This is a genomic window from Paenibacillus wenxiniae (assembly GCF_039822605.1).
In the GTDB taxonomy this organism is placed as follows: Bacteria; Bacillota; Bacilli; order Paenibacillales; family Paenibacillaceae; genus Saccharibacillus; species Saccharibacillus wenxiniae.
On record NZ_JBCGUH010000002.1, the window covers coordinates 346,029 to 403,699 of the forward strand.

The 57,671-nt window shown below is 44.4% G+C and carries 38 protein-coding genes and 1 pseudogene (2 of these 39 cut by a window edge); 25 read left to right on the forward strand and 14 right to left on the reverse strand.

From position 1 onward, the window contains the following. Together AAHF22_RS04565 and AAHF22_RS04570 are read right to left on the reverse strand one after the other, a co-directional pair. Positions 1–394 carry the beginning of a carbohydrate ABC transporter permease gene (locus tag AAHF22_RS04565; protein ID WP_347323782.1) on the reverse strand. Its footprint begins 431 nt before the window's first position, so the window shows 394 of its 825 coding nt (coding positions 1–394); the start codon lies at positions 392–394; its stop codon lies beyond the left edge, outside the window. Further along, a complete protein-coding gene (locus AAHF22_RS04570; protein WP_371834023.1) occupies positions 391–1,359 on the reverse strand; it encodes a carbohydrate ABC transporter permease in 969 nt (322 codons plus the stop codon). Before AAHF22_RS04570 ends, AAHF22_RS04565 begins: the two co-directional genes overlap by 4 nt. A gap of 320 nt (positions 1,360–1,679) precedes the next feature. Between AAHF22_RS04570 and AAHF22_RS04575 the strand changes: the two genes are divergently transcribed. Next, positions 1,680–3,026, forward strand: a complete 1,347-nt coding sequence (locus AAHF22_RS04575; protein ID WP_347323783.1) for a hemolysin family protein — start codon at positions 1,680–1,682, stop codon at positions 3,024–3,026. A 541-nt stretch (positions 3,027–3,567) separates the two neighbouring features. Here AAHF22_RS04575 and AAHF22_RS04580 read toward each other — a convergent pair. Further along, positions 3,568–4,341: a TraR/DksA C4-type zinc finger protein gene (locus AAHF22_RS04580; protein ID WP_347323784.1), complete on the reverse strand. Its 774-nt coding sequence runs from the start codon at positions 4,339–4,341 to the stop codon at positions 3,568–3,570. A gap of 512 nt (positions 4,342–4,853) precedes the next feature. On the opposite strand from AAHF22_RS04580, the gene AAHF22_RS04585 reads away from it, so the two are divergent. Beyond that, the gene (locus AAHF22_RS04585; protein ID WP_347323785.1) at positions 4,854–5,993 is read left to right on the forward strand and encodes a zinc-dependent alcohol dehydrogenase; all 1,140 of its coding nucleotides are present in this window, start codon (positions 4,854–4,856) and stop codon (positions 5,991–5,993) included. A gap of 348 nt (positions 5,994–6,341) precedes the next feature. On the opposite strand, the gene AAHF22_RS04590 is transcribed toward AAHF22_RS04585, so the two are convergent. The 3 genes from AAHF22_RS04590 to AAHF22_RS04600 form a co-directional block, all read right to left on the reverse strand. Then, the gene (locus AAHF22_RS04590) at positions 6,342–7,046 is read right to left on the reverse strand and encodes an MBL fold metallo-hydrolase (RefSeq protein ID WP_347323786.1); all 705 of its coding nucleotides are present in this window, start codon (positions 7,044–7,046) and stop codon (positions 6,342–6,344) included. 329 nt (positions 7,047–7,375) lie between these two features. Then, positions 7,376–7,957, reverse strand: coding sequence for a TetR/AcrR family transcriptional regulator (locus tag AAHF22_RS04595; protein WP_347323787.1), 582 nt, complete (start codon positions 7,955–7,957; stop codon positions 7,376–7,378). Between the two features lie 318 nt (positions 7,958–8,275). Further along, complete coding sequence (locus AAHF22_RS04600; protein WP_347323788.1) at positions 8,276–9,508, reverse strand: aminopeptidase; 1,233 nt, start codon at positions 9,506–9,508, stop codon at positions 8,276–8,278. Positions 9,509–9,829: 321 nt separating this feature from the next. Between AAHF22_RS04600 and AAHF22_RS04605 the strand changes: the two genes are divergently transcribed. Then, on the forward strand, positions 9,830–10,516 hold the full coding sequence (locus tag AAHF22_RS04605; protein WP_347323789.1) for a serine/threonine protein kinase: 687 nt from the start codon (positions 9,830–9,832) through the stop codon (positions 10,514–10,516). Positions 10,517–10,711: 195 nt separating this feature from the next. On the opposite strand, the gene AAHF22_RS04610 is transcribed toward AAHF22_RS04605, so the two are convergent. Continuing rightward, positions 10,712–12,412 (reverse strand): methyl-accepting chemotaxis protein, encoded by a 1,701-nt coding sequence (locus tag AAHF22_RS04610; RefSeq protein WP_347323790.1) that lies wholly within the window; start codon positions 12,410–12,412, stop codon positions 10,712–10,714. A gap of 585 nt (positions 12,413–12,997) precedes the next feature. Here AAHF22_RS04610 and AAHF22_RS04615 point away from each other — a divergent pair. The 9 genes and pseudogenes from AAHF22_RS04615 (at position 12,998) to AAHF22_RS04655 (ending at position 29,163) form a co-directional block, all read left to right on the forward strand. Further along, positions 12,998–14,449: an aldehyde dehydrogenase family protein gene (locus AAHF22_RS04615; RefSeq protein WP_347323791.1), complete on the forward strand. Its 1,452-nt coding sequence runs from the start codon at positions 12,998–13,000 to the stop codon at positions 14,447–14,449. A gap of 518 nt (positions 14,450–14,967) precedes the next feature. Beyond that, a complete protein-coding gene (locus AAHF22_RS04620) occupies positions 14,968–16,611 on the forward strand; it encodes a M4 family metallopeptidase (RefSeq protein ID WP_347323792.1) in 1,644 nt (547 codons plus the stop codon). 466 nt (positions 16,612–17,077) lie between these two features. Then, complete coding sequence (locus AAHF22_RS04625; protein WP_347323793.1) at positions 17,078–18,751, forward strand: M4 family metallopeptidase; 1,674 nt, start codon at positions 17,078–17,080, stop codon at positions 18,749–18,751. A 614-nt stretch (positions 18,752–19,365) separates the two neighbouring features. Next, positions 19,366–20,430 carry a class II fructose-bisphosphatase gene (gene glpX / locus AAHF22_RS04630; RefSeq protein WP_347323794.1) on the forward strand — a complete coding sequence of 355 codons (1,065 nt, stop codon included), beginning with the start codon at positions 19,366–19,368 and terminating at the stop codon, positions 20,428–20,430. 783 nt (positions 20,431–21,213) lie between these two features. Continuing rightward, complete coding sequence (locus AAHF22_RS04635) at positions 21,214–21,726, forward strand: metallophosphoesterase family protein (RefSeq protein WP_347323795.1); 513 nt, start codon at positions 21,214–21,216, stop codon at positions 21,724–21,726. A gap of 542 nt (positions 21,727–22,268) precedes the next feature. Then, positions 22,269–24,590: a glycosyltransferase family 39 protein gene (locus AAHF22_RS04640; protein WP_347323796.1), complete on the forward strand. Its 2,322-nt coding sequence runs from the start codon at positions 22,269–22,271 to the stop codon at positions 24,588–24,590. Positions 24,591–24,825: 235 nt separating this feature from the next. Continuing rightward, positions 24,826–25,773 (forward strand): annotated as a pseudogene (locus tag AAHF22_RS04645) (NAD(P)/FAD-dependent oxidoreductase). Between the two features lie 137 nt (positions 25,774–25,910). Beyond that, entirely contained in the window at positions 25,911–27,497 is a 1,587-nt protein-coding gene (locus AAHF22_RS04650; protein ID WP_347323797.1) for a sensor domain-containing diguanylate cyclase, read from the forward strand. A 652-nt stretch (positions 27,498–28,149) separates the two neighbouring features. Continuing rightward, on the forward strand, positions 28,150–29,163 hold the full coding sequence (locus AAHF22_RS04655; RefSeq protein ID WP_347323798.1) for a hypothetical protein: 1,014 nt from the start codon (positions 28,150–28,152) through the stop codon (positions 29,161–29,163). A gap of 182 nt (positions 29,164–29,345) precedes the next feature. Here AAHF22_RS04655 and AAHF22_RS04660 read toward each other — a convergent pair whose 3' ends face one another. After that, positions 29,346–30,989: a putative bifunctional diguanylate cyclase/phosphodiesterase gene (locus AAHF22_RS04660; protein WP_347323799.1), complete on the reverse strand. Its 1,644-nt coding sequence runs from the start codon at positions 30,987–30,989 to the stop codon at positions 29,346–29,348. Between the two features lie 294 nt (positions 30,990–31,283). Between AAHF22_RS04660 and AAHF22_RS04665 the strand changes: the two genes are divergently transcribed. Continuing rightward, positions 31,284–32,930 carry a formate--tetrahydrofolate ligase gene (locus AAHF22_RS04665; RefSeq protein ID WP_347323800.1) on the forward strand — a complete coding sequence of 549 codons (1,647 nt, stop codon included), beginning with the start codon at positions 31,284–31,286 and terminating at the stop codon, positions 32,928–32,930. A 579-nt stretch (positions 32,931–33,509) separates the two neighbouring features. Here the strand turns inward: AAHF22_RS04665 and AAHF22_RS04670 are convergent. Both AAHF22_RS04670 and AAHF22_RS04675 read right to left on the reverse strand, forming a co-directional pair. Further along, positions 33,510–35,387, reverse strand: a complete 1,878-nt coding sequence (locus tag AAHF22_RS04670; RefSeq protein ID WP_347323801.1) for a leucine-rich repeat domain-containing protein — start codon at positions 35,385–35,387, stop codon at positions 33,510–33,512. A gap of 34 nt (positions 35,388–35,421) precedes the next feature. Further along, positions 35,422–36,297, reverse strand: a complete 876-nt coding sequence (locus AAHF22_RS04675; protein ID WP_347323802.1) for a GNAT family N-acetyltransferase — start codon at positions 36,295–36,297, stop codon at positions 35,422–35,424. Between the two features lie 262 nt (positions 36,298–36,559). Between AAHF22_RS04675 and AAHF22_RS04680 the strand changes: the two genes are divergently transcribed. The 10 genes from AAHF22_RS04680 to AAHF22_RS04725 all read left to right on the forward strand — a co-directional run bounded on the left by AAHF22_RS04680 (position 36,560) and on the right by AAHF22_RS04725 (position 49,897). Further along, on the forward strand, positions 36,560–38,521 hold the full coding sequence (locus AAHF22_RS04680) for a glycoside hydrolase family 127 protein (RefSeq protein WP_347323803.1): 1,962 nt from the start codon (positions 36,560–36,562) through the stop codon (positions 38,519–38,521). Positions 38,522–38,937: 416 nt separating this feature from the next. Beyond that, entirely contained in the window at positions 38,938–39,366 is a 429-nt protein-coding gene (locus AAHF22_RS04685; protein WP_347323804.1) for a universal stress protein, read from the forward strand. A 518-nt stretch (positions 39,367–39,884) separates the two neighbouring features. Continuing rightward, positions 39,885–40,136, forward strand: coding sequence for a YolD-like family protein (locus AAHF22_RS04690; protein ID WP_347323805.1), 252 nt, complete (start codon positions 39,885–39,887; stop codon positions 40,134–40,136). A 603-nt stretch (positions 40,137–40,739) separates the two neighbouring features. Further along, the gene (locus tag AAHF22_RS04695; protein ID WP_347324107.1) at positions 40,740–41,852 is read left to right on the forward strand and encodes a rhamnogalacturonan acetylesterase; all 1,113 of its coding nucleotides are present in this window, start codon (positions 40,740–40,742) and stop codon (positions 41,850–41,852) included. Positions 41,853–42,596: 744 nt separating this feature from the next. Beyond that, entirely contained in the window at positions 42,597–42,944 is a 348-nt protein-coding gene (locus AAHF22_RS04700) for a YojF family protein (protein WP_347324108.1), read from the forward strand. Further along, positions 42,944–43,648 carry a bacillithiol biosynthesis deacetylase BshB2 gene (gene bshB2 / locus AAHF22_RS04705; RefSeq protein WP_347323806.1) on the forward strand — a complete coding sequence of 235 codons (705 nt, stop codon included), beginning with the start codon at positions 42,944–42,946 and terminating at the stop codon, positions 43,646–43,648. Before AAHF22_RS04700 ends, bshB2 begins: the two co-directional genes overlap by 1 nt. 424 nt (positions 43,649–44,072) lie before the next feature. Then, on the forward strand, positions 44,073–44,390 hold the full coding sequence (locus AAHF22_RS04710) for an L-rhamnose mutarotase (protein ID WP_347323807.1): 318 nt from the start codon (positions 44,073–44,075) through the stop codon (positions 44,388–44,390). Between the two features lie 120 nt (positions 44,391–44,510). Further along, on the forward strand, positions 44,511–45,422 hold the full coding sequence (locus AAHF22_RS04715; RefSeq protein ID WP_347324109.1) for a fumarylacetoacetate hydrolase family protein: 912 nt from the start codon (positions 44,511–44,513) through the stop codon (positions 45,420–45,422). Between the two features lie 73 nt (positions 45,423–45,495). Continuing rightward, entirely contained in the window at positions 45,496–46,596 is a 1,101-nt protein-coding gene (locus AAHF22_RS04720) for an AI-2E family transporter (RefSeq protein ID WP_347323808.1), read from the forward strand. Between the two features lie 493 nt (positions 46,597–47,089). After that, a complete protein-coding gene (locus tag AAHF22_RS04725) occupies positions 47,090–49,897 on the forward strand; it encodes a chitinase N-terminal domain-containing protein (protein WP_371834018.1) in 2,808 nt (935 codons plus the stop codon). Between the two features lie 137 nt (positions 49,898–50,034). Here AAHF22_RS04725 and AAHF22_RS04730 read toward each other — a convergent pair whose 3' ends face one another. The 4 genes from AAHF22_RS04730 to coaA all read right to left on the reverse strand — a co-directional run bounded on the left by AAHF22_RS04730 (position 50,035) and on the right by coaA (position 54,487). After that, positions 50,035–51,615 (reverse strand): helix-turn-helix domain-containing protein, encoded by a 1,581-nt coding sequence (locus AAHF22_RS04730; RefSeq protein WP_347323809.1) that lies wholly within the window; start codon positions 51,613–51,615, stop codon positions 50,035–50,037. Between the two features lie 102 nt (positions 51,616–51,717). After that, the gene (locus tag AAHF22_RS04735; protein ID WP_347323810.1) at positions 51,718–52,728 is read right to left on the reverse strand and encodes an ABC transporter substrate-binding protein; all 1,011 of its coding nucleotides are present in this window, start codon (positions 52,726–52,728) and stop codon (positions 51,718–51,720) included. A gap of 261 nt (positions 52,729–52,989) precedes the next feature. Continuing rightward, positions 52,990–53,361 carry a DUF423 domain-containing protein gene (locus tag AAHF22_RS04740; RefSeq protein ID WP_347323811.1) on the reverse strand — a complete coding sequence of 124 codons (372 nt, stop codon included), beginning with the start codon at positions 53,359–53,361 and terminating at the stop codon, positions 52,990–52,992. A gap of 196 nt (positions 53,362–53,557) precedes the next feature. Continuing rightward, on the reverse strand, positions 53,558–54,487 hold the full coding sequence (gene coaA / locus AAHF22_RS04745; protein WP_347323812.1) for a type I pantothenate kinase: 930 nt from the start codon (positions 54,485–54,487) through the stop codon (positions 53,558–53,560). Positions 54,488–54,909: 422 nt separating this feature from the next. On the opposite strand from coaA, the gene AAHF22_RS04750 reads away from it, so the two are divergent. Together AAHF22_RS04750 and AAHF22_RS04755 are read left to right on the forward strand one after the other, a co-directional pair. Next, positions 54,910–56,544, forward strand: coding sequence for a diguanylate cyclase (locus AAHF22_RS04750; protein ID WP_347323813.1), 1,635 nt, complete (start codon positions 54,910–54,912; stop codon positions 56,542–56,544). Between the two features lie 117 nt (positions 56,545–56,661). Next, a protein-coding gene (locus tag AAHF22_RS04755) for an LLM class flavin-dependent oxidoreductase (protein ID WP_347323814.1) crosses the window boundary here: on the forward strand, positions 56,662–57,671 show its 5' portion. Its footprint extends 49 nt past the window's final position; only the first 1,010 of its 1,059 coding nucleotides appear in the window; the start codon lies at positions 56,662–56,664; the stop codon falls past the right edge of the window.

A 57,671-nucleotide genomic window follows, 5' to 3' on the forward strand; every position in this document is an offset into this window, starting at 1 on the left:
AGCTACGCACGGTCAAATAGTTCGGAATAATGGTCACTTCCCACGGAATCATCATCGTCGCCAGAAAAAGCGAGAATAGCAACTTGCGTCCCGGAAAGCGTAAAAAAGCAAATGCATAAGCTGCCATACAGGAAGTCAGCAGCTGACCGATTGTAATGATCGTGCTCGTCATCAGACTGTTCATCATAAAGCGAATGATCGGAATCGTATTGAGTACGTTCAGAAAGTTTTGCACGTCCCAGTGAGAGGGGATGAGCTTCGGCGGATATGTAGCCGAATCAGCCTCGGTCATGAACGAATTGGATAGCGCCGTCCAGAACGGAAACAGAATCAGAATCGAAGCAATGATAAGTACGGTATAAGCAGAGCCAAGTCGAAGCAAATTAGGTTTCACTGGTAATGCACCTTCTTTTCACCGAATTTGAACTGGATGATCGTCAGGATTAAGATGAGAACAAACAATACAAGTGCCTGAGCGCTACCTGAACCAAAACGGAAGTTCACAAAAGCATCCTGATACAGATTGAATACAAGCACATTCGTGCTATTAACCGGCCCCCCTTTAGTTAGTATGTTAATTTGACCGAAAGATTGAAATGCGCTAATAATCGATGTAACGCTGGCAAAAAACAGCGTGGGCGAGATCAATGGCAAGGTCAAACGGAAAAATGTACGCAGCGGCCCAGCGCCATCCATACGTGCACTTTCATAAATTTCCTCCGACACGCCTTCCATACCACCAAGTAGCAAAATAAATAAAAAGCCGACATTCATCCATACCGTCATAATCGAAATAGAGATCAGTGCCCAGTCTGGACTCGTCAACCATTGAATGCCGGGCAAGCCGACAAGTTGCAACAGATAGTTAGGCATACCAAGTGTAGGGTGGAACAACATCATCCAGATGACAGAGCCTGTACCTACCGAAATCGCAATCGGCAGCGAGAAAATAAATCGAAACAGTTTGCTGCCGCGCAGATGAGTACGGCAGATCGCCGCCAGGATCAATGCGAGTAGAATCGACGTAGGCACAGTAAACAGCATAAATTGCACAGTCACCCACAAACTGTTCAAAAATCCACTCGCTTCAAACAGACGTTCAAAGTTACGTAGTCCGATATACTTGGCCACATCGCCACGTGGTGTCGTGGAATGCAGACTCAGGTAGAGTGATTGCACGAGCGGATAAAATAGAAAAATACTAAACAGGGCAACTGATGGTGCTAAAAACAGTGCAGCCAGTGAATACTCCTGTAACCGACCTGTACGACGGGGAATACGTGTACGGGAACGATCGCGATCAGTAGTTTGCTTGAGCGCGCGCCGCGAAGGCACGACAGACGATTTGTCCAAAACAATCAACCTCACTTTTGTATAATTTCAATGCCATTCGCATCCATCGGCACTATGCTGTTCACCTGCTAAAGTATAAAGAGAACATGTTAAGAGAACTGTTTAGAAATGTAAAAGTTATGTTGTCTAGACGACTTGCTAGCACGTCCCGTCCATTTGACTGTTTTTATTTTCGCGCTATAATATAATTAGGCAACGTCTATACTTACATATGAAATGAGGTGAAACTATTGGGAAATTGACTGTACACGTAAAATGGCGGAAAATTCAAAAATCTACGATTCGAAGGAGGTGAACCCGTAGCTGTATCGATATCCGATGAACGGATGACAGCGCGGGAGACACACTTGACTGACCCCTTACCCAGTTTAATGAACATTTTGCTGGTCTTTGTACTGGTATTATTGAACGGTTTTTTTGTAGCAGCGGAATTTGCGATGGTCAAAATTCGCAGCAGTCGATTGGAGACACTGGTCGATGAAGGTAACAAACGGGCGCGCTTTGCGCAGTCCATCGTTAACAATCTGGATGCTTATTTGTCTGCATGTCAGCTTGGTATTACACTGGCATCGTTAGGACTTGGCTGGATTGGTGAACCGGCAATTGCGGAACTGATCCGACCCCTATTTGCAGCGATAGGCTTGAACAACGAAGTGGTCATCCACAGTGTATCGATAGCAATCGCCTTTATCGTCATTACGATTTTACACATCGTACTCGGCGAGCTGGCACCCAAATCACTTGCTATCCGCAAAGCGGAAGTGGTGACACTCTGGACAGCTGCACCGATGCTATTGTTCCACAAAATTATGTATCCTTTTATCTGGATGTTGAACGGCATGGCGAATGCCTTACTTAAACTGTTCGGCATTGCTCCGGCATCCGAGCTTGAGTCTGCTCATACCGAAGAAGAGATACGCATACTAATGAAAGAAAGCAACAAGAGCGGGCTGATCGATAATACCGAACTGGCGCTGGTTGATAATATATTTGAGTTTGCCGATACAACCGCCCACGAAATTATGATTCCACGTACCGAGATGATCTGCCTCAGTCTGCATGCTTCCCGTGAAGAAAATTTACAGATTGCATTGGACGGTATGCGTACACGATATCCAGTATGTGACGGCGACAAAGACCATATTGTCGGCTTCCTGCACATTAAAGATCTGATGCGCTACCAGATTGCAGACTCGGTCAAGCTGATTCGCCCGATTATTGCTGTACCGGAATCGATCAAGATCAGTGAGCTGATGAAGCTCATGCAACGTGGCAAGACTCAAATTGCCATTTTGATCGATGAATATGGTGGTACGGCAGGTCTGGTTACTCTGGAAGATATTATGGAAGAGATTGTTGGCGAAATTCAGGATGAGTTTGACCATGAACGTCCTGTCATTGAGCCGATCAATGAAATGATGTATTCCATCGATGGATTGATGCTAATTGAGGAATTCAATACACGTTTTTCGCTTGATCTGGACATGTCCGAGTATGATACGATCGGCGGCTGGTTGTATTCCCGTGTTGAATCTCTACCTCCCCAGGTAGGACAGAGTGTGGCGCATGACGGGCATTTGCTCGTGGTTGAAGAAGTCGAGAACAAACGCATTTCACGCATTAAGCTGGTCATTACACAATTTGCCGTAACGACCAATCAGGCAGGAGCCTGAGTCGAGCGATGAGCTATCGTTTACTGGCATTATGCAAATAAATCGATAGCTTAAACGCAAACAAAAGGAACGGGGAGTGTATCCCGTTCCTTTTCTTTTTTTACATAATCTAAACATTCAAGAGTATAAAGATATCCAATTTAGGATGATAAATACACAAGCCGTATAATCATCATCATCACATAAGCAGTAGCGCGATACTAATTATATCAGCATTCGTATACAGCCATGCTGCTTATTAATGTAATGGCGCTATAGTGATTCAGGTAGAGATGAATTAGCTGCTAATTGAAAGGGATACAGCAATCTTTGAACGCATGCAAGCATCATGTAGGAGGGTATGTTATATTGACCAGAATGCACAAAAAGAACGGGTCAGCTATTCAATCCGTTCTTTTTGTGCATTCTGCATATGCTTGTTATAGCATGATACATTGTATATTATTCGTATTTTGATATTATTGCTGCTTGTATATTATCAATCCCATGCGGATATGAGGGCGAAGCGTCTCGCTTTGAAATCGCCTTACGTTTCGTATCATTAACGACGACGATCGGCTTCTTCTACTTCAGCGTCCACCTGCTCGTCAGCTTCATCGGTTTGAAGCTCGGTGTCGCCTTCGCCGCGATCTTCGTAAGTGCGAGAAGCAGGACCTTCTTCGACATGACGATCATTGCCTTCAATATCAGTCGCTGCAAACGATTCTACACTTTCCGTGAAATTCTGGTCATCAGCGGAGCCTTCTGCCAGCTCATTGTAGCTATGCACTTCACGTTGTGCGCTCATCGCTGGAGAGTCAGCTACACCATAATCTTCAACAGCTTGCCAGGCACCGGCATCATCGAAACGACCGGTATTGTGCTGGCGATTCTCGCCTGAACCTTTCGCCGCAGGGGTGATCAAATCTTCCTCTACGGGACGATAATCATTCACATTGTCCTGCTGTGGACTCTCATCGACAAGATAAGTCGTATACGGTAATGCTTGCAGACGTTCAAATGGAATTTCTTTGCCGCTAACTTCACTAACGCCATACGTACCTTCTTCAATACGCTGTAAAGCGGCATTCACTTGATCCAGCGTATCGCTCATTTGATCGTCGATAGCAAGATCACGTCCACGCTCAAATGTTTCTGTACCGAGATCGGCAGGATGATTGTCTACGGAAGATAACTCACCTGTAGACATACGCTCCGATTCAATTTGTCCATCCATTTTATCTTTATCGACATCGAAATGTCGTTCTAATTCTTGTTTTTCCTCAAGCAGGCTATTTTTAAGTTCCTCAATTTGGGGTTTCGTCAAATGTTTCATCGTTATGGCTCCCTTCGGTGTTAAACTGCAATATGGCCGCAATTATACTGGACTGCGGCGGGGTATGCATTTCATTACCCTGTCGGCAGGCGAGCTAATCTTTTGGCAAAAGTAGACGAAGAGGCGCTTAATCGTAATCGGTACTGTTTCTATGACTTATGTTAAACGGCCAAATGGAATGGTTAATACAACAGAGACCATTGTGCATCATTTTAGTTCATTTTCTATTATTTGGATGTGTGTATGGCAATGATTAAACGACTAGATTAAATGATTAATTGTAGCGGTTACATGTTCACTGATGGCTAGATGATGCAATGTCTTTGGATGTAATATCTCTGAATGATAGCTAATGATGCAATATTTTTGTTACGTAGTTTTAGTCGTACTCTGTGTTTTAGTCGTACTCCGTTTTAATTGTTACTGTATATATTTTGGCGAACATTACTGTTATCGAATTAGGCACATAATGATTTTGTTTATACCTCCACTGACCGAAAGGGGAATTCATCATGAAAGCACTCACGTATCAAGGTAAACAAAAGGTTAGCGTTAAAAATGTAGACGATGCACGGATTCAAAAAGACGATGATATCGTCATTCGTGTCACTTCGACGGCAATCTGTGGTTCGGATTTGCACATTTTTAATGGTGCATTACCGGTCGTGCATGATAATTATGTAATTGGTCATGAACCGATGGGCATTGTAGAGGAAGTCGGACCAGGTGTAACGCGTGTGAAAAAGGGTGATCGCGTCGTCGTTCCATTTAACGTATCCTGTGGTGAATGCTTCTTCTGTAAAAATCAGATGGAAAGTCAATGCGACAATTCCAATGAAATGGAAGCGAAAAATACAGGTGCATATTTTGGCTTTGACATCTACGGTGGATATCCAGGTGGTCAGGCAGAGCTGATGCGTGTCCCTTATGCGAACTTCCTGCCTTTTGTCGTTCCAGAATCGGCTGAAGTAACAGATGAACAGGTACTGTTCCTGTCTGATATTATTCCAACCGCGTACTGGAGCGTAGAAAGTGGTGGGGTGAAAGCGGGAGATACCGTTATTATTCTCGGTTGCGGTCCTGTCGGTCTGCTGGCACAGAAGTTCGCATGGCAAAAAGGTGCTAAACGTGTGATCGCTGTTGATCATCTGCCATATCGACTCGCTCATGCCAAACGGACAAACAATGTCGAAGTGATTAACTTTAAAGAAATCGATGAAGTGGATCAGCATCTGCTGGAAATGACCAGCGGCGGTGCAGATGTCGTCATCGACTGTGTTGGATTGGACGCGGAGAAAAATGTAGGCGAGCGTGTGCAGACTGCGCTGAAATTGCAGGGCGGTAGTCTGAGTGCGTTTAATATTGCGGCTAACGTTGTCCGCAAATTCGGTACAATTCAAGTGACCGGTGTGTATGGCGAGACGTATAATGGTTTCCCATTAGGTCATTTGTTTGAGCGTAATGTGAAGCTGGCAATGGGGCAGGCGCCTGTTGTGCACTATATGCCAGAGCTGTTCAAGCAAATTGTAGATGGTAAGTTTGATGCGACCGATATTATTACACACCATATTCCACTACAGGATGCAGAGCGTGCGTATGATATTTTCAATGATAAGCAGGATGACTGTATTAAGGTTATTTTGAAGCCGTAATATGGATGCAAATTTCGGTTGCGAGCTAGTCACTATTCAAACAAGAAATAAGAGATAGATTCCCGTCTCACATAGGATCGTAAAGTTTAGAGGGAGTGTAGATTGCGAATTTTGTACTTTAAATGCGTATACCCACTTTACGAAACAATCAGAACGAATTAGGGGAAATGTTATGGGTTTTACTAGCCTGCGCCTGATATATAGGGTGCAGGCTTTGTTTTGTGTGTCGCAAAATAGACTGGCTAGCATTAGCGATTGTACTCATGCAACAAGCTTCATTTTTCAGCTATGATGATTAGTTTATGATCATCCATCGTAAAAGTAGAAATAGAGAATGGTCGAAACAAATTATGCCTTACGAGCAGCGCGATCAATCGCTTTTTGCATCGATCGAATCGGTTCGGTAATCATGGAGCCATGTCCAACAGCAAGCAAGGAGGGGTTGAGATCCAGTAAGCGTTGAGCGCTTTGAAGCGAAATCGCTTTGGACCATGTAGCAAGTGCAGGGAAAGGAAAGATCCAGCGCAGTGAACCGGAAACGGCGATACCTCCACGTGTCTGAAATGCATCTCCTGCAATGAGGGCATGACTACGTGTATCCAGTAATGAGATAGAGCCTGGGGTATGGCCAGGTGTCGTAATGACTTGAAGCGAACCGATGCGATCGCCATCTTCAAGCAGCAGGCTTGCACGGGTACGGAGCTTTTTCGGTATACCACCGCGAATTGGTGTTTGTGGCTCGCCGGGGTCTAGTGATCGATCACCACTCATCAGACGTGCATCGCGAGTAGATACACCGATTACCGCTTCTGGATAAAGTTTTGCCAGTGCATCCAGTGCTCCGATATGATCGCTATGGATATGGGTTAACACGATATGAGTGAGCGGTTTACCATTTTGCTGTATAAATTTCTGAATGCCTTTTTCACTACCGGGTAGAGCGGCATCGATCAATGTTAGACTATGATCTTCTTCGATCACATAACAGTTTACAGGTAATATGGTTGGAAAGAACGTCAGTTGATGCAAATTGTTTTTACTAATCACTCTCATAGTAACCCCCCCTTTTTGAATATAATAACTAATAGTATTAGTTTTAGCAAGAGTGACGTTAATTAAAGGGTTATCATGTGACAGATTGTACAGATGTCCATTATGCTAAATGTATTCCTGGTCGATCTTTGCGTGCGAATGTTCTGTGTAGATGTCCTATTTGAATGTATTGTTTACTAGGTTCATTTTATAGTTATCGTTTTCATCGTTTATATTCTTGTTCATTGTTGTATATTCAAACCTTAACAGGAATAGTCTGGCATGCCATCACTTTGAAATGTTATCAAGTTTTAAAGTTGAGGAAGTGTATCCAGAACTATTCCTGCTATTTATGCGCCTGTTGTTGTACCCATCGCTTTCAAGCCCTGCACATACACATTCAAAATCCACTCAAAACTTTCGTCTACATCTTCTTTTAGTGCAAAGCCATTGCTTCGTTCCAGAGAGCTAAAACCATGAAGCACGCTACGTAATCCACGGGTGGCATGGATCAGCTGCTCATCTGTGAGATGGTATGCACTCAGTACCTGAATGACCAGATCCAAAATATTTTGATGGAGCTGTTCCAGTTGCTCGTCAGGTTGCTCAGGCACATATAGAGTCGCTTCATACAAGCCGGGATGTTTTCGTACAAAATTCAAATACGCACGAAAAATTTCACGAATTGCCATATCGCCTGCACGCCCGACAGCTGCAATCATCACGGTTTCTTTCAGTTGATGCAGGCCAGCAAGCGCCATTTCTCGTCGTAAACCCGGTAATCCATCGATGTGATTGTATAGAGAAGGGGAGCGCACCTTTAACTGCTGTGCCAATACAGCTAGTGTAACCGCCTGTACACCGTGCTCGTCGGCAATCGCAATCGCTGTCTGCACAATCATTTGTAAATTCAAACCAATTCGTGGGGACATGATAAATACTCCTTTCCATCTTTGTTAAGTATAAATTCTGAAGTGAAATTGTTCGGTAAAGTATAAATTGATACTTGCTAATAGGAATTTATGAGAAGATTACAAATATAAACTAATACCATTCATTTATATGCTATGTTAGTTCATCGTATAAAAATTATTTTACGCTATCCCACACGATTTGAATAGTTCAATCAAACAAAAGCAGACATCGTCATGGATGCCTGCTTTTAAATAATAGAATATACATAAATCCAGAAGAAAAATAAATCAAAAGATAAATAAATTAAAAGATAAATAAATCAGAAAATAAAGCGATTAAAATGCCCAGCCGCCTTGTTTGAAAATTGGCTCCTGTTGGCCGTCAGCTGTAATGCCATAAATGTCCATCTCACCGGAACCAATCATAAAGTCGACATGAGTCAGACTGTTATTCAAACCGCGTGCAGTCAGTTCTTCACGGGACATTTGTTTACCGCCCTTGAGGTTGAAGGCATAGGCACTACCGATCGCGAGGTGATTGGACGCATTCTCGTCAAACAGTGTATTGTAGTACAAAATGTTAGACTCGGAAATAGGAGAACGGTGGGGTACAAGCGCAACCTCGCCCAAATAATGAGCGCCTTCATCCATCTCAATCAGATGCTCCAGTGTATCCTGACCTTTTTCCGCTTCGACGCCGACGATGCGGCCGTCTTTGAACGTCAGTTTGAAGTTATCGATAATTGTACCGCCATAGCTCAGTGGTTTGGTGCTGCTCACATAACCGTTCACATCGGTTTTAAGTGGAGCGGTGAACACTTCTTCTGTTGGCATATTGGCGATAAAGGCATCACCACGCTCACTGACGCTATCTGCTGCTGCCCACAGATGACCTTCTGGCAAACCGATTGTCAGATCTGTACCTGGTGCAACATAATGCAGCTGTTTGTACGATTTGTCATTCAAATAAGCCGCTTTTTCGTTCAACAGAGATACATGCTTTTGCCAGGCGGCAATCGTATCGCCTTCGCCTACACGAACCGCTTTGAAAATGTATTCCCACATGCTGTTCACCTGTTCTTCGGCAGGCAAGTCAGGGAATACTTTAGCCGCCCATGCTGCCGATGGTACAGCTACAATCGACCAGCTCATTTTGTCGGATTGTACATACTCACGGTATTTGGACAATACAGTGCTGGATACTTTTTGCGAAGCAGCGATGCGTTTTGGATCGATGCCTTTCAGCAGATCCGGATCGTCGGAAACGACATGCAATACCGCACCTTGATTTTCAGCAAGTTCTTCCATCTCGGCTGCATACCATTTAGGTCCAATATCAAATGATTCATCCGGTGCCAGCTCGTAACGCATACGAGTCACTTGATCGTCACCCCAGTTGACTTTAACGAGCAAAGCTCCCGCTTCATAAGCTTTACGAGTGATCAGACGAACGAAGTCGGCTGCATGAATAGGAGCGTTGATGATCAATTTCTGGCCAGCCTGTACGTTAACACCGACGCGTACAGCAAGCTCTGCATATTGCTCAAGTTTAGTTTGAAAATCTGGCATGAATAGTTCCTCCGTTTCAACTGTCTGTATGTGTATCGTGAATGCGCACTGCATAACAGCGGCATTACGAGATAACTGGGATCTTGATTGCAGATAACCCGTCCTACCTATTTTACAGGATGTGCTCGTTAATGAAAACCTTTACCGAATATCAAATTCATAAAATGAGTGCATAAAATTACATATAGTGATCATAACATTGGAAATGTGGGTAAATTCCTATACAATACGATGTACATCTCACTGTTATCCGCAGAGCCGAGATCGCTTCCCAAGCACAGGTATGCAGATCAAAACGGTGCAGGAGAGAGGGGAACAAGCATGAACGAAGATTGGAAACAAGCACAGGAAGCATTACGTCAGATTACAGTGACGGGCAGTGAGAATAATGAACCCGTGGTCATATCCGGTTATGCGGAAGGGGTTCGGTGCGTCGGTATAGGAACCGATGCTGCGGTATTTACGTATGATCAGACGCCTGGTTATGCATTTAAAGTGTTCACGGAACAGTCGATTGCTAAAATTCCGGTAGAATTATCGGTTTATGAACGCTTGAAAGGGTCGACCTTTTTCCCGATTTGTTACGGACATGATGCGAATTATTTGGTGCTCAGCTATGAAGCAGGGCCAACCTTGCAGGACTGTCTGCTGCAAGGCATTGAAGTGCCCAAACAGGTAATTACCGATGTAGAAGCGGCACGCAAATATGTGCGTGGTGTCGGTTTGAATCCTCGTGATATTCATTTGAAAAATGTCATCATGCAGGATGGACGTGCCAAAGTTATCGATGTATCTGAATATGTACATGAAGGCGATGATCGACGCTGGGATCATCTCGTATGGGCATATGAGCAATTTTACGATCGGCTTTCGGGTAAAACAATCCCATCCTGGGTGCTGGATACGATTAAAAATTGGTATGCGCGCATCGGTACGATGAACAATACATTAAATGTAGAAGAACTGGCGAAAAAGGCAGGCGATCTATTTTCTAAATATATGAAGTAGGATTAGACGTACACGTTCACATGCTACTGCAAAGGCGATATGAATCGTAAAGGCATATATAGCAACATAGTTAGCTAACAAAATAGTTTACTATTCAAGCGAAAGCCCCCTGCATCGTGTACGTTTCGGTGGTGTTACCGAATCCGCACAATGTAGGGGGCTTTTATTTATTGATATTCAGGTTATTTTATCGATTTACAGCTTGCAGAAAGAAATCATTTGTTGCAATTCTTCTGCCATTGTAGACAGGTGGCGAGCAGAGGAAGCGACATCTTCCATCGTGGACAATTGTTCTTCGCTGGCAGCATTCATTTCTTGAATACCAGCCGAGCCTTCTTCACATATCGCGCTCAAATGTTCCATAGCTTCAGCAATCTGGCGCGATTTACTGTTCGTGTTATCAATTAACGAACCGGTCATATCAATACGTTCAGCCGTGCTATCAACCGATTGACGAATAGTTTCGAATGCAGTCATCACCCGTTGACTTCCTTCTACACCTGCCTGCACACTGCTAACTGATTCTTCGGCTTGCTGAACAGCGCTTTGACTTTCTCTTTGCACATCCAGTACAAGACCGGTGATAAGCGTAGAAGATTCGGCTGCACTTTCAGCCAGCTTACGAATTTCTTCTGCAACGACGGCAAAGCCACGGCCTGCTTCACCAGCACGTGCTGCTTCAATCGAAGCATTGAGTGCGAGCAGATTCGTTTGCTTAGCAATTTGCTGAATCGCAGAGGAGGCATAGCCGATTTGCTCGGACTTTTGATTCAATGTGGTCAGTACGTTCAGTGTAGAATAAATGTCGGTCGCAAGATGCTGAATACGGCTCGTAATATCTCGTACTTCACCAAGACCCTGGTCGGCATTTTGTTTCATATGCTCCGTCAATTGATTGATTTCTTTACTGGTGTTCGATACTTGCTCCATCTGGTTAGCCATTTCGTTTACAGAGTCAGTCACTTCAATAACAGTTGTCGTTTGCGAAGTAATGCCTGTTGCCAGTTCACCTGATGAAGAAGCGATATGAGCAGAAGCACGAGCGGTCTGGTCTGCACTTGCAGTTAATTCCTCCGAAGAAGCGGATAATGTCATCGCACTATCGTCTACACTTTTAATGATTTTGCGCATGCTTTCGATCAGTTTGTTAAAACCAGCCGAGACACGACCGATTTCATCACGAGCTTCATAATCGGAAAGTACAGTCAAATCCCCATCAGCTGCTTGCTGCATCAAGTGTTGGACGCGGTTTAATGGTTTGGAGATCAATGTTGTGATCCAGATTCCAACGAGCAGCGCAATGATAATACCAGCGGCGATCACAATAATCGTAATGAGTGTGGATGTGAAATACATTTGATCGGCATTTTCTTTACTTTGTGTAGCTTCTTTGATCATATTGGCACGCAGAGCATTAACGTTTTCGTTTAATGTAGTGCGATAATTTTCCAGTTCTGTATACGCAGTCTTGGCAGCGGTTATATTATCGGCACTTAGAGCATCAAGGAAGGATTGACGAGTTTGAGCAAATTGATCTGATATTTTAGTCAAATTGTTAAACAGTGTTTGATTCGCATCACTCAGTTGCATTTTTTGCAGCTCGGCATATTGTTGTTTCGTATCGGTAGCCGTTGTTTGAATATCGTCGATTAAAGCCTTTTGCTGATTCGTGTCAGTCGTATTCATCAAACGCATCAGTTTCACTGCATTGGAGCTATAGTTAATCGGAATTTGATCCATAATCATAAGCGGTTGCAGATTGTTTTGATAAATGCTGGTAGAGATATCAGACATCGTCCGAGTTGAATTCGTGCCGGTCAGTCCAACGATCGCAAGCAGCAGCAGGTTAATCATCATCAAAACAATAATTTTTGTACGAACACGGATATTTTTCATGGAGATCAGTCCTTTTCAAATAAAATTAAATTCCATTTGTTGTAATCAGTTCCTATAACAGCGATTGCATGATAGCTGAGAGCCATACATGGTAAGCAAAGAAATGGGTCAGATGAGCGCTAAAGGTTTGCATATAGAACGTATTTTTTTTTTTAGTGTCTGATCATCATCATTGATCTGTAAGGACTCTGCGCATAGTTCTTTAGGACTCTAAAAAAAGGTGATCCGTAGCTTAAGGGGAATCTTTGTAACTAATTAAATTAAGTATAAGGGCTAAATGGCTTGCAAAAAATAGGAAAATACTCTTATTTTGTCGAAAGTAATCGAAAAAAGGTATATTTAGGGAGGTAAGTTCGACATGTATTTGTCGTTGGATTAAGCTAGTCGTTGGATTAAGCTAAAGGTAGTTTGGTTAAAGCTACGGTAGGTTACGTTTATTCATGGATGAGCCATAGCTAGTAACTTAAATATGTAAATTTATGTATAAAAAAGCACGTTGCTTTGCACTAAAATAATCGATTTGGATTGAAAATTGTGTTAAAAGATTATCGATGAACGTGTTAATAGGAAAGGGATGAGTAAAAAATGACATATACATCGCATGAAATTTCTAAAAAGCATTTATATATAGGAGGAAAGTGGGAGGAAGCAGCTTCTTATGAACCGCTGTATTCTCCATACCATGAAACACGAATTGCCGATGTCGCTAACGCAAGTGTGGAAGAAACAAAACAGGCGATTGCAGCTGCCACAGAAGCGGCAAAAGTAATGAGAGAATTGCCTGCACATCAACGAGCAGGTATTTTGGAACAACTTGTGCGATTGCTGGAGGAACGGAAAGAAGAAGCGGCTCTGCTGATTGCACTGGAAGGATCGAAGCCGCTTAAAGCTGCCCGCGCCGAAGTTGCCCGTACAATTGAGACGTATAAGTTTTCAGCGGAGGAAGCAAAGCGTATTCATGGTGAAACCGTGCCTTTGGATGCGGCGGCAACGGGTGAAGGCAAGTTTGGCTATACGATCAAAGAACCTGTGGGCGTCGTTGGAGCGATCACTCCATTTAATTTTCCGATGAATCTAGTTGCTCATAAGGTAGGGCCGGCACTTGCAGCTGGCAATACCGTAGTATTGAAGCCAGCTGAACAGACACCGTTATCTTCGTTCTTATTGGCAGAGCTATTAGAACAAGCGGGTTTGCCAGCGGGCGCATTAAATGTAGTAACAGGTGACGGCAAGACGGTTGGCGATACGATTGTGACTGATGATCGCGTGAAGGCACTCTCTTTTACAGGTAGTCCTGCCGTTGGCATATCGATTCGTTCACGAGCAGGTTTGAAAAAAGTAACGCTGGAACTCGGTTCGAACTCTGGACTCATTATTGATAAGGACACGGATATACCGGCAATGATCGATCGCGCGGTAGGCGGTGCTTTTGGTAATCAGGGACAGGTCTGTATATCGGTACAGCGTATTTATGTGCATGAGGAGATTTTTGACTCGTTTGTAGAGCAATTTGTTGCTGCTACCGCAAAGTTAAAACTTGGTGATCCATTAGAGGAAGATACCGATGTAGCGGCAATGATCTCTGAAAAGGAGCAAAAGCGCGCGTTAGAATGGATTGCGGAAGCAGTGGAACAGGGAGCAGAAGTCGCGTATGGTCATGAACTGGCAGATGGCTGCTTAAAGCCGACCGTGCTGCTGCAAGTGTCGCCGCAAGCTCGCGTTGCCTGTCGCGAAGTATTTGCGCCGGTCGTGATGATTAATCGGGTACACGATATGGAGGAAGCGGTACAGGCGGTTAACGATTCGGATTATGGATTGCAAGCTGGTATTTATACGACACAGCTGGATACAGCGTTCCGAGCGATTCGTCAGTTGGAGGTCGGCGGCGTCATTGTGAATGATATTCCATCCTTCCGGGTAGACCAGATGCCGTATGGAGGCGTAAAGCAAAGTGGGATAGGTCGTGAAGGGGTGAAGTATGCGATGGAAGATATGCTGGAGACCAAATTTGTCGTATTCAATCAACCGCGATTGTAACTGACTTCCATTTTTTACAATACAGTAGCTTAAAGAAGCAATAAAACGGCAGCAAACGTCCTGATTTATTCGCGATTCCTATATAAAATAACAAATTCGCTTAAACAGTATGTAAGATAAGACTTATAGTTACGTGGGTGCGTATCTATAAGTCTTATTTGCGTTATAAAAAGCGATTTTATTTGACCATTTGTTAATTAAATGCACCTTTCATGTTAGTTATTGAGCTAATTTGAATAATTTTTCATTTTTTTAGTTAAAAGGGTATTTATTTTTTTTAGGAATCGTGATACGCTTTCTCCCGACACCAATTGTGTTCCATTAATTGCCAATTCGGCTGATGCGAGGTGAGGAAGCGCTAATAGTGAGATCGTACTTAGCAAGGGCAGGCCGCTATACATAGCTGGCAGTGCATGTGGCAAAAGCAATACGTATGTTTGGCTTCAGGATCTTTCCAGTAGTGAAGAAAGTTCCACCATTTGCATTACAAAAAAACCAAGTGAACAGGGGAGAATACTTTGAAAAAAACAGTTGGTCTTTTACTTGCAGGTAGTTTACTCGTTGGTGCTACAACGTCCGCTTTCGCAGCAGAAGCAAATGATCTGGCTCCACTCGGCGATTACACGCCAAAATTGATTACGCAAACAACAGGCATCACTGGCGCAAGCGGTGACGCTAAAGTATGGAAGTTCCTGGAGAAGCAAAAGCGTACGATCGTAAGCGATAATTCTGCTTCGGCTGATGTAAAAGATCTGTTTGAGATCACCAAACGTCAATCTGATTCTCAAACCGGTACAGAGCACTATCGTCTAAACCAGACATTCCAGGGCATTCCAGTATACGGTGCAGAGCAAACATTGCACTTTGACAAAGCGGGCAATGTATCCCTGTACATGGGTCAGGTCGTTGAAGATGTATCCACTAAGCTGGAAGCTTCCGACTCCAAACAAGCCGTAACCGAAGATGTATATGCAGCAGATACGAAAAATGATCTGGTTAAACCAGACATTAGCGCTTCCGAAGCCATCTCCATTGCTGAAAAAGATGCTGCTGCCAAAATCGGCTCTCTCGGCGAAGCACAAAAAACACCAGAAGCGAAGCTGTACATCTATGCACCTGAAGATCAAGCAGCCCGCCTGGCCTATGTAACGGAAGTCAACGTACTGGAGCCTTCTCCACTGCGTACTCGTTATTTTATCGATGCAAAGACAGGTTCGATTTTGTTCCAATATGATCTGATTGAGCATGCAACAGGTACAGGTAAAGGCGTACTGGGCGATACAAAAACATTTACTGTAGGCACATCCGGTTCTTCTTATGTACTGACAGATAGCACACGTGGCAAAGGCATCCAAACGTACACGGCTTCCAACCGTACATCGTTGCCAGGCAGCACAGTAACGAGCAGCAGCAGCACATTTAACGATCCAGCCTCTGTTGATGCGCATGCGTATGCACAAAAAGTATACGATTTCTACAAATCTAACTTCAATCGCAACAGCATCGACGGAAATGGTCTGGCGATTCGCTCCACGACACATTACTCTACACGTTATAACAACGCGTTCTGGAATGGTTCCCAGATGGTATACGGTGATGGCGACGGTTCACAATTCATTGCCTTCTCTGGCGATCTGGATGTAGTCGGCCACGAGTTGACGCACGGTGTTACCGAGTATACAGCTAATCTGGAATATTACGGTCAATCCGGCGCACTGAACGAGTCCATTTCGGATATTTTCGGTAATACAATCGAAGGTAAGAACTGGATGGTTGGTGACGCGATCTACACACCTGGCGTATCCGGCGATGCGCTTCGCTACATGGATGATCCAACAAAAGGTGGACAACCAGCACGTATGGCAGACTATAACAACACAAGCGCTGACAATGGCGGTGTGCATACAAACAGTGGTATCCCGAACAAAGCATACTACTTGCTGGCACAGGGTGGCACATTTGGCGGTGTAAATGTAACGGGTATCGGTCGCTCCCAGGCGATCCAGATCGTTTATCGTGCACTGACATACTATCTGACATCGACATCTAACTTCTCGAACTATCGTTCGGCACTTGTTCAGGCTTCTACAGATCTGTACGGTGCAAACTCTACACAAACAACAGCTGTGAAAAACTCGCTGAGCGCAGTAGGCATTAACTAATATTGATTCCTTCTTCCTGCTAAATAGCGGAGCAGTCGACGTGCATATTATGCATGCCGGCTGCTCCGCTATATTCATATAGAAAGTAGCATTATAGCGATAATTGAACAGGTGTCAATACATAGCATCCATTTTTGACCAATTGTTGAATAATGTAACGCTAAATGTTATCTGTAATCCAAAAAATATAAAAAATTGCTTTGATTTATCTAAAAAAGGGTTTATTTTCTTTAGGAATCATGATAATATTCTTCCAACACATACTAAGGTGTTACATTATTTACAACACAATGGAATAAAAGGAAGGTGAGGCATACACAGTTATAGACTGGCGGATATCTCGTACATAATCGTTGCTCTGAATCGAAACCGTGGTGTGGACGGGCTAACCAAACGATACAGACAACAGCAGCAATCGTTCTCTCAGGTACAGCTTTACCATTTCACATGAATAGGGGATAATTCTATGAAAAAAACAGCAAGTTTTTTACTCGCAGGTACATTGTTACTCAGTGCTAACACTTCCATTTTTGCAGCAGGTGCAAGTGAGCTGGCACCACTCGGCGATTACACTCCGAAAATGATCATCCAAACGAATATTAGTGGTTCTTCGAACGATGATAAAGTATGGAAGTTCCTAGAAAAACAAAAGCGTTCGCTCGTTCCTAACAGTGCATCATCTGAAAATGTAAAAGAACTGTTCGAGATCACCAAGCGTGCCCCGGATTCCCAAACAGGTACAGATCATTATCGTCTGGCTCAAACGTACAAAGGGGTTCCCATCTATGGGGCAGAACAGACACTACACTTTGACAAAGCCGGCAATGTTTCTCTCTATATGGGTAAAGTGGTAGAGGATGTGTACGGTAAGCTGAACACTGGTGAAACTAAAGTAGAAGCTCAAGTGACAGACGATGTGTACGGTACACCAAACGATACAAAAGCGATCGATGATCTGGTAACACCGAACATTAGCGCTTCACAGGCTATTCAAATTGCTGAGAAAGATGCAGCTTCCAAAATCGGCACACTCGGTGAAGAGATGAGTCCAGAGCAAGCGAAACTGTACATCTATGCACCTGAAGATCAAGATGCACGTCTCGTTTATGTGACCGAAGTGAATGTACTTGATCCAGAGCCGCTACGTACTCGCTACTTCGTAGATGCCAAATCCGGTTCGATCCTGTTCCAATATGATCTGCTGGAGCATGCAACAGGCACAGGTAAAGGCGTACTGGGCGATACGAAATCGCTATCTGTGACTCAGTCTGGCACACGTTATCTGCTGCGTGATACGACCCGTGGGGGCGGCATCGAAACGTACACGATCAATAATCGTACATCCGGCTCGCTGTCGACCGTTTCCAGCACAAGCTCGGTATTCAATGATCCAGCAGCAGTAGACGCACATGCGTATGCGGCGAAAGTATATGATTTCTACAAAAATACGTTCAACCGTAACAGTATCGATGGTGCAGGCATGAGCATTCGCTCGGTAACACACTATAGCACTAACTATAACAACGCCTTCTGGAATGGTTCGTATATGGTCTATGGTGATGGAGATGGTAAAGTGTTCACTGCCCTGTCCGGTGCGCTTGATGTGGTTGGTCACGAAATGACACACGGTGTAGTCGAGCATACAGCGAACCTTGAATATATGAATCAATCCGGTGCATTAAATGAAGCGATTGCTGATATGTTTGGTAGCGTGATTCAAGGTAAAAATGACTGGTTGATTGGCGAAGATGTGTACACACCGGGCAAATCCGGCGATGCGCTTCGCTCTATGGCTGATCCAACGCTGTATGGTGATCCAGCACATATGGACGATTATAAAAACTTGCCTAATACGGAGGCAGGCGACTATGGTGGCGTGCACACGAACAGCGGTATTCCAAACAAAGCGTTTTACCTGCTGTCCAGTGGTGGTACATTTGAAGGCGTGAACGTTAAAGGTATCGGTAACAGTCAGGCAATCGCGATCGTGTACCGTGCGCTGACACTGTATTTAACTTCAACTTCTGATTTTGCAGATTTCCGTGCAGCGATGACGCAAGCATCAACTGATCTGTATGGTGCGAGTGCAAGTCAGACTACTTCTGTGAAAAACGCATTTGATGCTGTAGGTATTTTCTAAGCCAACAGCTCGCGTTATTCATGATAACCGCTTGAGGAAAGCAGCTTTGCTCCTGTAGGCTGCGGTATAGTGGTATATGTCTCAGATCGTACAGAGAGCTGGATAAAGGATGCGTGACTTCAAGCAATCAGCACCATGTTTGTACTAAACTGTAGTAGCCACATGATGGTTTGTATAATACTCATGTTGAGTAAAAATGTTGGAAACGGACATGTAATGTTGGTTTTGGTTATCATTATATACGGACGACTGATCAATCCCCCGATCAGTCGTCTTTTTATTGTGTATATTTATGTAAATTGTTTTCAATTTGCAAATTGAGTCTTAGCAACTATTTTAGTAGGAATATATTGTTTTAAAGTTACATCGGTTGTAAAAGAAATGATAAAAAAACAGAAAACAACTATAAAAAAGGACTATATTCCCAAAAATAAATGTTGTTTTATGTCGTGAAAAATGAGCTAATTTACATATAATTTTAACTTATCAACATTATAAAATTGTTTTACAAGAAAATTTTCAAAAAAATCAACAAAAATACAAACAAAGATGCTATTATAAGCAACATAACAAAATCATTTCTCTTTGAAAACCCACAAAAAGGAGTGGAAGGCATGGAACGCGAATTAGCATTGGAAATTGTAAGAGTAACGGAAGTAGCGGCGTTGGCTTCGGCTCCCTGGATGGGACGCGGTGACAAAAACAGCGCAGATGAAGCGGCAACGCTCGCTATGAGAGCGATGTTCGACTCCGTATCCATTAATGGTACTGTCGTCATCGGTGAAGGGGAAATGGACGAAGCTCCAATGCTTTATATTGGAGAAAAGGTAGGCAGTACGCAGGCGCCTGAAGTGGATGTAGCTGTTGATCCACTGGAAGGAACGGCTATCGTAGCAAAGGGGCTGAATAATGCGTTGTCCGTTATCGCTGTGGCGGATAAAGGGAATCTGCTGCATGCGCCAGATATGTATATGGAAAAGCTGGCGGTAGGCCCTGCGCTTGTAGGCAAGCTGAGTATTGAAGACCCGGTTGATGTGACGCTGCGTAAGGCAGCAAAGGCACTCGGCAAAAAGATGGCTGATCTGACCGTTATGATTCTGGATCGTGATCGTCATGAAAGCATTATTAAAGTGCTTCGCAAAACAGGCGTGCGTATCAAATTCCTGAGTGATGGAGATGTTGCTGGCGCGATGGCACCTGCTTTTCCTGAAGCCGGCATTGATCTGTACATCGGTTCAGGTGGAGCACCTGAAGGTGTGCTTGCAGCCGCAGCTTTATCTTGCCTCGGTGGTGAAATTCAGGGCCGATTGATGCCCGCGAATGCAGATGAATTTGCACGCTGCAAAGCGATGGGCATTGAGGACCCTTATCGTGTACTGACGATGGAGGATATGATTGGTACAGATGATGTAATCTTTGCAGCAACGGGTGTAACACCGGGCGAGATTCTGGGCGGTGTTCGTTATTTGGCAGATGAGCGTGCGGAAACGCATTCGATCGTTATGCGTGCCAAAACGAAAACGATTCGTTACATTAAATCGCTCCATTACTTGCCTAATAAGGAAGTCGTGCACAAAGTGCAGAAGATCCAAGCATCCGGTTCACCGGAAGAACGCCGTTCCGCTGCGATCGACTCGGTACAGGCAAAGTCGAAGCCAGTCGCTGTAAAACAAGCATGAGTGTTTTGAGATAGGCAGCCACTTGATTTTACGAGTAGCCCTGTGACTGCTTGAAATATAAACTAAATGATTGATGCTACAGATGCTTCATGATTGATGCTACAGATGCTTCATAACGATTAATTATTCATGACCATTAATTAGTGATCATGATAGTGATCATGAGTGTGCATATAGCACTTCACTACGGGACAGAAATAAGGGGAAAGCACGACTTTTGAGCACGAAAATCTATAAATATTTTCCATTCCGTAGATTCCTATGCGATACGGAATTCCTGAAGCAGCGCTGAATGCTCCAGCTAAGCTGTCTCCAGCGATTTCCTATACAATATGGAAGTTCTGAAGCCCTCCCCCTTATTCTTTGCCGAAGTAGTGTTTGTCCCAGTAAAAACCGTTTACGCCTACGTTCTATAGGCAATGATCTAAATTTTGAACAACTACTAATGAATAATATCATCCCTCGTAGTGATTGATCGGTGTTCTCTCCATTCTACCGTGATCGGGTCTCCCCCCTATCGTAGTAGCCGACAAGGGAGCATCGCCTTATGCTTGATGGAGAGCACTGTTAATCTATATTGTATGACCTCCGCATTGGACAGTCCGTTAAGGGCTGTCTCTTTTTTTATAAATGAATAGCGATAGTTTGAACTGCATTGCAAAATGGGCTACGATAGGGAGACATCGCTTTATAGGAAAATGTAGATAACGATAAGCTTCTGTATGGATATGATGCCTAATACTATATTATGAATAGGCAGCAAACGAGCCGAAGGAGGAACTTATGATCATTGGAGTCGTATCAGATACCCATTTACTCAGTCATCGGTTAGCCCTTCCGAAGACATTGATCGAGGGACTGGCGGATGCTGAACTTATTATTCATGCAGGTGATTTTTGTGATTGGGGTGTGCATGAACGGCTAGAGCAACTGGCGCCTGTTGAAGCGGTAGCAGGCAACAATGATCCGAGCGACATTGTGAAGCGATTGGGACAGCGCAAGCTCATTACAGCTGGCGGCAAGCGAATTGGGATCGTTCATGGTGATGGAGGATTTCGAGGAAGTACGCCAGACCGGGCTTTTCAATCTTTTGAACCGGATGAAGTGGATGTGATTGTATTTGGTCATTCCCATGTTCCTTTTGCAGAGGAGCGTCAGGGCGTATTACTATTCAATCCTGGCTCGCCTACAGACAAACGAATGCAGCCACGCTATTCCTATGGCAAGTTGTTTATTGAAGCAGATCAGATTCGTTACGAACACTACTTTTTTGATAAAGAACGTAGCAACGGCTAATTAATGAATAAGAAATAAAAACGGTATAAGATCATAATGATGATCCATACGATTGTTGTCGGTATACTATAAAGTAAGCCACTATAAATCGCTATGAAGTAAGCTACTATGAATCAGTCTATAGACTGGGCAAGTACCGTCTGTGAACTGGAGAAGCAACTCCATACAGGAATTGTATGATAAATGGAAATGAGCATAGGTCAGTATGGAATTCGCAAACTGGCGTTAGAGTACCAGCAGGGATTGTTTTTTCAACCAATTATAGGAAGATATCGATATTATTGGTTTGAGGAAAAGGATCATCTATCGCGGGTACTCTATTTTTTATGAATTTTTAAGATTGTTATGGGCTATTCTTAATGTTGTTCATACAAAATACATATACATCTTATTTAATAGAGCCATCAGATCTGTAATCTGTAGGTTATCGTTATTACGATCTGAACACCGCTAACCGGTTATGGCGGATAGGCTCTATTCTACATAGCCGATCACGTACAGGATGCGTCAGATCATCCAATTATGATTTGGGAGGAAGTTCAATGGAATCCAACACCACTACTGTATCTCGTTCAAGGGTAGATATTCCCTTAATCCTCATTTTGCTGCTTTCTGCCTTTTTGAATATATGGCACATATGGCATAATGGTAACGCTAATTCCTACTATACGGCTGCCGTGACGAGTATGCTTCAAAGCTTTCACAATTTTTTCTATGCTTCATTTGATCCTGCGGGCTTTGTTACGATTGATAAGCCGCCTGTAGCTTTCTGGTTGCAAACATGGTTTGCGGCTATATTTGGTGTGCACGGCTGGAGCGTCACTTTACCTGCTGCACTGGCAGGTGTAGGCTCGGTTGGCTTGATCTATCTCATTATGAAGCCCACTTTTGGCATCCAGACGGCAAGGGTTGCCGCACTTTTTATGGCACTCACACCGGTTGCTGTAGCTGTACAACGCTCGAACAATGTGGATGGCTTACTCGTATTCACATTGCTGCTCGCAACATGGATGCTGCTCAAAGGCATTCGTTTACACAAAATCGGCTGGATCTTGGGCGCCTTTGCGATGATTGGCGTCGCCTTTAATGAAAAGATGCTACAGGCGTATATGATTTTGCCAGCGATGTATGTGTTTTATCTGATTGCCTTTAAAGTGAATTGGAAAAAGAAGTTGTCTGTACTAGTACTGAGTACGGTCATACTGGCAGGTGTATCGTTATCCTGGCCTGTGATCGTGGACAGCGTTCCAGCCAGTCAGCGCCCTTATATTGGTAGTAGCCAGACGAATTCTGTGCTGGAGCTGGCATTTGGTTACAACGGTTTAAGCCGTTTGACTGGAGAAACGCAAACAGGCGGCATGGGCGGTGGTGGCGGTATGCCACCAGGTATGAACAATGCTCCAGCGAATACAAGCACTACATCTGCCAGCAACACATCCGCAGGAAGTGCGGTAGCGAATCCGATTAGCGCAGGGATGATGCAGGGAGGCTTATTACAACCTTCAGATAACGGTGGCGATGTACAACGTCGTACCGGCGGGATGTTCAATACCGGTAATGCAGGGCCATTGCGTCTGTTCCAAAAAGCATTGTCTGGACAAGCAAGTCTGTTGTTGCCGTTTGCGATTATATCGTTGATTGCGCTGTTTGCTCGTTTGCGTAGAGGGAACTGGCGCGAACGGAAGTATACGGAAATCGTATTCTGGCTGTTATGGCTCATTCCGGTCGGTACATTTTTTAGTATCGCCAACTTTTTCCATCAATATTATTTAATTATGCTTGCGCCGCCAGTCGCTGCGATTGCTGCTGCTGGGCTACTTGCACAATGGCGATATTACCGGCAGGGTAAAGGCTGGCTAGTCTGGTTGTTGCCTGTGAATGTGGCTGCGACAACGGCATTCCAACTGTATGTGATCTATCCGTATCGTCATGAAATTGCTTCATTCTGGTTTTATTTGATCGCAGGGCTGGGTGCATTGATTACAGTCGGACTGTTGATTGGCACTCGGGTACAGACGATGAGTCGTGGCAAGGCTTATATCGTATCGGCAGCTGTGGGCGCATTGCTACTGACACCACTCTACTGGTCATCGTTCCCATTGGTGAATCCATCCAGCAATATTGCCCTACCGTATGGAGGACCGATTACGGAAATGGGCTTTGGCGGAGGTGCAAGGCCGGGTGATCGAGATGCGCAGTTAACGGCAACGCATCGTGATACGTCTGCGAATCCGGGGACGGGGAATGCTAGTGGAGGAACAGGAACGTCTGCGCAGGGAGCAGCCGATGATGCGATGAACGGCAATGCACCATCAGCAGGCGGCCAGACATCAGGCACCTCACGCACGCGTTCAAAAGGCGGCATGGGATTAGCTGATTCAGTCAATGAGAAGCTACTTCAGTATGTAACAGCAAACAATCATGGCGAGAAATACCTGTTTGCTGTAAGCAATGCGAACTCGGCTTCCGCTTATATTATCCGAACAGGCAAAGCGGTAATGGCGATGGGCGGATACAATGGCAATGATCCGATCTTAACTGTAGATAAGCTAAAAACACTCATCCGCAATGGAGAGGTAAAATATTTCCTATTAAATAATATCGGACGCGGCGGTTCCACGGAAGTGACACAATGGATTAAAGAGCATGGAAAAGAGGTGCCTTCTTCTGAATGGCAAGAAAGCTCAAGCTCTGCTATTCAAAATGCCCTAACAACCGACGCGCAGGGCGCAACGTCTACAGATTCAAAGACGAAAGATCGTAGCGGTATGATGAATTCGTCCCGAGATGAAGCTGGATTTGGTGGTCTAGGTATGATGACCAGCACATTGTACGAAATTACACCTGACGATATTACGGAGTAATATGTCCAACAATCATCTTATATTTTCCCGATTATTCATTAAATAAATATCGAATACATCTGATCCTGTCATTGTTTAAAAATGGCAGGATTTTGTTTATAAACGAGCATTTCAAGCAGAATACAGGGAGAAACAAAGCAGTTCCCGTTTCAATGAGAGCCACTAGTTTACATATTAACGTATAAGCATCATTATGCGGGATGCTCATATGAATCTAGCCAGAGGGGGCTATACGATGATTGATAGCAATACGTATTACGATTGTATTATTGTAGGTGGAGGCATTGCCGGACTTCAGGCAGCGCTCCAGCTTGGACGATATTCAGCACATCGTGTGCTGGTCATTGATGCAGGTGTAGGACGCTCAACGCTATGTCAAAACTATGGCAATCTGCTTGGTTTTCCAGACGGGGTGTCTGGTGAGGAACTACGGGAGATGGGCAGACAGCAATCCGAGCCACTTGGAATCGAGTTTCACGAGGATCGTATCCTGGAAGCACAGCAGAAGGATGATCATTTTTTGTTAAAAGGCGCCGAGGGAGAGAGTTATCGCGCACGTACCCTGCTATTAGCAACTGGCTTGATTGATCGCTTCCCCAGATTGCCGGGACTGCGTGAGACGCTCGGATTCAGTGTATATGTATGCCCGGATTGTGACGGATACGAGATTTAAGGCCGTCGCACGGTCGTGATTGGCGCAGGTGAAGCAGGCGCGCAGATGGCACTCATTTTGACACCGCGTACCGATCAGCTGCTGTACATTAATCATGAAGGTAAACCGTTCAAGTCGGAAACGATGCAGAAACTACAGGAACATGGAATTGAATATATCGATTCTCCTGTTCGCAGTGTAAGTCATGGCAGCGGTGGCATGCTGGAAGCTGTTCAATTGGAAAATGGTCGATCGATTGCTGCTGAACGCGGTTTTATTGCATTCGGCGGCAATCATGTGAACTCCGAGCTGGCTGAGCAGTTAGGCGTGGAAACCCTACACAATCATCATATTGAAACCAATCCACGTTCCAAAATGACCAATATTGAAAATGTGTGGGTGGCGGGTGATCTAGCAGCCCATTCGGAACAGGCGAATATTGCGATGGGCGAGGGAGCACAGGCAGCGATCTGGATTCATAAAACGCTCTCCAAGCTGAAAAGTCCGGCAGCCGTGCGCTCCGGAAATTAAGTTGTATCCATAAGCTGAAGTTCATACGAAAGGATAGCTGGAGTGCACGTAAAAAAGCAGCTATTCTGCTTTGTTTTGGTACAGTGCTTATGGTATGATGTTGACGATATACTAATTTGTTGCCAGGTGGGATGCAATTGAGTTTCCATCCTAAAAAGGGGTTTAAACTTGTAACTATTGTTAGCTTTATTATTGTTGTATCCATTGTACTCACGATGCTGATTTCTATTCATTCTTCGTATAGTGTCAGCAGGCAATCCCTGGTCGATAACTATCTGAGCGGCAATTATGATCGCGCTATGGATCTATCTTCAGCTACGGGTGATTTGCTCGTTCGTATTCAGAATAGCGTCAATTCGATGGCGTCAATCTGGCAGCGTAATGAAACTATGGACCCAGCGCTTTTAAATGATCTGTATGCAACACATCATGAATATTTTGAGTCTATCAGTATTGTTCGGAAGGATCATACACTGATCGAAATCGCCCCATCCAATAAGAAAGCATTACAGGTGGGGACGAATGTGGATAGTCTGATTGTACGCTCGGTGATGAAGCTGAGAGAGCCGGTTATAACGGACCCTTTTATCGGTAAGACGGGCAATTTGCTCATTTTGGTGACAAGTCCGCTGTTTGATAAAAACAATAACTATTACGGTTATATCGGTGGAACGATTTATTTACACAACTCGAATATTTTACAGCTTATCTTACAGCAAAAATACGAGTCAAATGGCTCGTATATATTTGCAGTGGATGCCAAAGGCAATGTTATTTTCCATCCCGATGCGACGATGATTGGGAAAAATATCGCTTCTAACGATGCCGTATGGAAAGTGATTGCAGGTTTGAACGGTTCGATTGAATATACAGACAATAATGGAAAACAGTTTTATGCAGGTTACGCATACAATATGAGTTCGGGTTGGGGCATCGTGTCTCAGACACCGGCAGATATTGTGAATGAGCCGCTTAACAATTTATTGGAGAGTAGCATTTTACAGTCGCTACCGTTGTTGTTTATTACACTAGCAGCCGGGTGGATATTAACTTATCTAGTCGTTCGACCGCTCCATATGCTCGCTGAGTATTCTAACCGTATGCTCAAAGAGTGGAGTATGGATGATATGCCTCCGATTCGCTCGGCCACGTATGAGATCAAGTTGCTGTATTCCAGTCTGCGAATGACAGCCAGACAGATGCAAAAATATATTCGCAAGCTGCATACAGAGACGGCATTGGATGGTTTAACCGGACTTGCTAATCGCCGTAATTTCGATGCTACGCTGGAAGCCTGGTGTCTGGAGGAAGAACCATTTTCGATGATTATGCTGGATATTGACCATTTTAAGCTCGTTAATGATACGTATGGTCATCCGATGGGCGATCAGGTCATTCAATTTCTAGCAGCAACGATGCGTAATGTATCGCGTGAAGGCGATTTATGTTTTCGCTATGGAGGAGAAGAACTTGGCATCCTGCTGCGTGGTGCGAATAAGGAGCGAGCTTATCGCGTGGCAGAGCGTTTGCGTCATATTGTGAGCAATACGCCAAGCCCATCGGGAGAGCGGATCACGATCTCGCTCGGTATTATTGGCTTTCCAGAGCAAGGCACGATGCCTGAAGAGTTGATCGCTAAGGCGGATGAAGCGCTCTATACTTCCAAGCGAGAAGGACGTAATCGCACGACTGTCTATGCAGAGCGTGTACTGGCAGCCGATTGATCGGAACAACAATAACTATCATGTTAGAAGGTAGGACAAGCTGTATTGGAACGATGTGCATCGTATGCCATCATTCCGATACGGCTTTTTCGATCGTTTAAAGGATATGGATTATAGGGCAATGTAGGATTGAGAACGTTATCATATGGTGAATGGGAGTATACAACGAATCATCTGCTATACGCTGAGATTGGCACTGTTGAACTAGCTATATCCGTGTACTTTGTGACATAAGTTGGAAATTTTTGAAATGATTTTGGTAAAAGTAGTTAGTATAGACGGAAGGCTGGGTAAATAATATCTGGGAACGTCGATATACAATTTGAAAGTTAAGCTGGGAGCGTAAGTGTGCTGGGCTACATAGTTGTGGCATTGCCGCTTCACGATCTTCGGTCTGACGGAGCCGAAATGGATATCATTGTCCGCTGCATGGGTAGTTTTGCCCGGTCACAGGGACGCATACCAGAACGGCAAGCTTGCGTGAACTCATCCTTATATGGATAAACAATCAATATAGCAAAATAAGGAGAGTAGATGGCAATTACTGTGCTTTTTAATTATACAGTAAACGCAAATTGTTATGTAAACCTCGTTTTAGTGTATATCGATCTCTCATAACAACAAATAAACAACATCATTGGAGGGAATATGTATGACGAAAAAATCGACTTTTAAAAAACCAGTTTGTGTACTTGCTTCTATGACATTTGCGGCATCGCTTTTGCTTCCTGGCGCAGCGTTTGCTGAGGAAAATACAGATACAACCGGCAGCTTTACGTTGAACAGCAACACCTATCTGGCGAATACAGGTTGGGCGGGTAGCACAGGCAGTATGACGTCTTCCGATCAAAGCATGACAAACGGACAATCGATTTTTTATGATAATGCGAACTCCTTTGGATATAAATGGGCTTACCCAGCTGATGCAACAGGACTTCAATCCTCACCGGCAATCTCGTATGGCTGGCATTGGACAAATGGATATGAAGGAGCAGGCAATATGCCAGTCGATGTGTTCCGTGATAACTCACGCAGCAATACATCCAGCCGCAGCACGCAAATGAAAAACATTGATACTTCAGTTGCGTATTCTACAGCGGATGTAACTGGTGATTATGCTACAGGCTATACGCTCTATATTCATAATACGCAGAAAGCAGGCATGGAAACATCACCAAAAGCAACGATTAAAGTGATCACATCCACTTCGGCGAATCCAGCAATGACCGAAGATACCGACATGATGGATGCTTCGGATATGTCGAATCGTACTGAAACAAGTACAGGCACCAATGTATTTAGCGGTAACGCAGGGATGGCTTCTAGTGATACTAGCATTATGATGGATAGCGATATGGGTGCATGGGGACAATGGATCGATATGGTAAGTATCGGTGGCTCGAACTGGAACGTATATCGTAGCACAAGTAATAGCGATAACACCGTAACCTCTTCCAATATGAACGATAACGTAACCTATACTTTTGTAAGAACAGCGAATACCGATATGATCTCACTGAATCTGACTGATTTTGTGAAAAACTTGCTGGATCGCAATGAGCTGATGACGACAGGCGATTATATTAGCGGTGTAACATTCGGTACAGACGTGATGAGCGGCAGTGGTAAGCTGACGGTTACCAACTGGAATATCAACGTACAATAACGATTCGCGTTACATTGTGTTCATACGCTAACGATTAACGATACAGGAAAACTCAACAAGACAAAAAAGCTGCCGCCACAAGATGCGAGTAGCTTTTTTGTTGTATTTCTAGGAGCTTGACCCTGTTCTCTATGTGTATATAGCATGCTCGTCACCGTTATATGATCGAGCTGATCGTCAGACTAGGCAGGAAAGAGATGATCCAGATCCGGCAAATTGCCAGCTGGCATCGGATAGCTAAACCAGTATCCTTGAAATTCGGTATATCCTAGTTCTACCAGTCGATCCCATTGCTCTTGATCTTCAATTCCTTCTGCTACTACTTGTAAATTCAGCGCTTCAGCCATCGTGATCAACGCTTTGAGCACAGGCGGGTTCATCTGAGTTACAAATGACCGATCAATTTTAATTTTGTCGATCGGTAGCCTGGTGAGCATGCTTAGTGAAGAATAGCCGGTACCAAAATCGTCCAGTGAAATGGTATAGCCTTGCTCGCGTAATTTGAGCAGGGAAGATTGTTCTTCAACGGCATTACTTGTCGCTACGCTCTCGGTAATTTCCAGATCAATATAGCTAGCATCCACCTGTTCTTCCAGCAATATTTGATTTAAGCGGTAAATGAAATCTGGATCATCCAGCTGAATTCTGGAAATATTGACTGCAATGCGAATTCCATTGCCATATTTACGTTGAAGTAATGGCAGATCACGGCATACTTGACGAATCACCCAGTCGCCGATCGGGATGATCAAACCTGTTTCTTCCGCTACAGGTATAAATTCAGCAGGCGATACAAGCTGCTCATGATTTTTGTACCAGCGCAGCAATGCTTCAACAACAACGACCCGATGCTTCTGTGTGCTATAAATAGGCTGGTATAACAGCTGTAGTTCATTTCTTTCCACACAATGGTTAAGCGCCAGTTCATGATGAAATCGTACAATTTGTTCATAACGAAGCGAAGTATCAAAGATATGATAGCGACTGCGTCCTTGTCCTTTGGCATAATGAAGTGCAATGTCGGCGTGACGTAGCGCGGTCTGAGTGTTCATTCCCTGTGTTAATGGAGCGATACCGATACTGGCTGTAATTTTGACTTCGCGATCCTTTAGGGTAAATGTACCACCAAGTGCTCGTAGCATCATTTGAGCCGTCTGGTAGGCGGATCGATCACTTTTCTGACAGACCATAAGAAATTCATCACTGCCCAGCCGGCAAATGATTTCTCCATCGTTGAACTGCTGTTTAATTCGCGCAGCAGCTTGAATGAGCAGTGCATCTCCGCTTTCGTGTCCCATCATATCATTGATACTTTTGAAATTATCGATATTCAGCAAAAACAATGTCCCTTTGTTAATCGCATACTCATACAGGAAACGCCGATTAAACAAATGCGTTAATTCGTCATAGTATGCGTAAAATTTCAGTTTCTCTTCGTACCGGCTCCGTTCGGTATAATCCCGCGTAACACAGATCAGATGCGTAATGCGCTGATCAGGTCCACGCAGGGGTGAAATAATGCTTTCTCCGCTCAAATTCCCGTTGGGCAGCACGTTCCCGTCCTCAAAGCGTGTGCTTTGCCCGGCGGATAAAGCTTTCATATACTTATTGTGCAAATAATGTGCCATTTCCGGTTCATTTGCAAAGCATTCAAAAAATGTTTTTCCCAAATCTTCTGCGCTTACACCACTGAATTTTGCAGCCGAACGATTCACATAACTGTAATAAAATTGCTCATTATGCACTCGCATAATGTACACAAAATCTTCGATCGCATCCAGAGCCAGAGCAAGAAGCGGAGGTATTTCATTCATATCATTATCCATGCATTCCACTCCCTCAACCATGCTTTCACACTAGTGTTTATGTTTTGATTTAAAAAAATTTAAACTATATATTATAATTCGGTCAGTTGCCTGTATATTCTTAGCAATAATTGTATACACAGTACAAAAGGTAGTTATAAAGCATTCGCAGTCATAGATTATAACAAGATTCGACTTTATTTTACATCGTAGATGTGACAAAAGCGCAAACACGTTGCAATTTAGTTGCAAACGTAAGAACGATACCGGATAATACCAGAGAAATAAGGATAGCATAGGAGGTTCAGTTTGCATATGAAGCCCATTAGCGAAATTGCAAAGCAGATAGGAATTGACACTCATTACATAGAATCGTATGGCAAATATAAAGCCAAGCTAGAGCCTGAACTGATGGAACAATGGCAGCATAAGCCAGATGGGAAGCTGGTACTTGTTACAGCGATAAACCCAACACCGTCTGGCGAAGGAAAAACTTTAACATCGATCGGTCTCGCCCAATCGCTGCATGCACTTGGTACACGCGCGATTGCAGCGCTGCGTGAACCTTCACTTGGGCCTTGCTTTGGGATGAAAGGTGGAGCGACAGGAAGCGGTCAAGCTCAAATTGTGCCAGCTGATGATATTAACTTGCATTTTACAGGTGATATTCATGCGATATCCAGTGCGCATAATCTGCTCGCTGCGATGATCGATAATCATATGTATCATGGCAATGAGCTGCGTATTGATCCGAAACGGATGACGTGGAAGCGGACCGTCGATATGAACGATCGTAGCTTGCGAAATATCGTAACCGGTCTGGGCAGTGGAAATGGCGATGTGAGAGAAAGTGGTTATTTGATCACATCCGCTTCTGAAGTGATGGCTATTCTCTGCCTGAGCGAACATATGACCGATCTGAAAGAACGTCTGGCGCGGATCATGATCGGTTATTCGTATGACGGAACACCGGTCACTGCCAGTGAGCTGAAGGCGGTAGAAGGCATGGCTATTTTGCTGCGTGATGCGATTAAACCGAATCTAGTGCAGACGCTAGAGGGAACACCGGTCATTTTGCATGGAGGACCATTTGCGAATATTGCGCATGGTTGCAGTAGTGTGATCGGTACGAAGACAGCGCTCAAACTGGCGGACGTGGTCGTGACAGAGGCTGGATTTGGTGCAGAGCTGGGAGCGGAGAAGTTTTTCGATATTAAATGTAGACAGTCTGGATTAACACCTTCTGCTGCTGTGCTGGTGGTGACGGTGAAGGCGCTCAAGTACAATGGACAACATGCGGAAACGGGACAGCCTACCGATCCGACCGAGGTAGACGCTATGGCTACGCTGCGTCAGGGGATGGCGAATCTACACCGCCATATTCGTAATTTGCAGTCGTTTGGGGTCCCAGTTATGGTAGCGATCAATCATTTTACCGGAGATACGGAGCAAGAGCTGGAGCTGATCCAAGCGGAATGCAGTCATCTGGGCGTTCCAGCCGCAATATCTCGTGTTTGGGCAGAGGGTAGTGCGGGTGGAGAAGCGATGGCGCGCCAGCTACTCGATCTATTGGAGACAGCACCACAAGCATTTACGCCATTATATGAAAATGAATGTTCACTGACGAATAAAATAGAGCGGATTATCACCTCGATCTATGGTGGAGAGGGAGCGGTCTACTCACCCGCTGCTTTGCGTACATTAGAGCAACTCGAAGCAGAAGGCTTTGGTCATCTGCCGGTATGTATGGCGAAGACACCGTATTCGTTTACCGACCAGCCTCGATTGCTTGGTGCACCTACCGGATTCACGATTCAAGTATCTCGTGTATCGTTATCGGCAGGAGCAGGCTTTGTCGTGGTGGAAACAGGCAATACGATGACGATGCCAGGACTGCCACGTGTGCCAGCGGCAGAGCGAATGCAGATCGATGCCAATGGACATATTGATGGGTTATTTTAATAGTTAGGGTTAGCTAGAGCGTGTACGCAAACTGTTTTGCTAGACTCTGACAAGGTAAGGGGACAGACTTCAGTAGCGTACAGGAATCTGCCGAGTAGAAGTACAATGTAGATTCCTGTGCTTGGAAATAGTAAGATAGTTTGCGTTGCAAAAATCCCTTTTCATTGAACCGCGTGTTAGGAAATCGCTAACACTAGAAGTCGTTCTTTCCCTTTATTTCCTTTGCTCTGTTCCGTCCTAACTACATCTATATGAGTTTATGTTAAATAGTAACGTGATCCTATGTAGCTATACTTATAAGTTAGGATATGAAGCTCTGGCTAGCATGGTTGGAAGTGAAAATAAACAGAGTACACAAGGCAGCTGTTAATTGAATGAAGAAAAATGAGTCTAAATGGATGGGACTGTCAGCCTGATTTGTTCGGGTATGCGTTTAGGTAGAGTGTGAGAACATAAGGTTACACATAATAACAAGCCACTCCCTAAAAGAGTGGCTTGTTTTCCATCAATTCTACAATCCTATTGATGCAGATTGTATTTGATATACATCCTATGCTGTGTACACGATACGAATCCAAGTTAATACACCTGCACGCTGGAACCTAATACAGACTTATTCTGTACCGAATTGCCTGTCAAATATACTCGCTCTAGTTTGGGCAGCTTGCTCAAAGTCTCGATGTTAGAAATCGCATTGTTCTCAAGATGAAGCTCTTCAATCGCTTTCCAGTTGCTCATAAATGCTAAAGCAGATAGATTGCTGTCTTGCAAAGTGAACGAACGCAGCGCAGTCATATTCGCAAAATAAGGCATCACCTCGTCAATGGCAGTGACGGAATCACCATTTACATCAAAGTAAGGCTTCTCCAGCGTTAACTGTTGCAATGTAGTATTATTCGGAGCAGCCGTTTGTTGAATATTCAGCCTACATTCGCTGCACACCAGCGATTTCACCTGTTTTAAGCGAAATAAAGCATCGGTCTCACTGTATAGTGCAGAATCATAAATGGTCAACGTCTGAAAATGGGACAACTGGTCGAGCGCGTTAAGCTGAGTCAGATCGCTGACCTTCCATAGGGACAACTGTGTTAAGTTTGGAAATTTACTGATTGTAGCCAGACTTAATTCTCCGCTTGTATCGTAAAGTGTTAAACTGGTTGCCGCAGGCGCTTTCAGTTCGTTAAGAAAAGAAGCCGGGATTTCTACTTTCGTTGCGTTAGGTAAGCGTAACGGTTCTGTATTTTTGTAGTAACCGGACAGCGATAATTCACGCAGAGATGACAACGTATTGATCGTCTTGACTGAACTAAGCTGGTTTAACGATACCAGACGGAGTGACGTAATGGACGTTTTATCTTTCAAGCGCTCCAAACTGGAAAAGTTTACACTTTCCAGATCCAGTGTTTGTAAAGCAGGCATGTTTTGCACAAAATCGATCGATTTTACATTCGTTAAATAGGAGAGCCGCAGATGTTGCAACTGGGTCAAAGCAAATAATGGTTGCATATCTGTAGTGTCACTATGTTCTATCGATAAGGAGGTTAGCCCGTTCATGGACGATAACCAGCCTAAGTCATCAACGGCTGCAAGCGATAAAGACTTGAGCGGTAACTTGTTCAATAAGTGAAAATCAGTGACGGATTCGTCTACATACGTAAGCGACAACGAGCTTAAATGTGGAAATTCCAATAGTAGTGCCAATTCCTGATTGCTGCGAATTTGGACGGAAAGCTCAGTTATCTTCGCTTTATTACCAAAATAACGAGAAAATTGCGTAAACGATTCATTAAAAGCACCACCATAGCTTTTAAGTCCAGCCATATGGGCAAATGTCGTTTGATCCGTCTGAGAAATTTCGTATGTTCCTGTTAGGTCGAGTGATGTCAGCCCCGTGAACGCCTCAAAATCACGCTGGTCAATGCGCTGACTGTTTAGCTTCTTGTCCTGCGTAACATAAATGACCTTCTCAGCTTTCTCATCGCTGAAAGGATCGGAGAAGCTATATGTAAATTGCCATTGGTCATTCTCATTATGGGTGACGGACAAATAACGAATACGCGCCAGTTCCGCTTCAGTGGGCAGGGCAGATCCTTTATGGAAAATATCCCGCACAAAAGAGAGCAGTACTTCGCTTTCCGGCATCGTGCGCACAGGTACATTGGCTTCTGTGTCTGTGTACGTAGAGTTGGAGCTTATGCTGGTGTATACATACGCTCCGACCCCACCGACGATGAGCACCATCACGATCAGCAACAGCCGGATCGGAACAGTTAATGTCGGTGCCGGTTTAGATGGAGGCGGTGTGCCATGATAATGATTAATCGTTTGATCGACATAGTAGACCTGATTTTGTTTTAATAATAGCTCGGTGCCACAGTAAGGGCACTTTAATACTTTTCCTTCTTTATACTCGATTTTTCCGTTGCAATTCGGGCAGTTTAACGGAATTAAGTCCACAGACTTGTCCTCCTTCATGATGCATAATAAAGAACTAAGCAATCGATGTGATGGGATGCTTAACGTGAGCAGGGTAGAGTGTATCGCCAACTGTTTTTACAAATAAGCCTTCATTCGTCATAGTGCTATTTAGTTCTAAACCTTGACCATCAGGTGTAAAATGAAACGTGATTTGCTTCGTATATTCGTCTGTAATTTGATCCGAAATATCTTTTATATTTATTTCGTTTGTACTAATGATGTCGAATAGTTCGATATGATCGTCTTTTTGTTGATAAATAACAATGACGTTTTGATCTTCCAAGTAATAAATATTTTCGTTAAAAACGTTCAAACAATAAAACATTAAGACACTCGCAGTATGATCGGTGGCAAAACGTTGCGAAACAGGTAGTCTATTCGATGCAAAATTGTTGAGAAGGTGTAAATCAGCTGCAAGATTGATATCGAGTTTTCGAATGATTGTAGATTTTGATGAGATAGATGTGTACTTCGTTGAAAATAGACATTCTTCCACATTCTTAAATCCAAATTTCGGATAAAAGTCAAGCACAGATTCATTGGCAAAAAGGTACATAAGATCAACAGTGTGCTCGTACTCCTGTAAAATCTGATTCATTAGATGAGTGGATAGTCCTTTACCGCGATAGTTTGGATCGGTCATGACCGTACCGATTTGTATCGCCTTTGTTCTTTGGCCGTGGATGATCAGTTCAAGTGTATTAACGGAAGCATTGGCAACTACCTGATCTCCGTCAACAAAAGAAAAAGGAATATACTGTTCTCCCCAACCGCCTTGCCGATACCAGCGTTCGAAATTAATATCAAACGTATCGGCAGCAAGTTTAAAAAAACTTGTCCGAAGCTTGTCATTATTTTTATATTTTGTTGTAAACTTCAAGTTCTGCATAGCATGTTCTCCTTAGTTTTTTATCTGCTCCATTCCTATTATATTATAAATTTCATTATGGCATGTGATTGCAGCATAAAGGTTATAAATTAATGTGATAAATCAATCAGATAAGAGTAATTTATTCTTGTTTATTATTAATGTATATGATATTAATTAACAATAATATAAATGATCATCCTTTATTTTTGAAAGCGTTATCTTTTTGCTGAGGAATATTGTCAAATACCCTAAACTCACTTTCAGAAGGAGCCGATTCATAATGAAATCAATCCAACATTCCGTACATACACTCAGTCCGAAGCAAGTACATATTAACGATCACTTCTGGTCGCAATATCAGCAACTGGTGAAAGATGTGGTCATTCCGTATCAATATGATGCTCTGCATGATCGTGTACCTGATGCGGAACCGAGTCGGGCTATTCGTAATTTTGAAATTGCTGCTGGGCGACAGGATGGGGAGTTTCATGGATTTGTATTTCAGGATACCGATGTAGCCAAATGGATTGAGGCAGTTGGATATGCATTAATGTTATCGCCTGACCCACAACTGGAGCAAATGACCGATGATGTGATCGCATTGATTGCCGAAGCGCAAGGTGAAGATGGCTATCTGAATACATATTTTACGATTAAAGAACCGGATCAGCGCTGGACGAATCTGGTGGATTGTCATGAGCTATATACCGCAGGTCATATGATCGAGGCAGGTGTGGCTTATTATGAAGCGACAGGCAAGCGGCAACTGCTTGATGTCGTCTGTCGGCTAGCCGATTACATTGATGAGCAATTTGGACCGGAGCCAGGCCAAATGCGTGGTTATGATGGACATCAGGAGATCGAATTAGCACTGGTGAAGCTGTATCGATTAACAAAAGAAGAACGGTATTTGAAGCTGAGTCAATTTTTCATTGATGAACGTGGACAGGCACCGAATTATTTAGAGCAGGAATGGGAAAAACGCGGGCGTTATAGCTTTTATGGCGGCAAGCCGCAGGAACGCATAAATTTGGAATATTGTCAGGCCCATCAGCCTGTACGAGAGCAAAAGGTCGCCACCGGACATGCGGTTCGGGCAGTATATATGTACACTGCGATGGCAGATCTGGCACGTCTGACAGAGGATGAGCGTCTGCATGAAGCTTGCCGTACCCTATGGCGTAATATTGTAGATCGGCAAATGTATATTACAGGTGGAATCGGATCGACTCGTCATGGCGAGGCATTCACTTTTGACTATGATCTGCCTAACGATACGATCTATTCGGAAACGTGTGCGGCGGTAGGCATGGTATTTTTCGCCCATCGCATGCTGCAATTAGAACCACGCGCGGAGTATGGCGATATGATGGAGCGAGCGCTATACAACAATGTGATCGGTGGGATGTCGCAGGACGGTAAGCATTATTTCTATGTTAATCCACTTGAAGTATGGCCAGCGGCAAGTCATCATAATCCAGACCGTGAGCATGTGAAGCCGGTTCGGCAAAAGTGGTTTGGCTGTTCCTGCTGTCCACCAAACGTAGCCAGACTGATCGCTTCGTTAGGTCAGTATGTGTATACGAGTGATGAGGAGACGATCTATACTCATTTGTTTATTGGAAGTGAGTCGACGCTATCTGTAAAGGGAGCGGACGTTACCGTTCAGCAAACGACAAACTATCCGTGGGATGGCAACACTAGTTTTAGCTTTCAGATGGAGCAATCGCTTTCATTCACACTGGCGTTACGCTTACCTGGCTGGTGCCAAAAGGGACAGTTGCTTGTAAATGGACAGATCGTCGATTATGCTGCTATGCTTCGTGATGGATATGTGTATATTCAACGTGAATGGTCAGCTACTGATACGGTGGAATGGAGGCTACAGATGGACGTACAGGTTTTGTATGCACATCCTGAGCTTCGTGCTAATGCTGGACGAGTAGCGATACAACGAGGACCACTGGTGTATTGTGTAGAGCAAGCCGATCATGGAGATCAGCTAGCTTCGCTGGCTGTGATGACGGAAGCATCACTTGAAGCATATTACGATTCCAGTCTGCTGGGTGGCTGCACCGTTATTAAAGGTCAGGCGATACGCGAACAAAATGTGGATGCGGAACATGCATTGTACCGCTTGCAGCCGCCTAAGCGTGTTGAGCAAGCCTTTATAGCAGTCCCTTACTTCCTATGGGGAAATCGTGGAGAGGGAGAAATGTCAGTCTGGTTGCGTAAAGCTTAAGACGCTCTTATTCATATATATAGTCGTATTCATAGATGAAGGATCGGTTCGGAGAAAAAATGTAGTTGGGATTTGCATGCAGATGCTATGCGATAATGAATAAGGAACAATCGATTTTAAATAAAGAAAGCATGCTCCTGATATCGTGAGGAGCGTGCTTTTACGTATTCATTTTTATTATAGTTTGGGCTAGTTCGAGTTTGCGAGTGAACGGCAGCAGATGCAAGATGAAATGGATAAACAGTAAAGTCATATCTTATGTATCATTTTACTAACTAATAATGAAAACGCTTGCATTTTACATAAATTGGAGTTAATTTAGTAGTAAGCATATTTATTTTAATACTCGTTTCGTTGAAGAAGCGCTTTATCGTTAGCATGATGATTGTAATTCCATTTTAAAGGAGGAATATATGATGGCGATCTCGCATGTTCTTGTCCCCTATGATGGTTCATTGCATTCCCAGCGTGCGCTTGAACGCGCAGCTGCGCTGGCTGAAAGTCTGCAAGCGGAGCTTGAAATTCTGTATGTTGATTCTGCAACGGTAGATGAATTGCGCCAGCCGCTTATTATGACATCGAGTGAACTGGAAGCTTATTTCGATCATAAAGAAGATGCGGTGCGTCGCAATCTGCGCGAAATGATCTCCAAAATTCCAAATGCCAAAACAGTCATCATTTGTGGCAGTGCTGCCAAAGGCATTGTCAATTATTCGCTGCAATCCAAGCCTGATCTGATCATTATGGGCAGTCGCGGCTTGAATACGATTGATGAATTTATGAAAGGCAGTGTCAGTCGCTATGTAACACAGCGTGCTTCCGCTCCCGTTATGATTGTAAAGTGAAGAGTGAAGCTGGTTTCTGCTAGGTCTGCTATGTATGTAGCGGTGCCATTGTCTTTTAGTAACGTTACCTCACTAAAGCATAAATATAATATCGATCGATAACAACCGCCCGTATGCTGTACATCATACTGGGCGGTTTTTGAGTTATTGGTTGGCTGCGATGACTTACTTTGAACAAGTTATTTAATAAGCTAATTAACAAATCGCTTAACAAGCTGCTTAATAAGCTGGACTTGTTAAGCAGATTAATAACCCCATTAATACTCCACTTTACAAGTCTAGCTACGATCTTGTTTACGTTTGATAACAATATCCTTCATACCTTATTTGCTAATCTGTTTGCTAAGCTAATTACATCATTCATCAGGAAAAATGAGCTTAACTGGCAACGTACAGCCAGCAAAGCAGCAATTATACAAACATTCGGAACATTTGTTCTTATTTTTTGTCGCAAACTATTGTAACCGATCGAATGAAACGTTAAAATGAAAAGGAGAACATATTAGGGAGGTCTTACATTGGCTAAAGCAAAAGTGGCCAAGCGTCCAACACGCGATGAATTTGTTCTGGAAGAGCTAGGCAATCAGCTGACAGAATCTTTTCATGAGAAATCGATTATTGTGTTAACCGTCTGGGGCTGGGAAGAAACCGTGCGCGGTGAAATTGTGAAAATGGATTCTCGTACAGGCAGAGTTCATGTACAGACAGTAGAAGGTCTGTACAAAGTTCCATTTATGGATATTATGGACATTAACTATCCGCGTGATTGAGATACAGGTTAGACAACAAAGCGTGCACACATTTTATATACACCGTAAATACTAGCATCGTCGATCATCGGCGGTGCTAGTATTTTTTATAGAGGCAGTGCAGGAGTAAGTCATATTGCTATCCTATGATGTTTGGAATGTATCATTATATCTAAGTACGTTGACCAGCTTACATCGAAAGCCTAGTTGTATTTTATAAAATATGTAACTGTATCACGTCATAACCTGATCCCTGCTGGGTACTACCCACATTCATATTTAATGTCGTCAGGATAGCAGGTTAGCATAGTCATTCAGCAGTTATCCGTAATGTTATACGTAGTATTTCCAAATTTTAATAAAGTATACGGTTTCTAAACAAGGTAACTTCCTGTATAGGAGCGAAATAATAATACAAGATTTGAATACGCTTACATTAATAGGAGGGATTAGATGAATAGTAAAAGTAAACCGTTCGTCAGGTCGCAAGCACATGATATGAATGAGGAAAGCGTCGTCGCTCTACATAGTCGTAATACAAGCAGCTCCCATCAAAGTCCAACAAGCTATCAAAGTCGCACAGGTTTTTGGAAAAAAGCTATGTTAACAGCAGTCAGTGCGGCTATGTTAGCTGCATTATACACCGTGACACCGACATCGTCGGCAGTGGCAGCGACAGGATATAAGTTTGATTTTGGTAATGGGGCAGTACAATCTGGCTATATGGGTGTTCGTGCAGAGGATGCATACAGCGCAGCGCGTGGTTATGGATTTAATACACCTGCTAGTATGCGTAATGTATCTGCATCCGGTTCAGGTGTAGGCAGTGATGCTGTACAATTTGTTACCTATGGCACGAAGAGCACCAATACATTTAATGTCGATCTGCCAAATGGTCTATACAATGTAAAGGTGATGCTCGGCAATACATCTCGTTCCAGTGTGGCGGCCGAAGGCGTGTATCAGATCATAAATATGACCGGCAATAATGCGGTGGATGAGTTTCAAATTCCCGTGACAGATGGACAGCTTAATTTGCTCGTTACCGAGGGAAAAGCAGGCGCAGCTTTCACATTGAGCGCCCTCGAAATTACGCAGCTATCCTCCAATCCAACGACACATCCTACGATCTATATTGGCGGCGATTCCACAGTAGCTAACTACTATCCGCTCGATAGCAGTGTTCAGGGCGGCTGGGGACAGATGTTACAGCAATACGTCAGTCCATCCAATTTCCTTGTGCGTAATCTGGCATCGGGCGGACAGATTGCGCGCGGATTCCGTAATGACGGGCAAATGGAAGCCATTTTGAAATATATTAAGCCTGGTGATCTGTTCATCGTACAACTCGGCATCAACGATACCAATCCTAAAAATACAACGACTGAAGCGGAATTTAAAGAATATATGCGTGATATGGTTCGTCAGGCGAAAGCCAAAGGCGCAATTGCTGTCCTGTCCACACCGCAAGGACGTGCGACTGACTTTAACAGCGCAGGCGTGCATAACGCACAGGGCAGATGGTACCGAGCAGCCACCGTCGCACTCGCATCCGAGGAAAATGTACCTCTCATCGACCTGAACGTAATCAGCTCCACCTATTTTACATCGATCGGCCCAGCAGCAACATTGCAACTTTATATGGAAGGAGACTCGTTGCATCCAAACCGCGCCGGTGCTATCCAGCTAGCCAGACTCGTATCCGAAGAACTCAAACGTCAGGGTTTAACGCCATAAATGATCCATTCATAGGTGGCTGTCGCTGGACGGTTTATGCTTCACAATTTAATGTTCAACGCCATAAATGATGTATTCATAGTAGATGGCTCTCAGCAAAAATATCTGAATCATAACGATGGATATCGAATTACATGATTTGGAATCAAGTTTCAGGATAGTTAGGATCGCAAATTTTATAAGTGTACAAATGTTATACGTAGAAATGAATAGCGCCTATTGTTGTCTCAAAACGTAAATAGTATACAATGCTGTGAATTACAGCGATATCGAAAGCTGCATTCCATATGCCAAATCATATTGTGAGCGGTGGGAATCTTTATGTATTCCTAATCTAAAAGCTTCCCGCCGCTCCATTGGAGTCTGTTCTCTTATTGCTTACTAGAGAGGTTGATGAGCATCCATATGATCTTCGCATAATTTCCTTTATTTTTGATTGTGAGCATCATCTTATAGCAATAGCAATAGCAATAGCAATAGCAATAGCAATAGCAATAGCAATAGCAATAGCAATCGATCCATTCCATACGCAATCTATGATTACATATTAAATCTTTGCTATCCTATTTTACCATCGTATTTTTAACGATCGCATAGTCAGTAACTTCTCTAAAACTCTCTAACATCCACATCATCAAACACAGAACTTATGCCATTTTATTCTTCCCCTTATACATACGAAAAATAATGTAGTATAATATGATAAGCATTTTTGCGAGGATATGGAGGAAGATAGAGATGACAATGCAGCTCATTGATCCAGTACTGATCCAGCGTCGTTTAAACGACCTTCAGGATCAGGATTTGTATATTCACCTGGAAATGACGACTGGCGCGTATGCGTCCCATATGGACAGCAGCAAGCACCCGTCGGCGACATTTATCAGTAATGCACGTATACGTTATAGCACAGGCTCGATTTCAGAGAAAGCGCCCTTTTTCCGTGTCGGTCTAAAAACAGAAACCGGCTGGGTCTATTCCGAAGGATTAACCCACTATGAAGACACCGAGCAGGAGCGTTTAATTCTGGCAGGACATGATGCTCAGGGCAAGCTTGTTGTTGCCTTGCAGCTCAGTAAGGAGCCGTTCTGATGAGTGAGGAGATGAACCCGATGAAACTGACGATACCCGACCAATCTCGTGTACTGGTCGTACTGCCTCATCCAGATGATGAGTGCTACAGCCTGTCCGGTACATTGTCCAAACATATCGCCGCTGGCGGACAAGTCACTTACGCTTGCCTCACACTCGGTGAAATGGGACGTAATATGGGCACACCGCCATTTACAAACCGTGTGAATTTGCCAACGATTCGTCGCGCAGAATTGAAAAAGTCTGTAGAAGCGATTGGCATTCAAGATTTGCGTATGATGGGCTTCCATGATAAAACGATTGAGTTTGAAGATCGTACCGTGCTGGATGGCACGATTTTGGAGCTGTTACAGGAACTTAAGCCATCGGCTGTATTTACGTTTTATCCAGGCTACAGCGTCCATCCTGACCATGATGCGACAGGCGCTGCCGTTGTACGCGCGATGAGCCGCTTGCCAGAAGCGGAGCGTCCACCGCTGTATGCGATGGCATTTTCCCATAACTGCACCGATGAGATCGGTTATCCTGATGTGGAAAATGATGTGGGCGACTTCGTCGAGAATAAGCTAAATTCGATCCATGCGCACCGTTCTCAGTTCCCATCACCCGGTGAGCTGGGCAAAAGCAAAAAGATGGACCGCGAACTACGCGAACGTTTTAGCCGCGAGCGCTTTTGGACGTATACGGCTTATCCACAGTCTTAATTGATATTTTAAATGCAAGCCACCTTGTCGTTAGGACAGGGTGGCTTTTTGCTAGGCATAGCGGATAATTCCTTTTGATTTTACAAAAGATAACGCTTACAATATAGAGGTTCATTTGTCTATTTATGGTGTGCAAGCAAACTCGTGTACTTTGTAAGACGCACAGAGCTGCGGGAAGAAAATAAGGGGTGAGGACGACTTCTAGTGTTAGTGATTTCCTAACACGTGGTTCAATGAAAAGTGATTTTTGCAAAGCAAAATATCTTACATTTTCCAAGCATAGGAATCTACATTGTACTTCTACTCTGTAGATTCCTGTGCGAAATCGGAGTCCGTCCCCTTATTCTTTACCGGAGTGGTGTCTGCAACAACACAAACCGTTTGCGTACATGTCCATTATCTACTATCAAAGGAGTGTATAATGATGGAGCGAGTATCATTTGTGCTACATATACGGCCTGAGGATCGTGACGAATATATCCGTAGACATGAAGCCGTTTATCCGGAATTATTGCAAGCGTTTGGAGAAGTCGGGATTCGTACATATAGTATTTTTTTACATGGTGGTGTGTTATTTGCCTATATGGAGGTGGACAACTATCGCGAGGCGATGGATGCGCTCGCTGTTCATCCGGCGAACGGGAAGTGGCAGGCGTATATGTCTGATTTACTTTTGCTTAACGAGGCAGGCACAACATCAGAGGATATACCTGAAGTGTTCCATTATGAGTACCGCGGATAAGAAATAGATTCGGACAAGCTGAGCAGCATGATGGAAAAGGGAAATACCTGCGCTCTAATAGCCGTAAAGTTGTATCGTTGCCTCCAACATGTCATCATAAGTGTTGGAGGTGTATTTGTGATGAAATATGTACATTACGAATCGAACGGTCAATCTCAGCTTGGTATTCGTCTGGAAGAAGGCATTTTGCCCTTTACAGTGCTGGAGCAACAGTCTGCTGGTACGCTGCAATTACCACAAACGGTAGAGCAATTACTTCATCATCCAGAGCTACATATTCATATCGAACAATGGCTACAGAACAATCGTCCAACGAGTTCTCTACTACAGGAGCAGCTCGTTCAGGAGACGGATATCCGCTGGCTTCCTTGCGTGCCAGCGCCAGGCAAAGTGCTGTGCATCGGACTAAATTATCGCAAGCATGCTGCTGAAACAGGAATGGCGGAGCCGCAAACGCCGATCGTTTTTAGCAAATTTTCCGATACGGTGGCAGCACATCTGGATACGGTGCCGTTACCATTACTCAGTCAACAGGTCGATTATGAGGCCGAGCTGTGTATTGTAATTGGTAAAAAAGCAGACCGTGTCAGTAAGGAGACCGCTTTAGAGTATGTGTTTGGTTACTGTGCATCCAATGATGTATCGGCGCGCGATTTGCAGATGTTAACGAGTCAATGGTTACTGGGCAAAACCTGTGATCGTTTTGCACCGATTGGGCCTTATCTGGTCACCGCCGATGAAGTAGGTAATCCGAATGAGCTTGGCATTCGTGCCTATGTGAATGAGCAGAACGTACAGGATTCAAACACATCGGATATGATCTTTCATTGTGATGAAATTGTGCACTATGTATCGCAATATATGACGCTGTTGCCCGGTGATATTATTTTGACCGGAACGCCGGAAGGTGTCATTTTAGGAAAGCCTGAGAACGAGCGGGTATGGCTCAAGGATGGCGATCAGGTAACGATCGAAATTGATAGGCTGGGACGTTTAACGAATACATTCAAAGCCGCTTCGATATCGAGATAAGGATAGCGGTGACAGCAGACCGCAAACACGTTATTATGAAAGAAGTGGATATAAATAGAGAAGGGGTCTGTGGATGAAGTTTAGGGAATGGATTAACCATGAAGGGATACGACGGATCATTGTACTGGCAATATTGATCCTGATTATCTATTCCATGACGAGCATGATGAATATTATACTGATGACACTGCTGTTAACGATTCTAATCGGCAGTTTGTATAAAGGCGTCATGAAGATTTTTCAAAAAGTAGTTCCTAATGTATCTCCGTTTTTTGTTATTCCGCTCGTCTATGTTGTATTGCTCGGCATCATTGGCTGGGGGATTTACCGTATGGTGCCAACCGTAAGTATGCAGGTAGTGCAGATTTACGATATGATTCAAGATGTGTATGCGAATCCGCATGCGAACAAATGGAATCATTACGTGGTTGAGCTAATGCGAACACTCAATATTGAGCAGGTACTCGAAAATGTAGGGAAGTTTGTTGGGCCGGGCTTTACGGTACTGTTGAAAATCAGTCAAATTGGCTCACAGCTATTTATTGCTATATTGCTGAGTTTGTTCTTTTTGTTGGATCGCTCGCATATTGTACGTTTTACAAGTTCGTTTCAAGATAGCAAGCTAAGCTGGTTTTTCAAAGAAGTTGGCTATTTTGGCGGCATGTTCCTGAATACGTTTGGCAAAGTGATTGAGGCGCAATTGCTCATTTCCTTTATTAATACGATTTTGACGATTACAGCGCTCTGGATTATGGGCTTCCCGAATTTGATGGGACTTGCTGTTATCGTGTTCGTACTCGGACTTGTACCAGTCGCCGGTGTCTTTATCTCGCTGATTCCGCTTGGACTAACGGCGCTGAGCGTAGGTGGAATCAAGTATGTCGTCTATCTGTTCATTTTGATTCTGATCATTCATGCGATTGAGGCGTACTTGCTCAATCCGAAGCTGATGTCGAGCAAAACGAATTTACCGGTATTTTATACATTTGTAATTTTGATTTTCTCCGAGCACTTTATCGGCCCGTGGGGATTGATTATCGGTATTCCGTTGTTCGTGTTCTTCCTTGACCTGATCGGAGTAAATCGCGGCAAATCATCGAAACCGCCTTATGACTCCGATACGCGTAACAACAAAGTAGCTTCACCCCCTTCTCCACCAGATCAGCTTAGTTAATGTAATCTAAAAGTATCAATTTGTACTCACCATATCTATCAAAGCGTATAAGTTCAAGCCACTTTCACATATGTATCCAGTTTGCCTGTTATCCGGTCAAACTTGGTGCAACGGGAAAGTGGCTTTTTGTATACATCGTGTATAGGTATAAGCTGCTGTGTCTGTTGATAGGACGTACAGGTAGCAAGTGAATCAAATAAAGTCAACAAAACCAATAAAGCCACTAAAGCCACTAAAGCCACTAAAGCCACTACAGCATCATTTTACAAAATGATAATAAATATGTGAGCTTAATTCACTTGTAAATTACTATAAACGTCATATGAAGCTGGAAATAAAGATTTGTGTATTGAATTTGTATATAACTATGAGGCTTCTGTTCAATTTTATATGTTAAATTGATTGTTTTTTTACAAAAAGAATTACTTTTGTATATATTTCCATGCTAAAATGGTAACGTTATTCCAAATTCATCATACATAGGGGGAGACATATGCTTACATGGAGTGAATGGCGGCCAAAGCTGGCAAAAACATTGCTAGCGTTTACATTGATGATGCCGCTGCCAGCAGCACTGATGACTGGAGGTGTTGCACATGCCGAAACTGCAAGTGATCCAGCTCCATTTATTAAGGCAAAAATCGTTAATGCCAATGCAGGGAAAAAGGTATTGTTCGACAACGCTCATGCACAGACGGCTGGTGCAGCAGATTGGGTCATTGATGGAGGGTTTTCGGATTTTGCCAATGCACTGGCGAACGATGGCTATGATGTGCAGGAGTTGCGCAAGTCCGGCGCGATTACATATGCAGATTTGAGCGTATATAACGTGTTTGTTATTGCTGAACCGAATGTACCGTTCAAAACAAGCGAACAGGCTGCAATGAAGCAGTATGTAGAAAATGGCGGTAGTATTTTCTTTATCGGAGATCATTACAACGCCGATCGGAATAAGAACCGCTGGGATGGTTCCGAAGTGATCAACGGGTATCGTCGAGGAGCATGGGAAGACCCAGCCAAAGGCATGTCCACAGAGGAACGTAATTCCGCAGCGATGAAGGATGTAGTTAGCTCGGATTGGCTGTCCGATAACTTTGGGGTACGTTTCCGCTACAATGCACTCGGAGATATTAACGCGAATAACGTTGTCGCACCCGATCAAGCGTTTGGCATTACGCAGGGTGTGAGTAGTGTCGCGATGCATGCTGGCTCTACACTGGCGATTACCGATCCAAGTAAGGCAAAAGGGATCGTGTACCTGCCACAAACAAAAGATGCATGGCCCAACGCTGTTGACCAGGGTGTGTACAATGGTGGCGGTGTAGCGGAAGGACCGTATGTAGCCGTATCCAAGGTAGGCGCAGGTAAAGCGGCATTTATTGGCGATTCGTCTCCAGTAGAGGATGCAACGCCCAAATATTTACGCGAAGAAACAGGTGCCAAAAAGACGACCTATGACGGATTCAAAGAAGTAGATGATGGCAAGCTGCTCGTAAATGCGGTAAACTGGCTGTCTACGAAAGAAAGCTATACGAATCTGTCTCAAGTAGATGGATTGAAACTGGATCAGCCGACAACGCTGCTGCCGATCGAGACACCGCAAACATCGACAGAGCCACAGGCAGAACCGTGGGCAGCCCCTGCTGCTGGCTATAAATGGTGGGATTCATCGACCTTCAAGCCAGGTTCTTATGGCAGTTCGGTAAAAGCATCCAATCCATCGTACAGTCTGGTCTACCAGTCCCAGCTTCCCAATGCAGAGCCGTTCCAGATCCGTGTCGTTGCCGATGATCTGGCACCGAACAGCACGGTATCCGGCTTTAGTGCAGGCATCTATGTTGCAGGCGGCAATCAGGTAGCTCAGATTCAAAACGCGGATGGTACATGGCCGACTTCGTATGGCTATAGTTCCACTTACAGTCTAACCGCGGATAGCAAAGGTCATGCGATCAAAGATCTGACGGTGCGGATCAAGCCAGAAACGACAGGCGCTGCAAGCCTGCGTCTGCGTCAAAATGGTAGCAACTTGCTGACGCAAGCGGTAACGATTGCCAATGTACCGGCTGAACCACTACCGGTAGATAACGGTGGCGTGCAAATTCCGGAATTGAGTAGCATTGCTTCCGCACGTAGTCAGAGCGCCGGTACGCTTGTCACGATAGAAGGTGTTGTAACGACAGCACCGGGGGCATTTGGCGGTCAGGCGTTCTATGTGCAGGATCAAACAGGTGGCATCTATGTGTATCAAAATCAGAGCGGCTTTGCACAGGGCGATGTGGTGCGCATTACAGCATCCACCACATTGTACAACTCTGAACTGGAGCTGACTGACCCGGTAGCGATTGAGAAAAAGGGCACATCCGCATTGCCGGAACCTCGCAGTTCGGTAACGGTAGATGCGTATAATCAAGGACAAATTGTACAACTGAAACAAGTACAGATTAGCAATATCGTTAGCGCAACGCCAACAGGTTCGTTTGAGTTTGATGTCACAGGTGATGTGTATAGCGATACGTCCGCTAAAACGCATGTGCGTGTGGATGCACGTACAGGCTTAACACAGGATAAATTTACGTATAAGGAAGGCGATTGGGTAGATGCCAGCGGGGTAGCTGCTATTTTCAAAGACAGCTATCAACTCAAGCCGCGCAGTCTGGATGACATTCAATTAGCCGATGCGCCAGTAACACCAGAGCCGCCAACCGAAGAGCCTAATGCTACCGATGCGCCAGGAATGCCCGTACTGTCCGATAATAATGGACATGATACCGGATTGCTCGATGGTAGCTATCAGGTCACCATGAATATGTGGTGGGGCAATAATGGCTCGACGTACAAATTGTATGAAAATGATACGCTGATCGCTGGGGGCAAGCTGGCTGACCAGTCACCAGCAGCACAACAAGTGACGACAGCCATTACAGGCAAAGCGAATGGTACGTATACGTATGTGCTGGAATTGACGAATCCATTCGGTACAACAAAAAGTGCTCCGCTAACCGTTAAAGTAACCGATGCCAATCCAGGCAAGCCGGTACTGGCAAGCGACAACTGGGATGGCGATGGCAGCTATATCATCAGTATGAATATGTGGTGGGGTACGAATGCGACACAATACCGTCTATATGAAGATGGTAAACTGATCGATACACAGGAATTGAAAGCAAGTACGCCACAGGCGCAACGTGCGTTTACAAACGTATCCGGTCAAACACAGGGTGAGCATGTGTATACCGCTGAATTGGTGAATGATTCCGGCACAACGGTAAGTGAACCGATTACCGTTCAAGTAACAAAATAACATAGTAGATGTATAACAAAGATGTATAACAAAAAATGAATGCATAACAAAACCCCGAATAACCCATGCAGGCTGGACTCCAGCGTAACCGGTTATTGGGGTTTTGTTAATTGATCTTGATTATAACAAACGTCAAATTACATAGATGCCGGAATGCTAACACGAAGCAATTCTGGCAAAGCGTCTATTAGCAGCTGCCGCGTCCATGCATCATCAAAGTTCCAATGATCATGCAGCCAATGTACACGTACAGTATGACGATGCCATTCCTCCTGCTGTAACACTAGACGAACAGGAGAAGCTTCAGCATGATAGTCATCTGGATGGAACATCAGTACAAATCGATCTGCTGCATAATCGCTTACTTCGTCCAATGTAATACGGCGAAAACCGACTCCGGCTTCAATCATGCGAGCGATTTTGGGACATGGCACAAAGCCGCCTGAGCGATACAATGTCGCAGCAATGCCCTGTCCTGCCATCACATAAATATCACGATCAATCAGCACAAAAGCCGCCGCCGTTTCGCCACTCTGGATACCGATCGTATTCCACATCTGTTGCAGTGCCTGTTCATGCGCAGCGATCCAGTTAGCAGCTTCATCAGCCCGATTCGTTAGCGAACCGATGCCAGTCAGTCGTTCATCCGGCGGAATGAAGTTCTCAAAGCAGACGGCTGTGCAAAGCTCGCCAAGCTGCACCAACCATTGATCACCTTCTGTATCAAAAATAGCAAGATCAGGTTGCAGTCCGCTGCATAGCGTCCAATCAGGCATGATTCCCAGATCAACAATACCGTTCAATTCATCTGTAAAACAGACCTGATTGCGAACAATAGCAAGGGGGGCTGCCAGTGGCCGAATGCCCAGTCGAAGCAGATCGCCTACTGTGCCGCTAGAAGCTATAATACGGCATGGAGCTTCTGGAACAGGTGGTCCTGCGAAGCGAATGCGTTCGCTATGGCGACGGTTCAACTGCCGATATTCTTTCGGTGATACACCCATAAATCGTGTAAACCGACGGCTAAAATAATATTCGTCACGGAAACCGACACCGCGCGCAATTTCACGCAATGGATCATCTGTTTGTGATAATAGTTTGCGTGCATGTTCCAATCGAATAGCGTTCACATATTCAAGCGGCGACAATCCGGTAAAGCGGCGGAATAACGTACTATATTGCCAGCGTCCTACTCCTGCTCGGCGCATTAATTCTCCAACGGTTATCGGTTCGCGGAAATGACGATGCAAATCGTTGATCGTACTGCGAACCGCCGCTTCGGCTCCAGCTTCCGTTATATCGACTATGTTAGCATCCATCAATGCCAGCAACAACTGCTGTGCAGCGATCTGTCGTCTCCATACTTCTGCTGTAGTTGTCACAGATGCAGAACGGAGCTGTGCCATTAACGGTGCCGCGATCTGTGCAGCTAGCTGAATGGGCGCTTCGTAAGTCAGATTCGCAATCGGTGTGGTCACAGGCTCCATTGTAGATGCTGCATACACGACAAAAGCGAACTGCTCACCAGACCGCTCTATCGGCACAGCATATGGTCGCATGACCTGGTCGGGCGCATGCAGCACAAACTGATATTGCTTCCCGCCGATCACATCCAGCGTGTGGGCATGCGTAATGGCGACATCTGTCTTATCGGAAGCACGCCCTAACCAGCGGATCAAAAATTCGCTGTTGTGCCCAGCGCATCGGTCATCCGTCATGTATTCGCTCCTGTTCATTTAAGATCAATGGGTTTTATTTTAACATAAAAAACCTGTTCGACTGATAGCCGAACAGGGATAAATACGATCATAACATGCAGGCTATCCGTTGGTTTTGTTAACGATTCTGACCAGTTCATCTAGCAATCGTTCGCTTGTGATCGGATCGTCAAAATTCCATTTACTATCCAATACGTATACCTTGCCTTGCTTAACAGCAGGAATCATTTTCCACACCGGACTACTAAGCAATGTGCTCTGTGTGGCGATCGTTTCCGAATCGGTGCTAGTTAGCAGGAACAGATCGGTTCCGACATAATCGGAAACAAGCTCGTTCGATACGCTAATAAAGCGTTCATTTTTATTGATTAGCTTTTTGACATTTGCGTTCGGTTTTAAATTCAATTGTTCATATAGTGTCTGATTTAAGCCCTGATTCCCCATAATGTACATCGTATTGCCAAATAGCAATAGGGAAGAGACGGTAGCGTTATCCGATAGCTTTAAGGAAGCTCTAGTCGTTTGGACTTTTTGTTTGTACGTAGCCATCCATTTGTCCACGGCACTAGTTTGGTTCAAAACGGTTCCGATTGCGTGCAGTCGATCCATCATATCGACAGGATGATCGTTACCGATAATAACGGTAGGTGCTATTTTCTCAAGCATTTCAAATTGATCCATCGACCAGTCATCAAATAGAATCAGATCTGGATTCAGCGCAGCGATTTTTTCGAGCGAGTAGGGATAACCGACATCTTCAATTCCTGTCAGCAGGTCAGGATAGGCGACCTGAGAAGCGATAACAGAGAGCGAGGCACCAAGCGGCTGAACGCCGATAGCAAGCAGATCGCCAGGTGAGCTACCGATATAAACGATTCGCTGCGGGGCAGCCGGAACTTCAACGTTACGTCCTGTCTTATCGGTATATTGTCGCGTTGCCGACGCTTGAGTGTTAGCATCGGAAGCCGCCTTATTTTTCTGTGATGCAGCTATTTGTGAGGATGCTTGCGAATCCTTGGTCGCAGATGAAGAGATGCTACCACAAGCAGATAATAGCAATACTGACATCATGAGCAGTAATAATAGCTGGAAAGGTTTAAACCATTTGAACATGTAGGAATCCCCTTTTGTCTGAAATTGAGATAATGATAATCATTATCAATTAAATGTATCATAAGCGCTGTATGCTTCATGTACAATAGACAAAATGCAGGATTACATTTGGACAAAATGCTGTTTTTGCAAATATAGGCGTATTCAGCGAGTGTAGCAGTCAGTAACATAAGCGATTCGGCTTTCATTATAAAAATCCGCTGCAAGTGCCTGCGCGACACCTACAGCGGATCTGATCGATCAATAAATTAATAAATTGCTTTACCCTTGAAAAACAGCTACAGCCAGCAGTACCCAGCCTGCCAGAAATAGCAGACCGCCCAGAGGCGTAATCGCGCCCAGCTTGCGAATGCCGCTCAAGCTGAGTGCATACAAACTGCCGGAAAACAAAATAATGCCACCGAGCAGACACCAGCCTGCCGCACTGGCGAGCGTATGTCCGTTCGTCAATTGATTGCCAACTATTCCCGCAGCGAGAATACCGATCCCGTGCACGAGATGATACTGGACACCGGTTTCGTAAATTTTAAGCATATCGGCTGTTAAACGTGGTTTTAGCGCATGTGCACCGAAGGCACCAATCGCAACAGCGAGAAACATAATTAGGCTACCAATAACAAGCATAGTTTGCATAGATAAGCTCCTTTTATAACGATAATAAATAGGGTTGTGCGCATAAACTCATATGAATGGGAGCCTGTCTGTAGGGATGGAAGCCGCCTATCCTATGTTTGCGCACACACTAAAAGAAAGAGGAAATAAACGGTGTTACGAAGCGACGATACTTATCATAATGGTCACAACCTGGTCGCACCGCTCATACTATCATTTACAGCTTACGCAAAAAAATATTTTGGATGCTATGATCCGCTTCTTTCTTCATAATCAGTTGCGCGCGTTCACGTGTAGGCAAAATATTTTCATGCAAATTGCGTGCATTGATCGTTTTCCATGTATGTTTGGCTGCTGCATCCGCTTCTTCCTCAGATAGATTTGAAAAGCGTCCATGAAAATATGAATCCGGGTTCTGGAATGCCGTCTGTCGCAGTAGCTGGAAGCGTTCGATATACCAGCGAGCGATATCCTGCTCATTTGCATCAATAAAAATCGAAAAATCGAAAAAGTCGCTCACAAAGAGCGGCGTTTCCTTTTTGACCTGTAGTACGTTAATGCCTTCCACAATCAAAATATCTGGCGTCTGAATAATGCTCTCCTGATCTGGAAGCACATCATAGGTCAGATGGGAATATTGCGGAGCGCGAACTTCAGGCTTGCCTGATTTGATATCACCCATAAAACGAATCAGACGCTTAATATCATAGCTCTCTGGAAAGCCTTTGCGATTCATAATATTACGCTTTTCCAATATCGCATTTGGATATAGGAAGCCATCTGTCGTAACCAGATCGACTTTGCGGTGGGTATGCCAGCGCGATAATAGCGTTTGCAATAAGCGAGCAGTCGTGCTTTTGCCTACAGCGACGCTGCCGGCGATGCCGATAATAAATGGTGTTTTGGGAGCCTGAATATGCAGGAAGCTACCGGTCAGCTGATGAAGTTGCTGGGAAGCACCTACATACAGATGAATTAAATGGGTAAGTGGCAAGTATATTTCCTGCACTTCCTGTAGAGATACATGCTCATTTAACCCTTTCAGCTGCTCCAGCTCCTGCTCGGTTAGAGGTAGTGGAGTGTGACTATCGCTCAGAGAAGCCCAGTTCTGGCGATTGAATTCGATGTATGGCGAATAACGTTTCATGTGCTCTCACTTTCTGCATGTTTATTTATTTTACAGTGTATCAAATTTGGCGCATAAAAACCTCATACGGACGCAGAAAAGTTAGAATTGCCCTGCTAAGTGCCAAATTGAAAAAAATGTTTGCTTAATGTAAAGGAAAAGTGCAAAAAAGACTTATCATCCATAACTCATTAAGCTATAGTTAGTAATATATTTATAAAGATCGACATAAGTAGCAACTTTACATCCATTTCCCGTGTTTAATAGTAAATCAAGGATGTTTAATATTCAACATATTACATAATTAGCATTTTATATAGACACTTATTCATAATTTCTTAATAAACTCTGCTTATTTCTTGCAAGAAAGAAATAGAGGGTCCCATTATGGCAGAGCCATATGATTAAACCGGCATTGCGTATGTGAAGAAGGAGGAAGCTACATGTCTAATTCAATTAATAAGCATTCGATCCCGATCCGTAAGGATGATCAACCGGATACCGAAGAGGCCGGCGTGTCACACAGCGATCATCTTATGTATCATCCAACAGAAGCCTTCTCCAAAATGCTGGATACACTCGAATTGTTACCTTACCGTAATGTGAATGCTTCTGTATCGGCTACCCAGCGTGCACTTCAGGTTGCGCAGCAATCGGGAGACGAAGCGCTTATTATCCGTACTCGGCTCATTCAAGCCGATATCATGGCGCGTCAGGGCAAAGTCGCTGAAGCAGGACGTATTATTCGTCAGGCTAATGAATGGGCGGAAACCCATCAACATAAACATCTTCTTGCTCGTAGTCATCGGCTACTGGCAAGCTTTTTTCGTCGTTTGGGCGATAATGAGAGCGCGCTACAGCATGCTGTAATCAGCTTGCAATTGCTGCCTGATTACGCAATTCCACCGCTTCGTGCAGATCATCTGATGATGCTTGCGCTAACATTGGATGAAGTAGGGGCTTATGATGATTCGACCAAGCATTTTGATGAAGTGCTGCATATAGCTAGAGCAACGGATGATACGCTGCTCAGTTTGTTCGCACTGAACAATATGGCGTATACGCGCTTTGAGATGGGAGATGGCGAAGCAGCTTATCGGCTTGCTAATGAATTGCGTGATATCGCTGCTGGAGCCAATATGCAGCTAAGCGCTTCACATCTCGATACGATTGCTTCTATCGAAATTCTGCTTGGACATCCGGCAAAAGCAGAGGCGACACTCGCACCGCTGCTACGTGATCCGCTTAGCCGTAAGCTTGGTGATCTGAATGTATTGCCGGAATGCTTGCTGACAACTGCCGAAGCCCAGCGGTTACAGGGCAAGCTAAAGCAAGCGCAGAAGACGCTTAATGAAGCACGTCATATGTGCCGTGAGCAGGGATTGACCGGCCTGATGGTACGGGTACGCTTACAGCAATCCGAAATGTATGCGGCAGCTGGCGATTATCGCAGAGCGTATGAAGAACATAAGCTGTATCATCAGGAAAATGAAGCGAAGCGCTCAGCAGAACGTGAAGCACGCGCACGTATTTTGCAAATGACTTTTGATGCGGAGGAAGCGCGTAAAGATAGTGAATATTTTAAAGAAATGGCACTACGTGATCCGCTAACTGGTTTGCATAATCGTCGTTTTATGGACCCTTATCTGGATGATTTGCTTGCCCAATCGCTAATTAGCGGACAACCGGTGACAGCGGTGCTGATCGATCTGGATCATTTTAAAGAAATCAATGATACCCTTTCTCATCAGGTGGGTGATACGGTTCTCGTCAATGTTGCTAAAATCATGTCGCTTACTGCGCCTTCCTCATCGGCACTGGCACGAATCGGTGGCGAGGAATTTCTCGCGGTATTTAAGGATACGGATGCCGAATGCGGAATGATGCATGCGACTCGTCTATGTCAGGCGATCTGTTCGGCAGATTGGAGTCCCATTACCGGCAAGCTGTCGGTCACGGCCAGTCTTGGTGTAGGTACAACCACAGGTGGGAATCTCAATCGGATGGATCTGATCGCGATTGCGGATCGCCATTTATATGAAGCGAAACGTGCAGGGCGTAATCGTGTGGTGGGCTAAGTTATAGAACGAGTCATAATTCGTTCTGATGTTTCGTAAAGGCTGGCTTTTCTGATTCAACAGGCGGATAATAGGATAGGTAACCTTTACAGTTGCTTGAATAAAGGAGGACGATCCATGTCTGCACCCCATGCATCTTTTGTTCCGGGAAATCCCGGTTATATACCACTTTCTGTGCTGGATTTAGCGCCTGTCTTGTCAGGATCGACACCAGCACAATCATTCCGTAACAGTCTGGAGCTTGCCCGTCATGCGGAGCAGCTCGGTTATCATCGTTACTGGCTAGCTGAGCATCACAATATGCCAGGAGTAGCCAGCTCAGCCACTTCGGTTGTGATCGGCTATATTGCCGCTGGAACGAGTCGCATTCGCGTCGGCTCAGGCGGCATTATGTTACCTAACCATGCGCCACTTGTGATTGCGGAGCAGTTTGGGACGCTGGAGTCCATGTATCCAGGACGTATCGATCTTGGACTTGGTCGTGCGCCCGGCAGCGATCGTCGAACGACGCTGGCATTGCGACGAGATATCAATAGTGGGGAAGACTTCCCTGAATTATTGGAGGAATTACAGACATTTTTCGATGCGTCAGCGACTTCGTACCATGCCCCTGTACGTGCTGTACCAGGTGAAGGGTTGAATATTCCAATCTGGCTGCTCGGTTCCAGTGATTTTAGTGCCCGATTAGCCGCGCAAAAAGGACTGCCGTTTGCTTTTGCCGGACATTTCTCACCAGATTATACGCAGCGTGCGCTACGGATTTATCGCGAATATTTCCAGCCATCTGTGTTGCTTAAAGAGCCGTATGCCATTCTTGGTGTCAATGCGATTGCAGCAGATACGGATGAAGAAGCCGAATGGCTGTCTACGACGATGCAGCAGCAATTTCTAAACATTATCCGTGGACGTACAGGCCAGATTCAGCCACCCGCATCGATGGAAGGGAAATGGACCGATTACGAGCAAGCGGCGGTAGAGAAGCAACTCAGCTCCACGATCAAAGGCGGACCGGAGCGCATTCGGCAAGGGTTAGAGCGTTATATACAGGAAACCGGTGTTAACGAGTTGATTATGACAAGCATGATTTATGACCAGCAAGCGAGAATGCGTTCATATGAGCTGATTGC

Coding starts and splice junctions, on each gene's coding strand:
- AAHF22_RS04575 (WP_347323783.1), top strand. CDS start 1,680: ATGACAGCGCGGGAGACACACTTGACTGACCCCTTACCCAGTTTAATG.
- AAHF22_RS04580 (WP_347323784.1), bottom strand. CDS start 4,341: ATGAAACATTTGACGAAACCCCAAATTGAGGAACTTAAAAATAGCCTG.
- AAHF22_RS04585 (WP_347323785.1), top strand. CDS start 4,854: ATGAAAGCACTCACGTATCAAGGTAAACAAAAGGTTAGCGTTAAAAAT.
- AAHF22_RS04590 (WP_347323786.1), bottom strand. CDS start 7,046: ATGAGAGTGATTAGTAAAAACAATTTGCATCAACTGACGTTCTTTCCA.
- AAHF22_RS04595 (WP_347323787.1), bottom strand. CDS start 7,957: ATGTCCCCACGAATTGGTTTGAATTTACAAATGATTGTGCAGACAGCG.
- AAHF22_RS04600 (WP_347323788.1), bottom strand. CDS start 9,508: ATGCCAGATTTTCAAACTAAACTTGAGCAATATGCAGAGCTTGCTGTA.
- AAHF22_RS04605 (WP_347323789.1), top strand. CDS start 9,830: ATGAACGAAGATTGGAAACAAGCACAGGAAGCATTACGTCAGATTACA.
- AAHF22_RS04610 (WP_347323790.1), bottom strand. CDS start 12,412: ATGAAAAATATCCGTGTTCGTACAAAAATTATTGTTTTGATGATGATT.
- AAHF22_RS04615 (WP_347323791.1), top strand. CDS start 12,998: ATGACATATACATCGCATGAAATTTCTAAAAAGCATTTATATATAGGA.
- AAHF22_RS04625 (WP_347323793.1), top strand. CDS start 17,078: ATGAAAAAAACAGCAAGTTTTTTACTCGCAGGTACATTGTTACTCAGT.
- glpX (WP_347323794.1), top strand. CDS start 19,366: ATGGAACGCGAATTAGCATTGGAAATTGTAAGAGTAACGGAAGTAGCG.
- AAHF22_RS04635 (WP_347323795.1), top strand. CDS start 21,214: ATGATCATTGGAGTCGTATCAGATACCCATTTACTCAGTCATCGGTTA.
- AAHF22_RS04640 (WP_347323796.1), top strand. CDS start 22,269: ATGGAATCCAACACCACTACTGTATCTCGTTCAAGGGTAGATATTCCC.
- AAHF22_RS04655 (WP_347323798.1), top strand. CDS start 28,150: ATGACGAAAAAATCGACTTTTAAAAAACCAGTTTGTGTACTTGCTTCT.
- AAHF22_RS04660 (WP_347323799.1), bottom strand. CDS start 30,989: ATGGATAATGATATGAATGAAATACCTCCGCTTCTTGCTCTGGCTCTG.
- AAHF22_RS04665 (WP_347323800.1), top strand. CDS start 31,284: ATGAAGCCCATTAGCGAAATTGCAAAGCAGATAGGAATTGACACTCAT.
- AAHF22_RS04675 (WP_347323802.1), bottom strand. CDS start 36,297: ATGCAGAACTTGAAGTTTACAACAAAATATAAAAATAATGACAAGCTT.
- AAHF22_RS04680 (WP_347323803.1), top strand. CDS start 36,560: ATGAAATCAATCCAACATTCCGTACATACACTCAGTCCGAAGCAAGTA.
- AAHF22_RS04685 (WP_347323804.1), top strand. CDS start 38,938: ATGGCGATCTCGCATGTTCTTGTCCCCTATGATGGTTCATTGCATTCC.
- AAHF22_RS04695 (WP_347324107.1), top strand. CDS start 40,740: ATGTTAGCTGCATTATACACCGTGACACCGACATCGTCGGCAGTGGCA.
- AAHF22_RS04700 (WP_347324108.1), top strand. CDS start 42,597: ATGCAGCTCATTGATCCAGTACTGATCCAGCGTCGTTTAAACGACCTT.
- bshB2 (WP_347323806.1), top strand. CDS start 42,944: ATGAGTGAGGAGATGAACCCGATGAAACTGACGATACCCGACCAATCT.
- AAHF22_RS04710 (WP_347323807.1), top strand. CDS start 44,073: ATGGAGCGAGTATCATTTGTGCTACATATACGGCCTGAGGATCGTGAC.
- AAHF22_RS04715 (WP_347324109.1), top strand. CDS start 44,511: ATGAAATATGTACATTACGAATCGAACGGTCAATCTCAGCTTGGTATT.
- AAHF22_RS04720 (WP_347323808.1), top strand. CDS start 45,496: ATGAAGTTTAGGGAATGGATTAACCATGAAGGGATACGACGGATCATT.
- AAHF22_RS04725 (WP_371834018.1), top strand. CDS start 47,090: ATGCTTACATGGAGTGAATGGCGGCCAAAGCTGGCAAAAACATTGCTA.
- AAHF22_RS04730 (WP_347323809.1), bottom strand. CDS start 51,615: ATGACGGATGACCGATGCGCTGGGCACAACAGCGAATTTTTGATCCGC.
- AAHF22_RS04735 (WP_347323810.1), bottom strand. CDS start 52,728: ATGTTCAAATGGTTTAAACCTTTCCAGCTATTATTACTGCTCATGATG.
- AAHF22_RS04740 (WP_347323811.1), bottom strand. CDS start 53,361: ATGCAAACTATGCTTGTTATTGGTAGCCTAATTATGTTTCTCGCTGTT.
- coaA (WP_347323812.1), bottom strand. CDS start 54,487: ATGAAACGTTATTCGCCATACATCGAATTCAATCGCCAGAACTGGGCT.
- AAHF22_RS04750 (WP_347323813.1), top strand. CDS start 54,910: ATGTCTAATTCAATTAATAAGCATTCGATCCCGATCCGTAAGGATGAT.